Here is a 57,671-nt window from a genome sequence, read left to right as displayed (position 1 = left end):
ATGTGCCTTAATAGGAACAGAACTAATCGCTGTTGATGAACGTTGAAGAGCTCTTCTTTGATAGAACTGTTGTTCGTATTGTCTAATTTGAGGTAATAAGTCCTGGAAGTATTGTTCAGATTCAGGCGTTGCTACAGTACCACATTGTGGCTCATTTTGAGCAGAAGCTAGTGATATTGAACATATAGTTATTAAAAGAAAAACAATCTTTTTAAGGATGGCTAGAGATTTCATAAGTATAGGTAGGTTACTATTTAGATCGTAAATTTATTGAAAAATCGACAAAACACCTAATTTATAGATGAAATACCATTTTTTGTTATTTGATGGCGATCTTTTTAGTCGATTGTGAACCATCTTCAAATACTAATCTAATAAGATAAATCCCTTGATTAAGTTGCGTTAAATCAAATTTTGTTTGATTGTCAGCATTTTTGTTTTTAAATCTAGCCACTTGCTTACCCAGAACATCATAAGCCAAGGCTTCCTTTAACGTATTTGCGCTGGAAGTTGTAACCGTGAATTGACCATTTGACGGGTTAGGATATAAACTAACCTCAGTCATGTCTTGATTATCAACACTAAGTACTTGATTTAAAGTAATCGTCATTGTGCCTATTGGTTTGTCATTAAAAGGCCCTTCATTGATAAGAACGCCAACGGGTTCAAAAGGCACTGTAACTTGATTTGTGGCACCATAAGTCGTACCACTATCTGTACCAGCATCATAAGGGAATAATTCTAAAATAATTTCATTTCTCCATGTATTTCCGTCTCTAAGGTTGACACTGTTGATAGCGATCATCCAGTCCGGACTTGGAGCAATCATCGATACTAAACTCAATAATGGATAGTCTGAGCTTACCACAACATTACTCAACGTTGCTGAACTTATGGCCGCAAAAGGTGAAAATCCTTGTTCTAGCCATTGGTCTGCATTACCTATAATGTTAATTTCATCGTTTACTTCGCTGAAGAGAATACCATTGCTACCAGCTTCCGCAACATTCTTTACGCCAGTAGACGCTAAAGTTCCCATTTCAAGAAGCGTGTAATTACTGTTATGTGTGGCTCCAACTAGATCAGACCAATGTGCATTTCCAGGTATAGCTGAAGTACTGTTACCTGTATCAGGTGCAACGGTTTCATTTTCCCAATTACTGCTAAATGTAATGTTGTAACTTGCGGTAGTTTGTGCGAAAATAATAGCTACGCTAAGTAACAAAGCAAGGGAGACTATCGATTTTAAAGCTAAAGTAATTTTCCCCATAGTACTAGTCGTTGATGTCAAGTTAGTTATGTCGAAAAAAAACCACAATTCCTTACACTAATCTTTAATTATTTTTATAAAAAATTAATCATACTGAATTACGATCTCCTCATATCATTTGTACTGGCAACTTCTATACTTGCTATTTCTCCAGGACCAGACAATATATATGTTTTAATGCAGAGTATCGTCAATGGCAAAAAATTTGGATTAGCAACCGTTGCCGGTTTAATTTCTGGATGTTTGGTGCACACTACATTGGTTGCTTTTGGAGTGTCTTCCATTATTAAGGAAAACGACTCATTATTTTTTATCATAAAATTACTTGGCGCTTTATATTTAGTGTTTTTGGCGTTTAAGGTTTATAAGTCTAGTGGAGAGCTGAGTTTAAATTCTGGGAACATTCCCAAGAAAAGCATGGTGCAGTTATTTAAACAAGGGTTTGTAATGAACGTACTAAACCCCAAAGTATCTATTTTCTTTTTGGCATTTTTCCCTGGATTTCTATTTAGTCAAACGATGAGTACAGTTATTCAATTTTATGTATTGGGATTACTGTTTATGCTAGTTTCTGCTATTATTTTCTCAGTAATTGCTATTCTGGCTGGTTCCATTTCAGAATATATCAAACAGCATAAACGTGTTGGACTTTACCTTAAATGGCTACAAATTATTGTGTTTGTGGGAATTGCGATTATCATTTTTACTTCGGAAAAATAAACGCATATGAATAGACTTAATTGCTATCTTTGGAGGAGATGAAGAAGCCACTCAAAATAATTGAATGTCCTCGTGATGCCATGCAAGGCATTAAGGATTTTATACCTACCGATAAAAAAGTGCAGTATATACAATCGCTGTTGAGAGTGGGTTTTGATACGATTGACTTTGGGAGTTTTGTCTCACCAAAAGCCATACCTCAAATGGTTGACACAGCTGAAGTATTGTCAAAGTTAGATTTGAGTAAAACAACAAGTAAACTATTAGCGATTATTGCTAACACTCGAGGTGCCAATGATGCTTGTAAACATCCTGAAATTGATTATTTAGGCTATCCCTTTTCTATATCTGAAAATTTTCAGATGAGAAATACACATAAAACTATTGCTCAATCTGTTGTGACACTTTCTGAAATTTTAGAATTAGCAAATACCCATAATAAAGAAGTGGTTGTTTATATTTCAATGGGATTTGGCAACCCTTATGGAGATCCATGGAATGTAGATATAGTAGGTGAGTGGACCGAACGATTAAGCAATATGGGGGTGAAGATTCTCTCACTTAGTGATACGATTGGAAGTTCTAATCCTGAGAGTATCAATTATTTATTTTCAAATTTGATTCCAAAATATACAGACATCGAATTTGGAGCACACCTACATACCACACCAACTTTATGGTTTGAAAAAGTTGATGCAGCCTTTAAAGCTGGATGCATGCGTTTTGATGGTGCAATTCAAGGATTTGGTGGTTGTCCAATGGCTAAAGATGAACTCACGGGAAATATGCCTACCGAAAAGGTTTTGTCGTATTTTACGTCTAATATGCATAATAATCTCAATGCTATGAGTTTTGAAAGCGCCTATAATGAAGCTACAAAAATCTTTACTGCTTACCATTAAACTCTTTATTTTTTAAATTTTGACATTCTTTAAAACGCACATTTTCAATGTATTGTTTCAAGGTTTAAAAGTTTATTTAAAATTAATCTAAATAAACTTTGCACAAGTAAATATCTGTTTTAAATTTGCAATCGAATTCGTGACAATTATTTATATCAAGTCTAAATAAGAATAGTGGATTAACTAAAATGAAATCAAAAATTCACGAAAACTTAAAAATCACAAGCCGCATCATGAGTAAAAAAATACTAGCCTTTATTATTACTTTATCAGCATCATTTGTTTATGCTCAAACAGTACCAGATTCTTTATCTATTAATCCTCAAAATCAACAAAATGCTGCTCAGCGTATTTTATCTGGAAACATCAACACAGGTGTAACAGTAGGAGGTTATGGAGAAATTACATACAATCAGCCAGAAGCTGATAACGGAGAGTTAGATGTTCAACGTTTGGTATTACTTTTTGGATATAAGTTTAATGATAAAGTACAGTTTGTTACAGAAATTGAGTTAGAGCATGTTGAAGAAGTATTTGTAGAGCAAGCATTTCTTCAGTATAGCTTAAATGATAATGTTAATCTTCGAGGTGGTTTAATGTTAGTGCCTATGGGAATTGTTAACGAATACCATGAACCAACAACATTTAATGGTGTTGAAAGACCAAGTATTGATGGAAGTATTGTACCAACAACTTGGAGGGAAATTGGTTTTGGTGTTTCTGGACGTTTTGATGAGGTATCTTTGCGCTACCAAGCGTATATCTTTAATGGTTTTTCTTCTGTGAATGGCACTAAAGTTTTAGGTGGAAAAAATGGATTAAGAAATGGAAGACAAAAAGGAATTCGTTCTACTGTAGATTCTCCAAATTTTTCGGCTAAACTAGATTTCTATGGCCTTCCAGGATTACGTTTAGGCTTATCTGGATATTTTGGTCGTACTCAGGCTGAAGATGATGTAGAGGATATCGATGGGACATCGGTAGGAATATCTATGGTAGGTTTTGATGCACGATATGCTTACCAACGTTTTACTGCTCGTGGACAATTTATTCATGCAAGTATTAGTGATACTGAAGATTATAATAATTTAAATGTTGCAGATTTGGGAAGCGCCTTGCAGGGATACTATGTAGAAGCTGCTTATAACTTATTGCCATTAACTAAGCAACAACAATTATTTGCTTTTGCTAGATATGAAGATTTTGATACACATGCTTCTGTTGATGGTGGATTAATGAGAAACGATAGTTACGATCGTAATGAATGGACATTTGGTTTGAGTTATAAAGTTGCTCCAGGAGCAGTTGTTAAAGCCGATTACCAAATAAAAGATAATGCAGCAGGTTCAGATGTTCCTAATCAATTAAACATAGGCTTGGGTGTCTGGTTCTAAGTTGTTTTAACTATAATTAAGTGTATGAGTCAATTAAGATTTTAAAGTCTTCTTTGACTAATAGGCTTTTAAAAGTATACCTTTGTAATATGAAGTTTACCCACATTTTATTAGCATGTTTAACTCTCTTATTTGTGGGCGCTCAATTGCCCAAAAATATTCAGAAGAAAGTTGATAAAGAGATAAAAAGGACTTATGAAGTTGAAGAATTTGTTTTCGAATCTAAAACTTTTGATGCCGAAATTGTAAAAACACTTCCTTCCGAATTTGGATCGGATAATTTTTTTAATATTAGTAAAGGTGATACGCTATTAGGATATGCTTATGTTTCAAAAGCGCCTAGCAAAACAGATGAGTTTGATTATTTGATTCTATTAAGTAAAGATTTAGTAGTGAAAAAAGCTAAAGTATTGGTGTACAGAGAAGATTACGGTGGTGAGATTGGAAGCAAACGATGGCTCAAACAATTTGTAGGTAAAACTCCAAAAAATGAGTTGAAGTATCAACAAAACATTGTGGCTATTGCTGGAGCGACAATTTCAGTGCGATCAATGACGACAGCTGTTAATGATATGCTAAGATCATTAGAAATTCTTCAATCTAAAAAGGCGCTATAATGCAACTAAATGGCATGCTTCATACCTTTCCAAAAGAACTAAAAATACTTTTAGCGGTATTCATTATTGTTTTAAGTGTTGGTTTTTATACAGGTTTGTTGTTTGTTGGAGAAACGTCTTCAGCAAATCCAAATGGTATTGAAGAACAGTATTTGGGTAATGAAGATAATGGGGAAGCCACTGTTATGAAGTTTAAAAAAAATGAACGACAAATGCTAACATTGGTACATGGTCATATTTTATCTATGTCTATCATTTTCTTTTTGGTTGGCTTAATTTTGAGCACAACTAAACTGTCAAGGCGTATTAAAATGATATTAATTATCGAGCCATTTATTTCTGTATTGTTAACATTTGGCGGAATTTATTTTTTATGGAAAGGCATGCTCTGGATGAAATATATAGTTGTTATTTCAGGAAGTTTAATGGCTTTAGCCTATACCGTTTCTGTCTTGATTATATTATATCAATTATTAGTTTCTAGAAAAGTCAATTTATCATAATTGATTATCTTAGTAAAAAAGAAAAACAAATGAATTCAACAATTGAAGAATTATTAAATAGTCAAATTAAATACGAAGCGCAAGCATCACTGCAATATTTGGCAATGGCGTCTTGGGCAGATGCCGAAGGTTATAATGGTGTTGCCCAATTTTTCTACAGTCAATCTGAAGAAGAACGTGTGCACATGACCAAATTGGTCAAGTTCGTTAATGAGAGAAGCGGAAATGTGATTATCCCAGCATTAGATCAGCCGAAAGCATCTTATAAAAGTCTTAATGAACTTTTTGAGAAATTTCTTGAAAGTGAAGTGTCTGTTACAGAGCAAATTAATCACGTGATTTATGAATGTTTACAGAATAAAGATTATAACGTTCATAATTTTATGCAATGGTATGTCACAGAACAGCTTGAAGAAGAGGCAATGGCAAGAACCTTATTGGATAAATTAAACATTATAGGCAATGATAAATCTGGTCATTACTTATTTGATCGCGATATTAATACCATTGCAGCAGCTCAAGAAAAAGAATAACTTCACTTTAGGCAACGCTATAAATTAAAATAATGCGAGACGAATTAATTTTGGAAAATTCTCCAGTGATTATTACGTCATTTGTTCTGTATTGTGATGTCAATAAGAAGTCTAAATGCTGTAAAAAGTACAAGAAAAAAGGAAAGACTAATTGTAAGCGTTGCCCAAGGTTTTAAGGATCCATTTATTTTTTAATTTAAAAAAACAGTTTAGCTAAGATTTAATATAGTCTTAATACTATTCTTTTATTTATGTCGTATATTCGCATGCAATTATAACTGTAATTGCATCATGACAGCACACGAAAATAAAATTGTTGGAGAAGGTCTTACTTACGATGACGTACTCTTAGTTCCAGCATTTTCTGAAGTATTACCACGAGAAGTCAATATTCAAACTAAATTCACGCGTAACATTACGATTAATATCCCTGTGGTTTCCGCAGCTATGGATACGGTTACCGAAAGCAAAATGGCTATTGCTATGGCGCAAGAAGGAGGTATTGGCGTACTTCATAAGAACATGACTATTGACCAGCAAGCTGAAAAGGTTCGTAAAGTGAAACGCGCTGAAAGCGGAATGATAATCGATCCAGTGACCTTGCCTCTAACAGCAACTGTGGCTCATGCCAAGCAGAATATGGCAGAACATAAGATTGGAGGCATTCCTATTGTTGATGAGACAGGAACGCTAAAAGGTATTGTTACCAATCGTGATCTTCGTTTTGAACATGATAATGAAAGACCAATTGTTGAGGTGATGACTTCCGAAAATCTAATCACATCTGCTCAAGGCACGTCTTTAAAAGATGCAGAGAAAATCCTTCAATTAAATAAGATTGAAAAATTATTGATTGTTGATGATAATTACAAATTAGTTGGATTAATCACGTTTAGAGATATCACTAAAGTCACTCAAAAACCAAATGCTAATAAAGATTCCTACGGAAGATTGCGTGTTGCAGCGGCTATAGGGGTTACTGGAGATGCTGTAGATCGTGCTTCTGCATTAGTAAAAGCAGGGGTAGATGCCGTTATTATAGATACAGCTCATGGTCATACCAAAGGTGTGGTGATGGTATTGAAAGAGGTTAAGAAAAAATTCCCAAAACTTGAAGTTATCGTTGGAAATATTGCCACCGCTGAAGCTGCAAAGTATTTGGTTGAAGCTGGTGCAGATGCCGTAAAAGTTGGTATTGGTCCAGGTTCAATTTGTACGACAAGAGTGGTCGCAGGTGTTGGGTTTCCGCAGTTTTCCGCAGTATTAGAAGTCGCTGCCGCAATCAAAGGTTCTGGAGTTCCAGTAATTGCAGATGGCGGAATTCGTTACACAGGAGATATCCCAAAAGCCATTGCAGCAGGAGCAGACACTGTAATGTTAGGTTCTCTATTGGCTGGAACAAAAGAAAGTCCAGGACAAACCATTATTTACGAAGGACGAAAATTTAAGTCTTATCGTGGAATGGGTTCTGTAGAAGCCATGAAGCAAGGAAGTAAGGATCGTTATTTTCAGGATGTTGAAGACGATATTAAAAAATTAGTTCCAGAGGGTATTGTTGGTCGTGTACCATATAAAGGCGATTTGGTGGAAAGTATCCATCAGTTTATTGGCGGACTTCGAGCAGGAATGGGGTATTGCGGTGCAAAGGATATTAGTACTTTAAAAGAGACTGGTCGTTTCGTTAAAATAACGGCTTCAGGTATTAATGAAAGTCATCCACATGATGTCACCATTACTAATGAATCACCAAATTATTCGAGGTAGAATTAAAACAGATATAAAATGAAAGCACAACTCTAAGTTGTGCTTTTTTTATCTAGCCAATTTGATATGCGCTTATGATTTGCTTTTAATTATGTTTTGGAGATAACAGTTTAATAATCGAATCATTAATTGGCGTCACCATATGATATTTTGGTTTGGAACTAATTTAGTAAAAGAAAACGAATACACACAAAGTGGACAAAATGTTATACAAGTTGCTGCCAAGATTATTTGAATATTCTCAATCATTCACAGTAATAGGCAGAAAGGATTAGCTACCTTATCAAAAAAGGAAAACAACATATGATTACAGATATAGAAATAAACAAGCCAGAACCGATTTCGATTAGTGAAAAACCAAAACCGTTTAAACACGGGACTGATGTTGGACCTACGATTGAATCCTTAAAGCAAGGTAAATATATACTAATCAGTGAGTTTTATAGTGACGGCATTTCCCTTCTTAAGGATTTACACAAATATCTGAAACTAAAATTACCCAATAAGTCTTTCATAGAACAGCATGAGTATCGCTCAGAATACTATCGACTTTCAAATCTAATTTTATTAGAAATTGTCGATCAAAAACTATGTGCAAAGAAATCTCCTAGCATTGGCTGGTTAGAAAAGTTTTATTCAGATAATGATCATTTCTTTTTGACCTTTCCTCAAATACAAGGATTGAATAGTGCTTGGCAATGGTATGAAAATGGAATTTCTATACCTGTACTACGAAACAAAATACATCCTTATTACGGAACATACTTTCCTACGCGTTTTGACCATTTAGTGCTTTTTGATAATTGGTTAAAGCGTTACGAAGGACCAAAAAAGACAGCTATAGATGTTGGTGTTGGCTGTGGTGTGTTATCCTTGCAAATGGTACAACATCAGTTTCAAAAGGTGTTTGCAACCGATACAAACCCTAATGCGATTGTAGGATTGACAGAATTTATGGGTACAACAAAGCTCTCACGAAAAATTGAACTGGATTTTGGAGATCTCTTTGGTAAGTGGGAAAAGCAAACCGAATTGATTGTATTTAATCCACCTTGGCTTCCAGAAGCTCATGTCTTGGGTAGCATTGATGAAGCTATTTATTATAGTAAGACCTTATTCCTAGATTTTTTCACTGAAGCAAAAAAAAGACTATTACCCGAAGGAAAACTAGTGCTCCTCTTTTCAAATTTGGCGCAAATAACGAATGTAACAACAGACCATCCTATAGAAACAGAATTGGCCGAAGGCAACAGGTTTCAATTGGAAAAATGTTTTAAGAAATCGGTAAAAGCTGCTTCTAGTAAAACAAAACGGGATCAGCATTGGCGCTCTTCAGAAGAAGTAGAACTTTGGGTGCTAACACATATTTGAATCCTGATATTGCTGAAATAATTGTTGAATGTTGGCTTCAGTATTTTATACACTAAAAAATACTGGAGGCATATCAAACATTGCATGAAGTAGCACTGCATTAAGAATAGAACAATCCTTTTCTCTAATGAACCCTAAAGTTAACCAATGGCCAATGTAAATAATGCCCATATCTGAATATGAAGAATTAGATTTTTTCCAATGGGTCTTTTTGTGATATTCATTACTTCCTGTTTTGATTAATTCAAATATGACAGAAAACTATAAATCTTGGTTAACTCTTATATCCCAACATATCATCAATCGTATTGGCTGTCACAGAATGATAATTGGCTCTCGCTTTTTTATAGATTGCTAAAGCTTCATCAACCTTGTTATTTCGTTTAAAGGCTTTGTACAATGTTGAGACATACCAACGTCTACCAACACGAATCAGAAAGTCTTCAATCTTTTGGTCTACATTTTTGCCATGATAATCATGGTTAATCGTTTGTTCATACCAAACCATTGCAATATGCGAATTGTTGGAATTGGTCAAGTCGAAAGCGATATCTAAGCGTTTTAAATCTTCTGTAGTAATGGTCTCAGGGAAATTCCTGATAAAATGAACCCATTCTTGGGTGGTCCAACCCTTAGTTTTTGATACATCAACTGCCTTGTTATCTATAAAAGAGTGTAATGTGTTTTGTGCATTTTCAAATTTATCAGAAACAATAATGGCTTGATTTTCTGGAATGCCTGGTTGGTAAATCCATTCGTCTACATTAAACGCAATACTGTTTGGTTCTAACAGATTGGCGTTGAGGTAATCTACAAAACTTTCAGTTGTCACTGTAGAAAAGGCATTGGTTTTGAAATAACTTTTTAGAAAAACATCAAATTTATCACGACCAACAGTTTCTTCAAGAGTTCGCAAAAAGAGATATCCTTTATCATAGGCAATGCTGTTCATGCCATCGTCAGGATTTTTATTCGTTAAATCCAGTTTTAATTTGGTCATGTCTGGCTCGTCTTTGAAACCTTCAACTTCTTCTTCTAAATCTTGTCTTCCAATCAAAGCAATCATGTTGGCGCGATCTTTACCGTAGAGTGCTTCCATGATTCTAATTTCAAAATACACCGTAAACCCTTCATTAAGCCAGAAGTCATTCCACGTAGCATTAGTCACCAAATTACCAGACCATGAGTGTGCCAATTCGTGTGCAATTAAAGACGTCAAACTTTTATCTCCAGCAATTACTGTTGGTGTAGCAAAGGTTAATCTTGGGTTTTCCATACCACCAAACGGAAAACTAGGCGGCAAGACAATCACATCAAATTGCTCCCAATCGTAAGCACCATATAGATTTTCGGCAGCAACGACCATTTTCTCCATATCACTAAATTCAGCTTGTGCTTTATCTACCATAGATTTTTCGGCATAAACACCTGTTCTGTTACTTACGGCTTTGTATTCTAAATCTCCAACAGCCAATGCCATTAAATATGGCGAGATAGGTTGTTTCATTTTAAAGGTATACAATCCGTCCGCTGTTTTTTGTTTCGGATTTTCGGCACTCATCACTGCCATAAGTTCTTTTGGTACTTTTACTGTAGCATTGTAAGTAATTCTAATTTGCGGACTGTCTTGAATAGGAATCCAACTACGCGTTAAAATTGCCTGACCTTGAGTGAATAAAAATGGATGCGTTTTGTCTGCGGTTTGTTGTGGACTTAGCCATTGCAAGGCTTCAGTTTTATCGGTTGTTTTATAATGAATGGTGATTTGTTTTGTGTCTTCGGTAATTTTAATTTTCAAGGGTTGTCCCAATTGTTTATCAAATGTTCCAAGCGTGAATTCGGTTGGTTTCCCATCAGCTTCTGCACGTTCAATTTCTAAAAATTTTGAATCTAAAACGATTTCCGAAGCATCATTGCTTTCAATAGTATAGGTTGCAGTACCACCGATTATTTTTGAATCGAAATCAACATTTATATTTAAGTTTAAATGCTTGATAACAGATTCATTAGGTTTTGCATAGGAGTGTATTTCTTTGACGTATTTAGATATCGTAGTTTCTGCTTTCTTGTCGTCGTTACAGCTAAATACTAAGACGATTAAAGCAGATAAAAGTGTTTGTTTTTTCATAGTGTTTATTCTGAGTAAATTTGTCCACGATGCGGTTTAAGAGCATCTCGAATAGGTTTCATTTCATCATCGGTTACAACCATAAATGCAATACTATGCAACTCATTGAGCTGTTCAAATCCGGTAATGTTAAGATTGGTGTTTTTAATAACGATAAACTCTTTGAGATGTTTTACGTGATGCTCTGCAATTTTTATAGCATCAGGACCTCGAAAGTCCCAAATGAGTTTTAGTCTACGCATTGGCAACAGAGGTTCCGTTTTCAGCGAAATTTTTAAAATCTTGCATATATTTTAATGTTTGTTTTTTAAAAGCGCGAGGCATCATAAAGAGCATAATTCTCATGACCAAATTTAGGGGTAAAAAATCACTTTTGGAAATCCATTTTGTAAATCCGTTACTAGTTTTTTCAAAATAATTTTGTTGTACGTTGTGTACGGTTTTGGAGGTGTAGTTGGCGTGAAATTCATAGGGGAACTTACGTTTAGTAATGGTTTCTATAATTTCCATTTTACGCTTTCCAAATTGATAGGTGAGTTTCATTTTTGAACCTAAATCTCCTGGGTCACCAGAAACATGTTCTGCATATATCAATCCGTGTTGCCAATGTTTCATGTTTTCGACATTATCCATTTTTTTAATAAACTCATCTAAAGGCACATTGACCGTTATTTCGGTAGTGTATTTCATTTTGAATATAAGAGGGATTATTCAATTTTAAAGATACTTAGTTTTTTAAAATATAATGACGATTGAAAGTTCAATCGCCATTATATTAGTTCATTGGTATTTTAAATCTATTTTTTTGATAAAACTTTTAATGTTTTAGTGAAATTATATCCTTCAACTGTAATGAAATATAATTGACTACCACTTAAATTTAAATCGGTACTAAAGCTGTTTGAAAGGCTTGTTGTACTTATAGCTTTAATGATTTTACCTGTGATATCTATGACATTTATATTCAATTTTCCTTGATAGTCATTGACTAAAAGTTTGTCGTTTATAACTTTGATGTTTTTAGTCGAATCAAATTCCATGACATCAAGCGTAATTCCATATTCAAAGGATGAGGTAAATGTAAAATCTGACCCTCCAATATTCCCTCCCGGAACAGGAGATCCATAAGCTTCATCAGATGTGAAACCATTGCTAGCATTAAGATAGATACCTATAAATCTAAAACTATCAGCGCTAGTTAAGCCTAATTCACTCCAATCGACTTCTAAAGTAAATGTGGCATCATTAGATAGCATCAATGTCGAATTTAATGAGGCAACGAAAGGTAAACCATTATCGCCAACAACCCCAGAAGCAGGAATTGACCATACGCCTCCAAAGCCAGTTTCGATCCCTAAAGCAAAATCAGGTTCAAATCCAGCGGGAAAACCAAGTACAGAATCATCATATCCTGCGCTCGATATCGCTCTTCTTAATTGATCTCCTTGATCATTGACATCACCATCAATAGAGGTTCTGCCTCCTGTAGCAGTGTCTAAATAAATGACAAGTGTGTCAAAAAATTCTCCGGGACCTCTTGTTATTTCAAAAGTTATAGTCGAACCATCATCATCTATTGTCATGGAACTTGGACCAATTACGCCTCCAAATCCACTATTCCCATTACCATTGTAAGTAGTTTGAGCAAAACTCAAACCAAATGAAAGGGTAAAAGCAATTATAAAGTAATTTTTCATCATATATGTTATTTAAATTTCAATCAAACCTAAACTATAATTAACATATTTAAAAAAATGCGCGCAACTATTACGTTTTCGTGTTGATAACTTTAGTTTTCAAGGGATGTCATCTCCATATGAATTGATATTAATTTCAATGTTAGTTTTTTATTAGGTCATACGAAAGATTAAGACTAGACGTTTGTTAAAAGCGTCTTGTTTTATATGGTAATTATATTATTTTTGCTGAAATAGTATGGCATGCTATTTATAAAAGGATATGACCTTAGAAATAAAAATAAAAATACACACATGAAATTATTAGTTACGACACTTTTTCTTGGTTTTACTTTACTTCTTCAAGCACAAGTGAATGATAAGGATGTATTGTTTACTGTAGATGGAGCGGATATTATGGCTTCAGAATTTGTAAGAGTTTACAATAAAAATCTAGATTTAGTAAAAGATGAAAGTCAAAAAGATATTGACGGCTATTTGAAACTATTTGTCAATTATCAGCTTAAGGTTAAAGAGGCGCGTCGTTTAGAGTTAGATAAAGACCCTAAGTATATAAGGGAGTTTAATACCTATAAAAAGCAACTGACTAAAAACTACATGTCTGATAGCAAAGTTACAGATGCTTTGGTTAAAGAGGCTTACGAGCGTACAACTAATGATATTAAAGCATCTCATATTTTGGTTCGTATTGAAGAAACTGAAACTGATACACTTGACGTTTATAAGCAAATAATGCAATTACGTGAACGCCTCATTAAAGAAGACTTTGAGACATTGACGAAAGATGTTCACAACGGAAAAACAATCTTTGCGGAAGACTTAGGTTACTTTGGAGGTTTTAAAATGGTGTATTCATTTGAATCTGCTGCCTTTAATACTGCTGTAGGTGAGGTGTCTATGCCGTTTAGAACCCGATTTGGGTACCACGTTGTTAAGGTGTTTGACAAGCGTAAATCTTTAGGTCAGGTTACTGTGGCTCATATCATGGTATCAAACAAACAAAAGGATAGTACAGTAAACCCTGAAACTAGAATTAATCAAATCTATCAAAAAATTCAACAAGGCGAAAAATTTGAATCCTTAGCAAAACAGTTTTCAGATGATAAGAGCTCATCAAAAAAAGGAGGCGTGTTGTCACCATTTACAGGAGGGCAATTAAGCTCAAAAGAATTTGAAGATATCGCTTTTTCTTTGGAGAATAAAGGCGATGTATCGAAACCGTTTAAAACAGATTACGGTTGGCATATTGCAACATTAATCGGAAAAAAGGGTGTTCAGCCTTTTGAAGAGGTACAACTAGAATTGGAAAATAGAGTTAAACGAGATTCTCGATCTAACCTTATCAATTCTGCATTAGTAAAAAAGTTAGCTTCCAAATATAATGTCGAAGAACATAAAGAGGATTTAGCATATTTTGAAAGTATCATAACAGATGACTATTTCAATCAAGCTTGGAAAGCTCCTGAGAATTTTGATGGCGACAAAACGTTTATTAAAATTGGTGATAGTTCTATTTTGAGTAAGGAATTTATTAATCATTTGTTGAAAAGTCAGCGTCAGTATTACAAACGAAAAGTAGCACCTAAAGTCCTAGTGACAGGTGAATATAAAAAGTTTTATGAAGAGAACGTTTTAAAACATCATGAGGATAATTTAGAGTTTGAAAATGAAGACTTCGCCTTTGTTTTAAAAGAATACAGAGATGGATTGTTATTGTTTGATCTTATGGAAAAAGAAGTATGGAATGCAGCTTCTAAAGATTCAGTAGGATTGCAAAATTTTCATGAGACTAACAAAGCTAACTATGTTTGGAAAGATAGAGTAGATGCCGTGATTTTGTCTTCGGCTTCACAAAAAACTATTACAAAAGTTAAAAGCGGATTGGAAAAGGGAGTTTCCGTAGAAGAGATTATTCCTGAAATGAATACCAAGAATGAATTGAATGTGATTTCAACAGCTGATGTTTTTGAAAAAGGGCATGAGTCGCTTCCTTCAGATTTTGAATTTAAAGAAGGTGTTTCTAATATTTATCAGCATAACGATTCGTATCATGTGGTCATGGTAAATGTAGTTTTGCCAGCAGGAAATAAGACTTTGGATGAAGCCAGAGGAAAAGTTATAAGCGATTATCAGAATTATATTGAAGATAATTGGGTCAAAATACTTAACGAACGTTTTGATGTCAAATTAAATGAGTCGGTGTTAAAACGCGTTAAAAAACAAATCAAAAAGAACTAGCTTGAAAAAAATAGCATTATTTGTTATTTGTATAACCACATTAGCGTCATGTGATTTCTTTAAAAAATCAGATGACAGAATACCTGTGGCTAGAGTTGGTGAACGTTATCTCTACCAAGAAGATATTATCGATATAGTCGTTGAAGGCACTCCTAAAGATGACAGTACTCAAATTGTAAATACTTTCATTAATCGTTGGGCTACACAGCAGTTACTTTTGGATGGAGCCGAACGTAACTTATCTGAACAAAAACAAGAAGACTTTAATAAGATGGTAGATCAATACAAAAATGATTTATATACCAAAGCTTATCTAGAGGCACTTGTTAAAAAAAGTATCGACACTGTAGTTGATGAAGCTCAGGCTAAGCAAGTTTTTGAGGCTAATAAGGAAAGCTTCAAGCTTAATGAAGAGTTGGTGAAATTTAGATACATTACCATTCCGCAGAATGCTATAAACGAAGATGAAATCAAATTGCGTTTTAAACGATTTGATGCTGAAGACAAGCGATATCTAGATTCTATTTCGGTTCAGTTTAAGACATATTCGCTTAATGATTCGGTTTGGGTGAAAGCTTCTCAAATAACAGAAAAAATCAGTGTTCTGAATTCTAAAAACAAAAAAGAACTGTTAAAAAAATCTAATTTTGTACAACTCAAAGATTCATTAGACCTATATTTGATGCAAATAAAAGACGTCTTATCTCAAAACGATTTGGCGCCTTTGGAGTACGTTAGACCTACGATAGAACAAATCGTAATTAACAAAAGAAAATTAGAGTTGATAAAACTACTTGAAAAAGATATTACCAAAGATGCAATTAAAAACAAACAATTTGAAATCTATAACTAAATCAGTAATTACAACAATTATATTGGGTGTGTTAACTGTCAGTGTGTCATTTGCCCAAGAAATAATTCAAGATGTAGAAGATACTTCAAAAAAGAAAATGGATTCTACTCAAACTTCAAGTCGAAAAAAAGTAGATGGTGTTGCTGCAGTAGTTGGGGACTATGTCGTTTTAGATTCTGACATTGATAAGGAATACATACAATTACAAGCAAGAGGCGTGTCTATTAAGGACATTACAAGATGCCAGTTGTTTGGAAAATTACTTGAAGACAAACTATACTCACATCATGCTATACAAGATAGTATTACGGTTAATGAACTTGAAATTCGTTCTAATATCGAACAGCAAATGAGTGCGTTTTTGGAAGAAAAAGGATCTATGCAGGAGCTTTTGGATTACTATAATAAGGATAGTGAGCAAAGTTTGCGTGAAGAAATGTTTGAAATTAACAAAAATGGTAAGTTAGCTTCAGAGATGCAACGTAAAATTGTAGAAGATGTAGAAGTTACTCCTGAAGAAGTAAGAAATTATTTTAATAGTATCCCGAAAGAAGAACGTCCTGATTTTGGTACAGAACTTAAAGTAGCTCAAATTGTTGTAATACCAGAAATTTCTCAAGAAGCGAGACAGGCAGTTATTGACAAGCTTAAGGAGTATAAGGCAGACGTTATTGAAAACGGAGCTAGTTTTACAACGAAAGCTGTGTTTTATTCTGATGATACTGCCGCTAAAAAGAAAGGTGGTATGTATACCCTTAATAGAAAGCGACCTCAAATGGTAAAGGAGTTTCGAGATGTTGCTTTTTCTTTAATAGAAGGTGAAATCTCTGAGCCTTTTGAATCAGATTTTGGATATCACATTATTCTTCTAGAGAAGATAAGAGGTCAGGAATATGATGTAAGACATATACTCTTACGTCCAGAAATTAGCGAAGCTTCAATATTAGCTGCTAAAGCTGAAATAACTAAAGTAAGAGAACAAGTTCTTGCTGGAGATATGACATTTGCTGATGCTGCACGTGAGTTTAGTGATGAAAAGGAAACTAAATTTGAAGGTGGTCAATTAATCAATCCATACACACAGGATTCAAGTATGGAACTCACAAAAATGGATCCAGAACTTTATGGTCAGATTCAAGATTTAAAAGATAATGAAATAAGCTTGGTACTACAAGATCAAGATAGAATTAACCCGATTAAATTCAAAATACTAACAGTTACTGATAGAATAAATGAGCATGAGGCCAATTTTTCTCGTGATTATCTTAAAATCAAAGCTTTGGCTTTACAAGAAAAGCAATACAATGAAATCCAGAAATGGCAAGAAGAAAAGATTTTCGATACTTATGTGAAAATCAGTGCTGATTACAAGAATTGCGAGTTTGAAAGTAACTGGTTAAAAACAGAAAAAGAATAATATGTCCGACGTCGCTGCAATTGAACAGTTTGTAAAAAGATATAATGCCCTAAGAACCGAAGTTGCCAAAGTTATTGTTGGTCAAGATGCGGTTGTAAATCAGATTTTAATCTCGATTTTTTCAGGAGGTCACTCCTTATTAATTGGTGTTCCTGGTTTAGCAAAAACATTAATGGTAAATACCATTGCGCAAGCTTTAGGATTAGATTTTAAACGAATTCAGTTTACGCCAGATTTAATGCCAAGTGATATTCTAGGTAGTGAAATATTGGACGAAAACAGACAATTTAAATTTTTAAAAGGGCCAATATTTGCCAACATTATTTTGGCAGATGAGATTAATCGTACACCACCAAAAACGCAGGCAGCTTTACTTGAAGCTATGCAAGAACGTGCTGTCACAGTTGCAGGACACCACTATAAATTAAGTTTACCGTATTTCGTTTTGGCAACACAAAACCCAATTGAGCAAGAAGGAACATATCCCTTACCAGAAGCTCAGTTAGACCGTTTTATGTTTGCTATTAACTTAGATTATCCTTCGTTTGAAGAAGAAGTAGAGGTTGTAAGATCTACGACAACAGATGTACAAGCCACAGTAAATGCTTTGTTTACTGCTCAAGAAATTATAGATTTTCAAAATGTAATTCGTCGTATTCCAGTTGCAGATAATGTTATTGAATACGCTGTGAGCATGGTAAGTAAAACAAGACCAAATACATCTGCAGCTTCAGATTTGGTAACAGAGTTCGTAGATTGGGGAGCAGGACCAAGAGCATCTCAAAATTTAGTGTTAGCTGCAAAAACACACGCTGCAATTCATGGAAAGTTTTCTCCAGATATTGAAAACATACAAGCTGTTGCTTCAGGGATTTTACGCCACAGGATCATTAAAAATTACAAGGCAGAAGCAGAAGGTGTTACAGATGAACAAATTATTAAAAGTTTATTTTAATTAGTCCAACAAGTTTCTAATATCTTGTTTTAAAAGTGTAACATCGCCATCTAAAAGAATGTTGTAAAATCCACGAATGTAGTGATCTTTATCTATCAAGGCCACATAGCTCGAGTGGTAAAAATCAGTGCCATCTTCATTAGGTCTAAAGTTGGTCTTTAGCTTATTAGCGATGACTTTTAATTGGTCTTCGGAAGGCGCTCGCAATAATTCCCATTGTTTAGAAGTAATACCATGTATTTTGGAGTAATACTTTAATTGTTCTATTGTGTCTTTTTGAAAATCAATTGATACCGAATATTGCTTGAAGTCACTTTCATTTGAGAATTCATTAGCTATATCTTGCTGCTTAATACGCATTGGCGGACAAATAGAAGGGCAGGTTGTAAAGAAGAAATTCATGGTGTGCACAATTCCTTCAGTAGAAGATGACGTGATCGTTTTTCCATCCTGATTTATGAATTCAAAATCATCTATTTTATAAAGTTCCTTTTTTCCGTCTATATAATTAAAACTCAAAACAGGAAGTTCCGAAGTCTTGTCTTTACAAGAGAAGACTAGAAATATTAAACAGGATATGATTTTAAATTTCAAGAGTCTAAAGTTTGAGTTCATTGACCTTTTCTTGCATTTCTCCATCGTAATAGAAAATTGCCATACTGGCCATCATTTCTTGGTCTTTATCTGTAGTGTTGTCTACTTCTAATTCCATTTCATAAATATGATCTTCATACATCCAGATTCCTTTTTGACTAGAAAATGAAGGTGTGTTTTTTAAGCCTATCTTATCTGTGAAATTCTCACTTTTACAATCGTAGATAACCGTTCCCGTAGTTTTGTCACTCAGCTTGAATCGATTTGCAAAAGGGTGAAGATGTGATGTTATTTGATGTAAACGGATACTATCCTTAATGTTTAATTGCGCAGAAGTATCATAAGTATAGTTATGTTTTCCAGATTTTATAATCCAATGTCCTGATAGCGGATTTCCATCAGTATCGATATAGGTGTGATTCTTAGTTTCTACTGGAATACAAGCATTTGGTAGTTGTTCTGTTGGACCTCCATATGGGTTTTCAGGATCAAAAGGAAACATCATAAATACTGTTTTCGGTTGCAAAGGAATCAATGCTTTTTTGCTATTTTTCACAAAACCAATTTCAATTTTATGTTTGATATTAAAAGTGGAGTCTGTGATGTTATGATTAAGCGCTTGCGCATTGATGAATAATCTTTCGTTTGAAAATACAGGGAAACCAAAACCATCAGGCAATTGAAAATCCTCAACGCCATTGCTAATAGAGGTTATTCTTGGATATTGAGAATTGATACGTTCGGTCATATTCCAACGATTATAATGTTCGGCATCACGATATTCAAAATTGGTGTGACATACAAAATCGTTAGATAGTTTTCGTTTCTCATCAGAGGAAACCGCATTGGTTTTAAAGGATCTTAACCAAAGTAACTCTTCTTTTGAATCGTCTATAACAACATATTGGTCAGATTTTGGACCTTCCATGGATTTGTAGATGTTACTAATCACGAAAGTAGGAGAGGTGAACACCACCTTATCTTTGCTGAGGTCTTTTTTCCATTCCGAATCTACTAGATTCAGTGTATAGTACATCTTAGATTTAATGAGTTCTTGATGTCTTGTCTTTAAAGATTTGAAATAAATAAATCCACCAACAAGAATCAAAACCAGAAAAATTAGTATAAATTTAAACCTCTTACGCATCATAAATTGTATCTAATCAAATGTAATGAAAGCGTTAGTATAAAAAAAATGATGATATTGTTCTCAGTACAATTTTATAAATGAAAATAAATTACGAGAAACGAATTTTCGGATTGGATATCATGAGAGCAGTTGCTATTTTATTGGTAGTTTGTTCTCATGCGGTTTGGATTTTTCCACAGACTAAAAATCTAGCTACTGATTTAATGAGTATTGCTGGTGTGATTGGTGTGGAAATTTTCTTTGTGCTAAGTGGGTTTTTAATTGGCAGGCTCATTTATAAACTATTTACAGCTTCAGAATATGGTTTTAAAGCTGTGACTTATTTCTGGGTGAGACGTTGGTTTAGAACACTTCCCAATTATTATTTAATTCTCGTTTTTAATGTGCTTTTGGCCTTGTATTTAGGAGCGACCTTACGAGATAACTTTTGGCAATACTTTTTATTTGTTCAGAATTTTTCATGGGAAATGCCTTTATTTTTCGGTGAATCTTGGAGCTTACCCATAGAGGAGTTTGCCTATATCATTGGGCCATTATTATTGTATTTGGTATTGTTTTTAAGACTGAAAATAAACAAATCAAGATTATTTTTTATAATCACAAGTCTAATTGTACTCTTCTTTTTTGTCACAAAGATTTACTATAATTTGAACCATCCAGAAACCGATATGATGTTTTGGAATGTCAATCTTAAAGCTGTTACCATTTACAGAATAGATGCGATTTATTATGGTGTTTTGGCGGCATATCTATCACTAGTCAAACCAAGCTTTTGGAGACGATATCGATTTTTGTTTTTAGGAATTGGTGCTTTACTATTTTTAGGTCTAAACTTTATAATCCCAACTCAACAAGTTTTTATAGAAAGTTATCCGTTTTTTTGGAATGTGTTGTATTTGCCTATAAATTCTATTGCCATTGCTTTGGTGCTTCCAGTATTGTCGCTAATTAAATCGGCTCCTAAATTTCTATTAAAGCCAATAACTGTCATCAGTTTAATTTCTTATTCGATGTATTTAATTCACTATTCGGTAGTGATGCAATTGTTGAAATACTTTTTTCCTACGGAAGGATTGTCAATGTCAACACTCTTAGTTTATCTGTTCGTTTATTTCTTGGTCACTATTATACTTTCATATCTGCTTTATGTGTTTTTTGAAAGACCAATGACCAATCTTAGGGAACATAAGAAAATTAAGAATCATTTTAAATAAGGTCTAATTGTTAATTTAATAATTTTCATATATTTTTTTTATTAATAATTCAATAAGTGCATAAATATTATGTCGTTCACTGATTTATATTCAATGCTTTTAGCATTTCATTACATATTTTAAAATCAGCTATAAAATTCGTAATTTTGCAGTCCCGAAGCATCGGGATTAATAACGATAATTAACCTTTAAATAATATATATGGCTTTTGATATAGACATGATAAAAAAGGTTTATGCAAATATGTCTGAGCGTGTTGATGCAGCTCGTGATATAGTTGGTAAACCACTAACACTTTCTGAAAAAATATTATACTCTCATCTTTGGGAAGGAAATCCTACAAAAGTATTTACAAGAGGTAAAGATTATGTGGATTTTGCACCAGATAGAGTAGCATGTCAAGATGCAACAGCTCAAATGGCATTATTGCAATTTATGCAAGCTGGTAAACAAAAAGTAGCTGTTCCTACAACAGTGCATTGTGATCACTTGATCCAAGCAAAAAATGGAGCGAGTACGGATTTACAACATGCCATTAATACGAGTAACGAGGTATTTAATTTCTTAGAGTCTGTATCTAATAAATATGGCATAGGTTTCTGGAAGCCAGGTGCAGGTATTATTCACCAAGTGGTTTTAGAAAACTACGCGTTTCCTGGAGGAATGATGATAGGTACCGATTCACATACAGTAAATGCTGGTGGATTAGGTATGGTTGCCATTGGAGTTGGTGGAGCAGATGCTGTTGATGTTATGGCTGGTATGGCTTGGGAATTAAAATTCCCGAAGTTAATTGGTATAAGATTAACTGGTAAATTATCTGGATGGACAGCTCCTAAAGACGTGATTTTAAAAGTAGCAGATATCTTAACCGTAAAAGGTGGAACTGGTGCAATTGTAGAATATTTTGGTCCTGGAGCAACAGGAATGTCTTGTACAGGAAAAGGAACTATTTGTAATATGGGTGCCGAAATAGGCGCAACAACTTCTACATTTGGGTATGATGAATCTATGGAACGTTATTTACGTGCTACAGATAGAGCAGATGTAGCTGATGCTGCAAACCAAGTAAAAGACTATTTAACAGGTGATGCCGAAGTATATGCAAATCCTGAACAATATTTTGACCAAGTTATTGATATTAACTTATCAGACTTAGGCCCATTATTAAATGGACCATTTACGCCGGATTTATCAACTGCAGTTGGTTCTACAATGACCGAAAAAGCTAAAGCTAACGATTGGCCATTAAAAGTAGAATGGGGATTGATTGGGTCTTGTACCAACTCGTCTTACGAAGATTTATCTCGTGCGTCTTCTATTGCACAACAGGCTCTAGATAAAGGTGTGAAAATGAAATCTGAATTGGGTATTAATCCTGGTTCTGAGCAAGTACGCTTTACTGCTGCTCGTGATGGAATACTTCAAGTTTTTGAACAATTAGATGCTAAGATATTCACCAACGCTTGTGGACCATGTATAGGTCAATGGGCTCGGTATGAAGATCCTAAAAACGCACCTAAAAATAGTATCGTTCATTCGTTTAACCGAAACTTTGCAAAGCGTGCCGATGGAAATCCGAATACACATGCCTTTGTAGCATCTCCTGAATTAACTGCTGCGATTGCTATTGCAGGTCGTTTGGATTTTAATCCTATAACCGATAAGTTAATAAATGAGAATGGAGAAGAAGTGATGCTAGATGAACCAACAGGATGGGAATTACCTCCAAAAGGGTTTGATGTTGATGACAACGGATATTTAGAACCTATGGCTGATGGTAGTGGAATTCAAGTTACTGTGGCCTCAGATTCTGAAAGACTACAACTATTAACGCCATTTGAACCTCTTGGTGGTTCAATTACTGGAGCTAAACTATTGATTAAAGCCTTTGGTAAATGTACAACAGATCATATTTCTATGGCTGGGCCTTGGTTACGTTACCGTGGACATTTAGATAATATTTCAAACAACACATTGATTGGAGCTGTAAATGCTTTTGGAAAGAAAACAAACTTTGTGAAAAATCAATTAACAGGTGAGTTTGGTGGTGTGCCTGATACAGCTAGAGCTTATAAGGCAGAAGGCATTAAATCTTTAGTTATTGGAGACCATAATTATGGTGAAGGATCTTCTCGAGAACATGCTGCAATGCAACCTCGCCATTTAGGTGTTGCTGCTGTAATTGTAAAATCATTTGCACGTATTCATGAAACAAACCTTAAAAAACAAGGGATGTTGGGATTAACATTTGCTAATGAAGCTGATTACGATTTAATTCAAGAAGATGATACATTCAACTTCTTAGATTTAAACGAATTTGCACCAGACAAGCAATTAACAATTGAAATTGTTCATGCAGATGGAAGCAAAGACAGTATTAAAGTAAATCATACGTATAACCAATCTCAAATTGACTGGTATAATGAAGGTTCTGCTTTAAACTTGATTAAAAAAGAAAATGCAGCTTAATTTCTGTATTTAGATAAAAAAAGCTCTTGAGAAATCAAGGGCTTTTTTTTTGCTATTTTATAAGTGTTATTGTGTTAGATTTAATGTGCATTACCGACTACAGTAATTCGTTTCTATTTATAATCCATTATGGCAAAATCTAAAAAATCTAAAATTTATAATATTCTTTTTATAGTAGTCATTGCTTTGCTTATCATCCCGCAAACAAGACAACCCATTCAAGTGTTTATTAATAAGGGCATTGCTTCAATTATTAAACCATCGGTTATTGATGTTTTAGAACGTAAATCAATGTCGAATTACAACTGGAAGTTAAGAGATACTTCTGGTAATGATTTTGATTTTCATACTGCGGAAGGGAAAGTGATCGTAATTAATTTCTGGGCGACTTGGTGTCCACCTTGTATTGCTGAAATGCCTAGCCTTGAAGAACTTTATCAGAAATATAAAACTAATGACGAGGTTGTCTTTTTATTCGTATCTAATGAAGATACCGAAGTTTTATATGAATTTATGGCACACAAGAATTATAGTTTTGAGGTCTATCAATCTTTAACCGATTATCCTACAGAATTTAATGTGTCTTCGATTCCAAGAACATTCATCATTAGTAAAAAAGGAGAGATCGTTATTGATAAATCTGGCGCTGCCAATTGGAGTAGCGAGCGAGTTACCAATACGATTGATGAGTTGCTTAAAGCGTTTTAAAAAAGGCTTTAATAAACGACCAAGAAAATAGTGACATCATAATTTTTAACTCTTCAGAAAACGAAGACTCTTCATCTAAAAAGCGAAACATGGTTTGTGCCGAGTTTTTATCATAAAACTGCTGGAATATCCATTCACCTTTATGATTATCATCTTTTAAAACTTTCAGAAACACCTTATCGTAGAACTTATATTTAGATTTAAATAAGCCACTTGAAGGGGCTTTATTGGTCTTAAGGTTTTCAATGATTTTAGCAACCTTATTTTCGGTGTGTTTAAATGAATATCCAGTAGATCCTTTTACCCAGCCGCCTCCTGTACCAATTTTTGTAATCTTGTTGGTATTGAATTTTTCAAAACTATAATTCGTCATCGGAATTTGACCCATTTCAGTTTCTAAAATAGAATACGTGTCGATCTTTAGGTAATCTTTAATATAGGTTTTGATAAACGTATCGTAAACCGTTTCGTCGACGGCATGTTCTGTAAAATAAGTGAATTCAACTAAGGCTTCAGTTTTAGAAAAAGGAAGTACATATGTGAATGTGGTTTGATTTCCATCTTTGAGGCGATAGTCCATCATCGTTACAGTGTCTTCATCAAACGTTTCAGTATCGGTTTTAATAACCCAGCCTTTAAAATGTTGAATGATAGAAATAGCATGTTTCGATTCTGAATAAAATTCTTCAGGAACTCGACTATCAAAAACATGAGAGGCCGTGTATGAATTTTGATTAGTAGTTACATTGACTTTATCTCCTTCTATAACTGAAGTGACGTTCTCGACAATAAAATGGATGTTATCCTGTTGATGGAGTTGTGCTTTAGCTTCCGTGTAAAAATCTATAGCACGTATCGTTTTGTAGGTATACGGATTTAGATTTAAGCCAATTGTTTTCTTTGAAGTTATAACCGAAGCTTTACTCCAAGAGTTATGAATGATAGCATTCCACTGCGAAGGTTCAGTCTCCCAAAAACTCCAAGTTTTGTCATTAGTATCCTTTTCAGAAGGGTCAATTAGAGCAATTTGTTTGTCCTTAAAATGAGAGTCAGAAGTGAGTTCTAGAGCTAGCTGTAGTCCAGCTAAACCATTTCCTATAATGATATAATCGAAATGGAAATGCTCTGTCATAAAAGTGATGAAATACTATTTTTTAAAGTATTTGAAAGGTACAAAAAGCATCCCAAAACATTCGCCTTTATCCTTACCCAAATGCTTGTGATGAATTTTGTGTGCCCGTCTCAGGCCTTTGGCATACCAGTTGTTGGCATTTCTTAAGATCTTAAAGCGTTGGTGGATAAAAATATCGTGAACTAAAAAGTAAGCAGCTCCATAGGCCATAATACCTAATCCAATTGGTAGGCAAAACCATACACCTTCATAACTCCATAAATAGAAACAGGTCATACTTACAACGGCGTAGAATATAAAAAAGGCATCGTTACGTTCAAACCAGCTGTCATGATCCTTGTGATGATGATCTTTATGTAAACTCCATAAAAAACCATGCATAACATACTTATGTGTAAACCATGCCATAAATTCCATGGTACCGAACACACCTAAAAAAACAAGAATCCAATATAGAGTTTGCATACAATTATATTAAATTAAGTTGATATTTGACATAGCTTCTCGTGAGTAACTCAAACTTTTTGTAGTTGGGCACTCTAATTCTGGTTGATTTAATTTCTAAAGCTGGTGTTTTTTTTAATTTTTTTAGCAACTGACTGTAATATCGATAAGCCATAAAAACGCCAAATTTGGCTTCAATAGGTAATTTTTTTATGCCTTGTAAGCCTTTTGCGAAATCACTTTCAATATCAGTGATAATGGCTAATTTAGATACTTCGTCTAAATGATTAAGATCTGTGTTTGGAAAGTATGTTCTGTTTAAACTGTCAAAGTCTGCCTTTAAATCTCTAAGAAAATTCACTTTTTGAAACGCTGAACCCAGGCTCATTGCAGAGTCTTTCAATGCTTCGTATTTCTCTTGATCACCTTTTACAAATACTTTTAAACACATCAAGCCCACAACATCTGCGGAGCCGTAAATATATGCTTTGTATTCTGCATCTGTTAGGTAATTATTTTTGTGTAAATCTAAGCGCATACTTTTCATGAATGCATCGACCAAACTTTTATCAATGCTGTATTTATGGTAGGTCTCTTGAAACGAGTTTAAAATTGGGTTTAAGCTAATTTTGTGTTGAAGCCCTAATTCTAAGTCTGTAGAGAAATTATTAAATAATAACTCTTTATCATAATCATGAAATGAATCAACGATTTCGTCTGCAAATCTCACAAAACCATAAATGTTATAGATATCCTGACGTATAGAGTCAGATAGCATCATTGTCGCCAATGAAAAAGATGTGCTATAAGACTTTGTAACCAACTTACTGCATTGGTTTGAAACGGTATCAAAAATAGCTTTCATATTTAGTTGCTGTGGTGTTTTTTAATGAGTTCTGCTACTAGTTTCCCGGAAATTAACGATGGTGGAACTCCTGGTCCTGGAACCGTTAGTTGTCCTGTGAAATATAGGTTGCTGACTTTTTTGCTTTTCAATTTAGGTCTCAAAAATGCGGTTTGAAAGAGCGTATTAGCCATTCCGTAGGCATTACCTTTATATGAGTTGTAATCGTTTACAAAATCATTGACACAAAAGGATTCTTTAAATATAATGTTTTTTTGAACGCTTTGCGAGGTGAGCATTTCAAATCGATTAATAATTTTATTAAAATAGTGCTCCCGTAATTCTGAATTATCCTCTAAACCTGGCGCTAACGGAATTAAGAAAATTCCAGTTTCTTTTCCTTCTGGTGCAGCGGAATCATCTGTTATTGAAGGGAAGCTTGCATAAAACAATGGGTTTTCAGGCCATTTTGGCGTATCATAAATGTCTTTTGCATGAACATCGAAATCGACATCAAAAAATAAGGTATGATGGTTTACGTTTACTAGTTTTTTATCAAAGCCGACATAAAACAATAGGGAAGAAGGAGCAAAGGTCTTTTCTTCCCAATACTTTTTAGAGTATTGAACGTATTTTGAATCTAAAAGTGTTTCAGTGTGGTGATAATCCGCTCCACTCAATATTATATCACTTTCATAAGTTGTCTTATTTGAAACAATTGCGATTGCTTTTCCATTATCTACGATGATTTTATCGATAGAGCTTTCCGTTTTTATGGTCACACCTAAACTTTTTGCTAATGCTTCCATGGCTAGAATTACCTGATACATCCCTTTTTTTGGGTGAAATGTGCCAATTCCGAAATCGGCATAATTCATAAAACTATAGAACGAAGGTGTATTATCTGGTTTTGCTCCAAGGAATAATACAGGAAACTCGAGAATCGTAGCGAGTCTATCATTTTTGAATTCTTTCCTAACGTCCTTTTTTATGGTGCTAAAAAACTGACCAATTTTCTTCATGGTTACAGGTGTTACCAATTCGAATGGTGAAACACCAGGTCTATAAACGAGGTCTTTTATGGCTACTTCATAGTTGTTTTGTGCAGTGTCAATGAATTTCATTAATTTTTTTGAGCTTCCTTTTTCTTCCTTTTCAAAGGCTGCGCAAATTTTTTCTATAGTATCTTCAATGGTGATATAATCATCTTTTCCGAAGTATACGCTATAAGCAGGATTCAATTTCTCTAAAGTGTAATAGTGCTCTGGAGTTTTATTGAAATCTGAAAAGAAACGTTCAAATACATCTGGCATCCAATACCAAGTCGGTCCAATGTCAAATGTGAAACCCTCTTTTTTGAGTTGTCTAGCACGACCACCAATAGTTTTGTTTTTTTCAAATATGGTCACATTGTATCCGTCTTTTGCTAAATAGCATGATGCTGCTAAAGCAGAAAAACCTGAACCAATAATTGAAATGTTATTACTCATTGTTTAACAAATTTAAACAAAAGTTAAACAACTTTGGCATTAAGGATGCTTTTTTATAGTTTTTTAACTAAATTTTTAATGCTATCGAAGGGTGTAATCTGTTTTGGAAGCTTGCTTATGTCAGTCTCACTAAGCATTCTGCCTAATACCCATAATCTAACATTTTTCTTGTAAAGTATTTTTTCTGAAAACTCTTTAATATAATTATCAATGTTGTCTTTTTCAGGTTTAACTGTAAAATAGGAAACAAAAGTGATTTCATCATAGAAGTCTAGAATATCTATTAGGCTATTTTTAGGGACACTTTGTCCTAGGTAAATGCTTTGATGACCATTGGCAATGATTTCATAATTTATCATCATTAAACCAAGTTCATGAACTTCATTTTCAGGGAGAAATAACACAAAAACCTTTTTGGATCTAATTTGATTTTTAGATTGAATTGCTTCAGTACTAATAAGAATTTTTTGTCTGATCAAAGTCGTAGCAAAATGCTCATGAGCAGGCGTAATAGTGTCTGTTTGCCAAAGCATTCCAATTTGTGTAAGTAAAGGAATAAAGTCTTCATAGAAAATTTCGGGGAACGATTTTTCTTTTTCCAAACGCGCATAGGTGTCATAAAATAGCTTTTGATCAAAATTGATCATGGACAGCTTAAATGTACTTAATAGATGATTGTTTGTATTGTCGTTTTGCGCTACATCTCTAACGAGTTGTGGTATATTTTTACTGTCGATGGCTGCAATCTTTGAAATTTTATAGCCATTAGTATTTAGATAGCCAATATTTAAAAGCTTTTGAAGATTAGCTAGACTATAATACCTAATATTGGTGTCCGTTCTTTCGGGTTCTAGTAGGTTGTATCTTTTCTCCCAAATCCTGATAGTGTGTGCCTTAATACCAGTGAGGTTTTCAAGATCCTTTATACTGAATGTACTCTTTATGTTGTTCATTTTTATTTTCGAAAGCTTAAACAAAAATAAACTTTTTTTAGTTCTGAACTACATTTTAAGTTTTTTTAATAGTAAAACCAGAAACAATGTAGATCGATTAATTGGTAAATAAAAAAGAATAAGAGGAGAAAAAGTGTGTTTGAGAATCCCAAAGCGTCGTGAACTCTTTCAAGACCTATTTGAGATTAAAGTTTTGAATTACATTGGGATTCATAAAGTGCGCACGAGAAGACTCGAACTTCCACGGACTAATGTCCACCAACCCCTCAAGCTGGCGCGTCTACCAATTCCGCCACGTGCGCATTATTTCAGTAAAGATAAAAAAAAAGTTAAGCGAGTGCTTAACGATTTTTATTGTGACCAGTCTGGGGCTCGAACCCAGGACCCTCTCCTTAAAAGGGAGATGCTCTGCCAACTGAGCTAACTGGTCAATAAGTTTCTCTAACGAGGGTGCAAATATAAAACGTTTAATTAATATTCCAAACCTATTATTGGATATTTTTTTGTTTTTTTGTTATTGCTTATATTATGTTTTTAATAATTAATTTATAAGGAGAAAATGACGCTATTTTTAATTGGATATATGGGTTCTGGTAAATCAGTAATTGGTAGGGAATTAGCAGAGATTCTGGGCTATAATTATATAGATTTTGATGAGTTTATTGAAACACAAGAAAATGCGACAATCAAAACTATTTTTGATACTAAAGGCGAAATTTATTTTAGAAAAGCCGAAAGTAAATATCTTAATGCTATAATCAATTTAGAAAAAACGATTGTTTCCCTTGGAGGAGGAACACCTTGTTATGGAAACAATATGAGGCAAATTTTAGATTCAGATGATTCTAAGGCTATTTATCTCAAAGCAACTATTCCAACATTGTCAAATCGATTGTTTGATGAGAAATCTAAAAGGCCACTAATTTCTCATGTATCATCAAAAGAACTACTCAATGAGTTTATTGGAAAGCATTTATTTGAAAGAGCGCCTTTCTATGAACAGTCTAATTTCAGTATAAAAACCGACAATAAATCGATTAATGAAGTGTTAGAAGCTATACTATTACAATTATTTTAAATAGGCTTCGTACGTTTTCCCCGATAGGACGATTTCTACATGTTCATTTAGAGAGGTAGATAGAGATATGCCTTTAAAATCGGCTTTAATAGGATATTTTTTATGATTTCTATTCACTAATACAGCTGTTCTAAATTGTTTTAATGGAACATTTAAAAAATGTCTTACCCCATAGATTAATGTGCTACCAGAATTTAGAACGTCGTCAATAAGCACAATAGATTTATTGATATACTCATCTTGGTTTAGAGAGGTCGTTATGGGTTCTAAGGGATTTTTTTTGTCAATCGTTACTTTGCAAAGTATAGGTTTCAAGTCTGAAATTTTCTCAAGATTTTGCTTGAGCTTCTTTGCAAGTATATAACCGTTCTTTTCAATTCCTGCCAAAATGATGTCTTCCTCATATACATTGCTTTCATAAATTTGATAAGCAATACGTCTTATTTTATGTTGAATTTCCTGATGGTTGAGTATTGTGTTTTTAGGAATGCTCATAGGTGTTTTCGATTTCTTCAAAGATAAAAAAGAGTTTTCTTAAACGCACTTTAAATTTTAGATATCTTCTTCTGGTGTTTCGTAAAAGCCGTCTATGTCTCTTCGGTCCTTTTTTGTTGGTCTACCAACACCTTTTTTGCGATAATAATCCTTTGAATATTTAAGTAATTCTTTGGACTCAAAAGCTTCTTTTGGAGTCACATCTTTTCTGTAAAGGTCTACAAGTTTGGCACCAACTCTACTTTCCGGTAGGTCATTGACAATTATATGATAGTTAATTTGGTCTTTTCTAAACTCAATTTTGTCGGTAGCATAAACATCTCTGCTTGGCTTTACAACTTGACCATTGACCTTTACATGACCTTTCTTGCATGCATTGGTTGCAATGCTTCTCGTTTTGCAATAGCGTATGCACCAAAGATATTTATCGACTCTCATGTTAAAACTGTGAAATTGACGTTAATAGTATTGCACAAAAATATTATATTATTGTATCTTGCGAGATAAAAATAAGCAATATTGAACGATTCAAATTCTATTTGAATTAAAGAAAAATTTAATCATGATGAAATTAAAAAATAGTCTAATAGTTTTGGTGCTATTAGTAGCTTCTCTTACTTCATGTAAGCCTGATGATCCAGAAATTAGTTTAGTACCAGAGAGAGATAGAACAGAGCAACAAGTTCTTGATAGAGATTCCTTGATTGGTTACATGGAAACGCATTATTACAGTTCTACGACTTTTGGCGATGGTGCAGATCATACAATGGATGAAATTGTAATCACAGAATTACCTCAAGATGATGACGGTAATTATTTAGCACTTCCAGATCCAGATAATAACACATTATTAATTGATGCTGTTGAAACACATACAACGACTCATGAAGAAATAGTATACGAATTTTACATCCTAAGACTTAATCAAGGTGATGGTGAATACAGTCCGAATTTTACTGATGATATAAGGTTGGTTTATTCTGGTAATTTATTGGATGAAGAGATATTTGATAGTGCTGTAAATCCAAATTTACCTTTCGATTTAACAGGATTGATTCAAGGATGGAGAAATGTTATTCCTCAATTTAATGTGTCTTCAGATTTTATAGTCAATGGAGATGGTACTGTAGATTATTCAGGTTATGGTTTGGGCGTTATGTTTATTCCTTCTGGTTTGGCGTATTTTTCAAGTCCGCCTTTCGGTGTTCCTGTATATTCAAACTTGATATTTAAATTCGAATTGTATCAAGCTGAAGCTAATGATCATGATTTTGATGGAGTCCTATCTCACTTAGAAGATTTAAACGGAAATGAGAATATTAATGATGATGATACAGATGATGATAGTATCCCTAACTTTTTTGACCCAGATGATGATGGTGATGGTGTGTTTACTATTTTCGAAGATATAGATGGAGATGGAGACCCTTCAAATGACGATACAGATGATGATGGTATTCCAAACTATTTAGATGAAGATTCTACTGAATCTACTGAAGATAGTTAATCATTTGTTACATATGATAAACAAAAAAAGACGCTAATATTAGCGTCTTTTTTTTGTTATAAATTTCCTTGTTATAAAGCGATAGACAAGCTTAAAATCAATTGGTCTGGTCGCGTATCAATTCTACTAACCACGCCTTCTCCTAAGTTGTTTCCAATAAAAACAGCTTCATTATCAGAGAACCCCCTTTCGTATCTGAGATCAATACCAATTTTGTTTAGATTTAATCCGATACCGAAATTTAATCCTATAGAAAAATCATCTTCTACATTATCAATATTGATACCTTCAAAATCTGTGTCCAAAATATACTGAAGCGATGGTCCTGCAAATACACTAATGGGTCCAATAACCTTAATGCCTACTAGAAGAGGAGCGTCAATTTTTTTCATTGTAAACTCAGCACTATCGTAATCACTTTTTGTGCTAGTGTACATAAGTTCTGGTCTAAAATAAAGGTCAGTTCCAATTTTTCCGAAGACACCAATATGAAATCCTATATTACGATCTGGGTTTTGGGAATTCTCGCTAATGGATTCAAAGTAATCGCCATTGGCATTGTAGTTCAATCCACCTTTAAATCCATAAGAACTTCCTTTTTGTGCATAGGCACTCAAACAAAACAACGTTAATAAAAACGTACTAATAACTAATTTTCGCATAATATTCGTTTTTTGTGATTTTGATTATAATATCAAAAACGTTGCCAAACGAAAATTATTTCTTTTACATTGAATTAGTTTTTACGCTTTAATACGGTTTCAGCAGCTTGAATAATGGCATTGGCATTCAATCCATATTTCTCCATGAGTTGCGCAGGCGTACCAGATTCTCCAAAGGTATCGTTGGTAGCAACAAATTCTTGAGGTGCTGGTTGATGTTGTGCTAATACTCTAGCAACGCTTTCTCCTAAGCCACCTTGATAGTTATGCTCTTCAGCAGTAACCACACATCCTGTTTTGGCTACAGAACCTAAAATAGCTTTGTCATCCAAAGGTTTAATGGTGTGGATATTGATAACTTCAGCTGAAATACCTTTATCATTTAAAGTCTTAGCAGCTTCTAGCGCTTCCCATACTAAATGTCCAGTAGCGACAATAGTGACATCGTTACCTTCGGTTAATTTCACAGCTTTTCCGATTTCAAATGTTTGATCTTCGGGAGTAAAGTTGGCTACTTTTGGTCTTCCGAAACGTAAATATACAGGACCTTGATACTCAGCAATTGCTATGGTAGCAGCTTTAGTTTGATTGTAATCACAGGTGTTAATTACCGTCATTCCGGGAAGCATTTTCATCAAACCGATATCTTCTAAAATTTGATGAGTTGCACCATCTTCACCTAAAGTTAATCCTGCATGTGAAGCACAGATTTTTACGTTTTTATCAGAATAAGCAATACTTTGTCTAATTTGATCATACACACGACCAGTAGAGAAATTAGCAAAAGTTCCTGTAAAAGGAATTTTACCACCAATAGTCATACCTGCTGCTAACCCAATCATGTTTGCCTCGGCAATTCCCACTTGAAAAAAGCGTTCTGGGTGATTAGCTTTAAATTCGTCCATTTTAAGTGAACCAATTAAATCTGCGCAAAGTGCTACAACATTTTCATTAGTCTTTCCTAGTTCTGTTAATCCAGCTCCAAAACCTGAGCGTGTGTCCTTATTTCCTGTGTTTGTGTATGTTTTCATTCTGTGATTTTGAAACTGTAATTAATATGTATTTTTTTTGTTGTTGAATCAATATTGCAAGCTTCTAAAAGCGTTCTTTCATTTTCGGTAACTCTCATAATTAAACCTTCAGGAATAACCAATCCTAGCATTCCAGAGCTTCCTTCAGAGGCTAATACTACTTCAAATATTTTTTTGAATACTTGATTGTTATTTATGCTTACACTTTCATCAAATGCAACCGATATTGCTTCTGATACTTTATTTGAAGGATAGATATCATAAACTGTCGCTGTTTTATCTAATAAGGTAATTTGTTCTCCAGTACTTTCTGAAACGAGCTCAAATTCCTCATCTTCATCTAAAGTCATAGTATCTGGTATAATAGTTGACAATTCTAAGTTGAAAAACAGTTTGTTTTTACCAGATTCGAAGCACATCATTAATATGCCTTCTTCCGTGTCAAAAATAATTCCAAGGTCTGCGGTTTCTAATAATTCTGGATTACGTCTAAAAATAGATTTCCCGAGATCTTTCGCTAAGCTTTTACTGTCTGTCCAAATATATCTTCCGCTTTTAGTGTAACCAACAGTTAAGGTATCTACGGTTTGTTTTCTTTTATTCGGAACAACATAGTCTACAGTATAGTCTATAGTAATTGTATTCTCTTGAGCATAACTCAAGACTAACATAAGTGATAGACATATTGTAAAGAAATACTTCATATTAATAATCTCCTAAAGTTTCGGCATTTTGGGCTAAACCAATGGCCAATTGTTCATCATTAGGAGCTTTGCCATGCCATGCATGCGTATGCATCATGAAGTCTACACCATTACCCATAACTGTATTAAGTAAAACACAAACAGGTTTGCCTTGGCCTGTTAAAGATTTAGCTTTTGCCATACCTTCTATAATGGACTCCATATCATTTCCATTTTCAATATCTACAACAGTCCAACCAAAAGCTTCAAATTTTGCTTTTATGCTTCCCATAGGTAAAACATCGTCTGTTGAACCATCGATTTGTTGTCCGTTTAAGTCAATTGTTGAGATGATATTGTCCACATTATTACCAGCTGCATACATAATGCCTTCCCAATTTTGTCCTTCTTGTAGTTCACCATCACCATGTAAACTATAGACTAAATGACTATCGTTATTTAGTTTTTTAGTTTCTGCTGCACCAAGGGCAACACTAAATCCTTGACCTAGAGAACCAGATGCAACTCTAATTCCAGGTAAGCCTTCATGTGTAGTTGGATGACCTTGAAGTCTTGAATTAATCAATCTAAATGTATTTAGTTCATCTACAGGGAAATAACCTGATCTTGCGAGAACGCTATAAAATACAGGAGAAATATGACCATTTGAAAGGAAGAAAAGGTCTTCACCAATTCCATCCATATCAAAGGTGTCTTTTCTGTCCATGATGTCTTGATATAAGGCAACAAAAAATTCAGCGCATCCTAATGATCCTCCTGGATGACCTGAGTTTACTTTGTGAACCATTCGCAAAATATCTCTGCGAACCTGTGTTGTTAAGTCTTGTAATTCTTTTGTGTTTGGCATAAAAATAGAGTGAGAAATTTAAGCTTCAAAAATAAAGTTTTCATAAGCCTAATCAAAAATAGAATGTCATCACTTATTAACGATTTTGGTCAGTTGCTAACAATTTAAATGCGATTGAAAAAGAAATAAGGATTTTAAGTTTTCCATTGCATATTTTATTAAATGTTTAAGACCTTAATACGTCTATATAATTATCTTTGCCCACTGATGAATGTTTTATATGAAATTTGAACTAAAAGCGAGTGATCCTCAAAGTAAAGCCAGAGCTGGACTTATTACTACAGATCATGGAAAGATTGAGACTCCTATATTTATGCCAGTTGGAACAGTCGCTTCTGTTAAGGGTGTGCATCAGCGTGAACTTAAAAATGATATCAATCCAGATGTTATATTAGGAAACACCTATCATTTATTCCTAAGGCCACAAACACCAATTTTAGAGAAAGCAGGTGGTTTACACAAGTTTATGAATTGGGATAGAAACATCTTAACCGATTCTGGTGGTTACCAAGTGTATTCACTTTCGGCTAACAGAAAGATAAAAGAAGAAGGTGTAAAGTTTAAATCTCATATCGATGGAAGTTACCATGTGTTTACTCCAGAAAAAGTGATGGAAATACAACGAACTATTGGAGCAGATATCATCATGGCTTTTGATGAATGTACACCATATCCTTGTGATTTTAATTATGCCAAACGATCAATGCATATGACTCATCGTTGGTTGGAGCGTTGTTTGACGCATTTAGATAAAACACCGTTTAAATATGATTTTGAGCAGACGTTTTTTCCTATAGTTCAAGGAAGTACCTATAAAGACTTACGCCAGCAATCGGCAGAGTATATTGCCAATGCTGGAGCCCAAGGAAATGCTATTGGAGGTTTGTCGGTAGGAGAACCAGCAGAAGAAATGTATGCGATGACAGATGTGGTCTGTGAAATTCTTCCGTGGGATAAACCAAGATATTTAATGGGTGTTGGCACACCAATAAACATATTAGAGAACATCGCTTTAGGTGTTGATATGTTTGATTGCGTGATGCCTACACGTAATGCTAGAAACGGGATGTTATTTACAGCTCATGGGACCATTAACATCAAAAACTTAAAATGGGCAGACGATTTTTCGCCTGTAGATGAGATGGGAATTACCTTTGTAGATACCGAATATAGTAAAGCTTACTTAAGACATTTATTTACAGTTCATGAACTACTTGGAAAGCAAATTGCTACCATTCATAACCTTGGGTTTTACATGTGGTTGGTTAGAGAAGCAAGAAAGCATATCTTAGCTGGAGATTTTAGAGCATGGAAAGATAAAATGGTTAAACAAATGGATAAGCGCTTGTAATTTTGAAGATACTCGATTGGTACATACTAAAACGCTATTTGTTTACATTTTTAATGATGTTGCTGCTTTTTATTCCTATCGGAATTACAGTGAACCTCGCTGAAAAAATTGGTAAAATTCTCGATCGAGAAGTGCCTTTTACTGCAGTGGCACAATACTATTTAGATTTCACTGTTTATTTTGCTAATCTATTATTACCCATATTCCTATTTATATCTGTGATTTGGTTTACTTCAAAATTGGCCAATAATACCGAAATTGTGGCTTTTTTAAGTTCAGGTGTTTCCTTTTGGAGGTTCTTAAGACCTTATATGATTGGTGCAACTATTGTTGCCTTACTTGCTTTGGTCATGGGGTTGTATTTGGCTCCTAACGCTAGTAAAGGATTTAATCAATTCAGGTATAAGTATTTAAAAAACAATTCTAATGTCGTTCAAACCAAAAACATTTATAGGCAGATTAACGACAACGATTATATCTATGTGAGTAATTTTAATCCTGTGACTAAAATTGGTAGAAACTTCAGTTTAGAACATTTTGAAGGAAATACCTTAATCTATAAAATTACGGCTAACTCTATTAAGGATAGCGATACGATATATCAATTAACAGGTTATGTAAAAAGAACCTTTGGAGAGCACAATGATCAAATAGAAAGTTCAAGACGAAAGAATATGGCTTTCGAATTTGATGCTGATGATTTAACACCAGAAGAGTATATTGCAGAGACACTTCAATATGGAGAATTAACCAGATTTATTGAGAAAGAAAGACGAAGAGGCTCCTCCAATATTGGACGATATCTTGTTGTTAAATATAAAAAGTGGAGCATCCCTGTATCTGTTTTTATTCTTACCATTATTGCAGTTGCTGTATCATCTATTAAGCGACGTGGTGGTATGGGAGTGAATCTGGCTTTTGGTATTACCATAGCAATGGTTTATGTGTTTTTCGATAAAGTTTTTGGAGTTATGGCTGAGCAATCTAGCTTTGATCCATTATTTGCAGTTTGGTTTCCTAATATCGTTTTTGGTATCTTAGCTGCTTATCTGCTGTTTAATGCCAAACGCTAAACTTAAAAATTACCTTCATTTACATTTCTTAGTATTTATAGCTGGATTTACAGCTATTCTTGGGGAGCTCATTTCTATTGGTTCTACAGCTTTAGTATGGTATAGAATGCTTATTGCGGGCATTTTAATGTTCCTGTATATAAAGATGATTAAGCTTAAAATTAAAGTGTCTTTTAAAACGAAACTTAAATTTTTTGGAGCGGGAATTATTATTGCTTTACATTGGATTACTTTTTTTGAAGCCATCAATCAATCTAATGTATCTATAACTTTGGCGATGTTTTCTACAGGTGCTTTTTTTGCCTCTTTTATAGAGCCTTTAATTTATAAACGGAAAATTATATGGTATGAAATTCTCTTCGGAATGATTGTCATATGTGGTGTTTTGTTAATTACTCAAAGTGAAATAAAATATCTTAATGGAATTATATTAGGCATCTCTTCTGCACTGTTCTCCACCTTATTTGCGGTGATTAACGGGAAATTTATTGCAGAGCATCGTGCGACAGTCATTTCATATTATGAGTTTATAAGTGGTGTTGTATTTCTGTCTTTATTTATACTCATATTTCAAGGCGGATTTTCTTTGGATTTTTTTATATTAAAAACGTCAGATTGGGTTTATATTTTAATTCTCGCTTCCATATGTACTGCCTATGCGTTTATTGGCTCTATAGATGTCATGAGGTATGTGAGTCCGTATACAGTGATTTTAACCTATAACTTAGAACCGTTATATGGTATAGCGCTTGCTTTATTGCTTTTTCCTGAAACTGAAACCATGAGCACACAATTTTATTATGGTGCATTTTTGGTGTTATCTACTGTTTTGGCTGATGGGATCCTTAAAAATTACAAGAGTCAAAAAAAAAGAAACACCTTAACTCGTAAACCCAATTCATAACTGGTATAAAGTTTTTATATTTGCACCAACTAACTAATGATTAACTAAAAACTAAATCAAAATTTTCATGGAATATTTAGATTTTGAACTACCCATAAAAGAACTCAAAGATCAACTTGAAAAATGTCAATTAATAGGTGAGGAGAGTGATGTTGATGTTACTCAAACTTGTAAAAAGATTGAAAAGAAGTTGTTAGAAACTAAAAAGGAGATCTATAAAAACTTGACGGCATGGCAACGTGTACAAATGTCAAGACATCCAGGTAGACCTTATACACTAGATCATATTAATGCTTTATGTGGTGATACATTTTTAGAACTACATGGTGATCGTAACGTTAAAGATGACAAAGCGATGATTGGAGGTCTTGGTAAAATTGGTGACCAAACCTATATGTTTATTGGTCAGCAGAAAGGTTTTAATACCAAAACACGTCAGTACAGAAACTTCGGAATGTCGAATCCTGAAGGCTATCGCAAAGCCTTGCGTTTAATGAAATCTGCCGAAAAATTCGGAATTCCTGTAGTCACATTAATTGATACTCCAGGTGCTTATCCAGGTTTAGAAGCTGAAGAACGCGGACAAGGAGAAGCGATTGCCAGAAATATTTTAGAGATGACGCGTCTTAAGGTGCCAATCATTACTGTTATTATTGGTGAAGGTGCTTCAGGAGGTGCTTTAGGAATTGGTGTTGGAGATAAAGTATTGATGCTTGAAAACACATGGTACTCGGTAATTTCACCAGAATCGTGTTCGTCTATTCTCTGGAGAAGTTGGGAATATAAAGAACGAGCTGCAGATGCTTTAAAATTAACGGCTCCTGATATGAAACGACTAAAACTAGTTGATACTATTATAAAGGAACCTTTAGGAGGTGCGCATGCAGATAGAGCAGCAACATTTTTAGCGGTTAAAAACGCTATCGAAAAAAATTACGAGGAACTTAAAAACTTATCACCAAAAGATTTGGTGAACCAACGCATGGAAAAATACTTGGCGATGGGAGTTTATAAAAGCTAATCCTTATATCATAACGTATTAAAAAAAACTGAAACGTTATGTTTCAGTTTTTTTTGTCGCTATTAACAATATAATCAAGTTATTAACAGTTGAATTGTTGATGACTTGTTAAGATTGAAAAATTTAAAACTTCAATTTTAGTTTGCAATTTATTTACATTTGTAGTTATGAAGCAACCCAACCCAATAAAAGGCTATCAAGTCGATAAAAGTACAATCATCAGCTTGGAAAAAGGTAAGATTCCTCCGCAAGCAATTGATTTAGAGGAAGTTGTGCTTGGAGCGATGATGATTGATAAAAAAGGTGTCGATGAGGTCATTGATATCTTAAGTGCTGAAGCTTTTTATAAGGAAGCTCATAAACAAATCTTTGAAGCTATTTTCAAATTATTTGAAAATAGTGAACCTGTCGATTTATTAACCGTTTCTAGTCAGCTTAAAAAAGATGCCAAGTTAGATTTAGTTGGAGGTGATTTTTACCTGATTTCATTAACCCAACGTGTGTCTTCTTCAGCACATATTGAGTTTCATGCACGTATTATTCTTCAAAAATATATTCAACGAAGTTTGATTAAAATTTCTAACGAAATTATTGAAGAAGCTTATGACGAAACCAAAGATGTTTTTGATTTATTAGACACTGCCGAAGCAAAGCTTTATGAAGTTACTCAAGGTAACGTCAAGAAATCTACCGAAACGGCTCAAAGTTTGGTGATTCAAGCAAAAAAGAAAATTGAAGAAATATCCAATAAAGAGGGTATGAGTGGTATTCCTACAGGGTTTACCAAATTAGATAGACTAACCTCTGGATGGCAGCCTAGTGATTTAATTATTATTGCGGCACGTCCTGGTATGGGTAAAACAGCATTAACTTTAACGATGGCTCGAAATATTGCAGTTGACAGCAATATTCCAGTGGCATTTTTCTCGTTAGAAATGTCCTCTGTACAATTAATAACCCGTTTGATTTCTTCGGAAACGAACCTGTCTTCAGAAAAGTTAAGAACTGGAAAATTAGAAAAACACGAGTGGGAGCAATTAAACGTTAAGGTGAAAACTTTAGAGAAAGCACCTTTGTTTATTGATGATACTCCGTCGTTGTCTATTTTCGATTTACGTGCAAAAGCACGTCGTTTAGCCTCACAGTATGGTGTTAAAATGATCATGATTGATTACTTGCAGTTAATGACGGCTGGTGGAAGTCAAAAAGGAGGTAACCGTGAACAAGAAATATCTACTATTTCTCGAAACCTTAAAGCATTGGCAAAAGAATTAGCTATTCCTGTAATTGCTTTATCACAATTATCCCGTGCTGTGGAAACACGTGGAGGAAGTAAACGTCCTTTGTTATCCGATTTACGTGAATCTGGTGCCATCGAGCAAGATGCAGATATTGTAAGTTTTATCTATAGACCAGAATACTACAAAATTGACGAGTGGGATGATGATGAACGTTCACCTACTGAAGGTCAAGGTGAATTTATTGTCGCTAAGCACAGAAATGGTGGCTTAGAAAATATCAGATTGAAGTTTATTGGTCATTTAGGTAAGTTTGATAATCTGGATGATTTTGACACCCCTTTTGGCGAATTCCATTCTAAAATGAATTCGGCTGCAAATGATGATACCTTTAAACCGGATAACTTCCCGTCGGCTTCTGATGCTTTTGGTGCTCCAGAACAGAACGATGATAATGATGTGCCTTTTTAAGATTTATTGGGATATTATAACAACATTTTATCCTAAATTTGTTTTTGCTATTAAAAAAGAAAATTTGTCTCATGTTAGAAGAAAGACGTACTACTAATATCCTACTGCTATTTATTGTTGTTCCATTTGTATTTTATTTACTTAAAATCTTATCGTTCATATTCATTCCGTTGATTTCTTCAATGTTCATCGCTTTATTATTTTTACCTCTAATGCGTTGGTTGGGTAGACGAAAGGTGCCAAGATTAATTAGTATCATTATTGTGATTGCTTTAATCGTTATTGGTGTTTTTGTTGGTTTTGAATTAGTTCAACTTTCAAGCAAACAAATCTTATCAAACGACACAGGTTTTTTTGGCAAAGCTGAAGTGAAAATCAATGACCTCATGCTTTATATGCAAGATAAAGTAGGAATGGAATATAATCCTGACGGAAACTTTTTAGCACAGTTTTTTCAGAAAGAAACGATAGGTTCCACTTTTGATTTTGTAAGAAAGTTTTTGACGAACATCTTGATGATTACCTTTTTTACCATCCTGTGGTTATCAGAATCTATCAATATGCATAAGGTTTTAAACAATACCATTTTAAAACGAAAGCATACCTCTATAAAAGCTTTTATAAAGATTGAAAAGGATTTAATCACGTTTATTAAAGTGAAATTCTTAGTTAGTTTACTAACCGGAATATTTACAGGTTTAGCTTGTGTATTCTTTGATGTTAGTTTTCCGATTTTTTGGGGTTTATTTGCGTTTATAATTAATTTTGTGCAAATGGTTGGTTCGTTCATTTCGGTGATTTTATTATCCATATTTGCCTTTGTAGAATTAGATCCAACAAGTACTTTATTCTTTTTTATTCTATCTATTACAGGAGTGCAAGTAATATTTGGAGCGATTTTAGAACCTGTTTTTATGGGAAAATCATTTTCAATCAATGTTATTGCCGTACTTATTATGTTGATGCTTTGGGGATTTATTTGGGGGATTCCGGGACTTATTATGGCGATTCCAATTACCGTATTTCTCAAGATTATTTTAGAGCAATTCCCAAATACTAAGGTTATCGCATCTTTACTTTCGGGTTCAGAACGTATGTTGCCACCACTTAAAAAATAAGAACTGTTTTTCTGGTTTTAGTGTATTTCATCTAAAAAATACCTAAAACTATATTAAAGAGATTCACTTAGGACTAATTTTTAACTATATTTCTACTGAAAAATGTAAGATTACAGATGAAAAAGACAATCATTTTAATAGTTTTAATCCTTGTTTCTTTACAATCATATGCGTCATATATATTGATTCCTATGGATGCAGATGGTCAAGATAATCACCTAAAAGCTTATGGCATTACCTATTGGACGCTTGAAAAGCAACTAAAGGTGAAATGGTTATTAAACTATAAAGGGGGGGCATTCTTGTTACCAGATTCAGAAGAAATTCAGCGCGAATGCCAAATTAGAGGCGTGAGTTTTGAAGTGATTTCTAATGCAAAGGCTGAAGAAATTTTACAGATGATTGCTAGTCCGTCACAAAACATGGAAGCAGTCGTTCTAGAAAAAGCGCCTAAAATCGCAGTGTATACACCAAAAGGTTTACAGCCTTGGGATGATGCAGTGACCATGGTGCTAACGTATGCTGAAATACCATATGAAACTATATACGATGAAGATGTTCTCAATGACGCTTTATTGTTGTACGATTGGTTGCATTTACACCATGAGGATTTTACAGGACAGTTTGGTAAATTCTATCGTGCTTATCGTTCTGCATCGTGGTATATCCGAGAAAAGAAAGAAGCTGAAGATTTAGCAACTAGCTTAGGATATGCTAAAGTTTCCGAAGAGAAATTGGCGGTTTCTAAAAAAATAAGAGACTATGTCATTGGTGGCGGATTTATGTTTGCCATGTGCAGTGCTACTGATAGTTTTGATATTGCCCTTTCGGCTGAAGGTGTAGATATTTGCGAACCTATGTTTGATGGTGATGGCAGTGATCCTAGTTATCAAAATAAGATTGACTTTAGTCGAACATTTGCTTTTAAGGATTATGTGTTGGAGCGAAGTCCTAATGTTTACGAATTTTCATCTATCGATATGACCAGAAAACGTCGTATTCCAAAGACGACAGATTACTTTTCGTTAATGGAGTTTTCAGCAAAATGGGATCCAATTCCGTCAATGTTGTGTCAAAATCATACCGCATTGGTAAAAGGTTTTATGGGACAGACCACATCTTTTACTCGAGAAGAAATAAAGTCTAATGTATTAGTCATGGGTGAAAACAAAAGCAATGGAGAAGCCAAATACATCCATGGTATAAAGGGAAAAGGATTTTTTACGTTTTATGGTGGTCATGATCCTGAAGATTATACACATAAAGTTGGTGATCCTAAAACAGAACTCGATTTGCATCCGACTTCACCGGGTTACCGATTGATACTCAACAATGTTTTGTTTCCTGCAGCCAAAAAGAAAAAGCAGAAAACTTGATAGATTCTCTTTGTCAAAAGTAAAGTAGTTTTAATTATTATTAATTTGAACACTATGGCCTCAAGAAAGATAATCTTCAGAAAAATGTAAATCGTTATCACCAATCATTTTAGTTCGCCAGAAGATGCTATTGATGAAATTTCTAAATGTAATTAGTAAAATATGATATTGATTTGAAGTATAATATTATTAAGTTTTTTAAACTTCTTGCGTTTACAGTTTTCTTTTGGAGCTTGGCGTGGTCTTTGTTTATTATGATTCGTTTTTTTGCCTATGGTGAAGAGCAGGGCTTAGGATATGTCAACCCTAAAAATGTAATCCCTATTACCGAGTGGTTAGATTTTGGATTGATTTTAGGTGTTATGATGGGAGCCTTTTATGCGATTGTAGAATTTTCATTTGAAAAATACATTTCTCGGAAACTCAATTTAGCACTATCTATTTTTTTAAAGTCAATCCTTTATTTGGCATTTCTTATCATTTCATTAAGTCTTATGAAATTCATTGCTGAAGAACGCATGGATATAGATCTATATAATGATAGAGGATGGTGGCGAACAGACTCATTATTTTGGCTCTGTACGGTTTATTTTTTATTGACCTCTTTGGTTTTTTCTTTTATAAGAATAGCTAATGATAAATTGGGGTCAGGGGTTTTTATAAAAATGCTCTATGGAAAGTATAGAAAACCACAAGAAGAAAAGCGTATTCTAATGTTTCTAGACTTAAAAGATTCAACAGCAATTGCCGAAAAACTCGGACATAAACAATACAGTCAGTTCATTCAAGATTGCTTTTTTGACCTTAATACAATATTACGTAGGCATGATGCAGAAGTCTATCAATACGTAGGAGATGAAGCAGTAATAACATGGAATTACACAAAAGGAATTAAAAATAGCAGATGCATTGAGCTGTTCTTCTCATTTCAAAAAACATTAGTAAACCGTTCAAAATATTACAAGAAAACCTATGGTTTAAACCCTTTATTTAAAGCAGGTTTACATGGAGGAAAACTTATGGTAGCTGAGGTTGGCACTATAAAAAAAGAAATTGCTTATCATGGTGATGTTATCAATACGACGTCTAGAATTCAAAATGAATGCAATACGTACAATGAAAACTTATTAATATCTAACGAATTACTTGAAGATATTAATTTGCAGTCAATGTACACATCGATACGTCTGGGTGATATTCAATTAAAAGGAAAACAGGAAAATATTGTTATTTGTTCTATTGATAAAGTACACTAATCTAATAGTACTTTATTTTTATAAAATAATCAGTTGATCCAGGATCTTTATAACTTTCAATAACTATGGCCTTTGTTCCAGGACGCCATCCTTTTCCAGTTCGAAATCTACTTTTATGAGATGCTCTGGTATACGTATTCATTTCTCTTTTATAAGTTAATTTTATAATGTCATTTTTTTTAGGTTCTCTAGCACCTTGATCTTTTGGCAAAACAATAATAGTCCTGTTTTTTGAGTCTTTAAATTCTCCTCTAATATTAAGTGAACCAATATATAACCAACCGACCTGTTCAACGTTAAGATTATCAGAATGTAAAGTCTCGTAGGCTTTAACCATATTGTTTTGTGGTTTGTCAATTCCCCAGTCATTCGTAATATATTCAATATAGGATTCAACAGAACTATCGTCCTTTATATGATTCCAATATTCTTTAGGTCGCAAACTTTGCTTTAGTTCTGTAATAGTCCCTTCTAACTCTATATTGAGTTCTTTTTGAGTTTCTAATTGTTGTGCAATAGTATCTCCTTGAGATACTATGGTTTCACCTTGGTTTCTAATTTTTTTACCAGTCCTTAATGCAAAAATCATAAAAACACCAATGACGACTATGAACCCAATATATAGTAATCGGTTGTTTTTGTCTTTTTTCTCAATTTCTTTTATTTTTTCATCAACACGTTTCATACAATTTGGATTTAGGCTTTAATATAATTCAGGAATTCGTTGCTAAAAGCGTCAATTTCAGTTTCAGTTAATTTATTTAAAACCCGTGTTAGACGATCTCTTTTTAATTTCAGTAAACTCATTAGGTCAATATTTCTTATTCGTTTTCTAACGCTACCATATGGCCTTATCGATAATAAATTTATGGATATGCAACCTATTAAAATGGTCCATTTTGGCAAGGCAAGATCTTTGAGAAATAGAAGTGAAGCCATAAGCAATAAACTAATAATCCCAACGAAGGCTATTAATTGCCAATTCTTTTTTATTCCTTTTTGATGCATTACAATTGCACGATCAATTTCGGCTTCTGAAACCAATAAGGCATCAATATCAATATCTTCTTTTACAGTTTTTCCTTTTGAATCTTCTGTAACAGACTTAACTGTTGTTGGTTGAGCCTCTGACACACCAATAAGAGAGATTACATTTTTTAAATTTGTACCATCCTTTTTTTCAATACCCAAGAATTCCAAAATATCTCCAATGGCTTTATCAGGATTGTTAATTAAGTCAGCATATTGCCGACGCTGCCAGCGCATTGGAAGATCACATTCTTTGATCATAATTGGAACAAATTTCTTATTTTCATTAATCGCTATGGAAACTTCATCCTGTACATTTTGAGACGAAACCGCTGTTGGTGAAATTATTAAAATCACGGTATCCGCAGATTCTAATGCATCATCAATTGCGTTATCCCAGTTCTGACCAAGTTTAATTCCTAACTGATCGATCCAGACATTAGCACCTAGACTTTGTAATTCTTTTGTTAGCCCTAAGGCGAATGGTCGATCTTTACTTGAATAGCTAACAAATATAGATTCAATATTCATGTTTTCTAGAGGGTTGGATTAATTAATATCTAAATATATAAAAAATAACTTAATCACTTATTTTGGGTATAAGCCATAATGTAAATGGTTATGATAAAAAACTTGATTTTAAGAATTTTATAAACTTATCGTTAGCATCGTCCATTTGCATTACACTTATATAACCATTATATGCATTGGTGTGTATTGAAATTTTTTGACGTACTCCAGCCAATTTTGCGGCTTTTGAATAGAATTTTTTTGCTTTTTTCATGTTGCCTATATACATATTAGCTTCTGCAATGGTTGCATATTTCCATAGATTATCTCTACATTCCTTAGCCGAAGTAAGCGCTTGTTTTGCATACATTAGCATCTTACTTTCGTTGTTTTGAAATGCAATGCTTAAAAAGGCCAAATTAATGGCGTGATAATAAATTTGATTATGATTTTCCTCTTTAGTCGCTAGTGCAAGAGCTTTGCTATAATAGCTAAAAGATGTGTCGCCATCATTCTTTGAGAATGAATTTAGATATTGCCTTTTATATCTGCCTCCAATGATTCCCATTAAATCCGTATCGCTCTTTGCTGAAGGATGATTATTAAGGATTTCTAGAGCTTCATCTTTTCTATCTAAGCCTTCCAAACTAAAGATGAGTTGTTTTAGCCCATTTTGACTTATACTTTTAACTTTTGGCAGCAACTCTTTTACAACAGCATCATATTTTCCTAAAGCCAAGTTTATTTCTTCTCTGTTAGTGTATTTGTTGTAAAATTTATTTCCTGTAAGCGTATCTAAAATAAGATTGTAGCAATCTGTGTTTTCATCATTTGGTTTTATCATTGTTAAGTGACTGCCACTAATTGTGACATGATGTTCTTCTTTAAAAGAACTATAACATGATTTATTAGAAACAAATTCATCATTAGTTGCTCCAACGACTTTTAATTTAAATGGGTAAGGATCCTTAAATGTAGTGTTCCAGTCTTCTCGTAATTTTTTTATAAATGGTCCATCACTACTCATTTCAGCATATTTATTGTTCCATAACCTAGTCAACAATTCTGAATCAATACCAGCACTTGGAGTGCCGAAAAGTAAAACATGGCTTAATTTTGAGCGTAATTTTTCTGGGATTTCTATAAGGGCTCTTTGCGCAACTAATCCTCCAAGACTATGACCAACAATTGCAATACGATTATATTTTTCAAATTTATATTTAAAAGAGGTGACCAAATAATCGGCGATTTTATTAACGTCCTCAACAGCAGCCCAAATATCTTTTCCAAGTTCTGGTTTTACATATTGTGAATATCCAAGTGGAAGCATATCCCAACCATCCATTTTAGAATTTTCACAAAGCATCTCAGGAATTTTACCATAAGTGTCTGATGCTTCTCCAGAAAAACCATGGATAAATAACAGCAAATTTGTTGCTCCTTCAGTTTTTCTGAATGATGTAACTATTTCTTTGCGTTCACTTTTTTGAGTGATTTCATTTTTGTTTTCCGTTTTATTGCTTTCTTGCGCTTTTGGATTCACTAATTTCCTTGCCTCTTTTGGAATGTAACTTAATACAAAATCATCATAAATCTGTAAATTGACATAAGGTCGTTGACGAGGCTCTAGTTCAGGAACTTTTCTGAAAATAAATTGTATAACTTCAGATATTCTTATATAGTCTTCTTCAAAATGTTGCTTGTGTTCTGCTTTTAAAACTTGTAATAGACATTTAGTGAAGAGACTGTTTTTGTCACCATCCAAAATATAGGAAAGTTGATCTTCTCTACAGGATGATACAATAGAAATCCCTTTATCATTGTCAATTTTTTGGGCTAGGCCTTCAGGGTTTTCAGTTGCTTTATTATTTTTCTTATCCTCTGAGTTGGACGAGCCTTTATTTGAAAAGAAACCACCTTTAGTCATTCCTTCCGCATGACAGCAATCTAAAAAGAATACTAATCGCTTAGAGGCAATATTATTAATTTTTTCTTTTAATTCTTCAGCACTTACCCAAGTTTCTTCATATTGATCGGCAATCATACCGTAAGGTTGTAAGAAGTATTTGGATTCATCCTCGAGTTCGTATTGCCCTCCATGTCCAGAATAGAATAATAGTACAGAAGAATCTTCATTAGTGTTTTTAACTAGAAAATCAAAAGCCTCTAAAATTCCTTTACGATCTGCTTTTTCATTAGTAATAAGTAAAACATTCTCTTCTTTATATCCTGCAAGTTTATCATCAACAAGAATATTATAAATAGCAGTAGCATCTCTTATAGTGTCAGGTAAATCATCACCAACACCTATTAATAGGGCATATGCATTATCGAGGTTATTCATAATTGTTTTTTTAAAGAATTAAAGCTCAAAACCATCAAATAGCTGTTTTACTTGATTTGCTTGATTTTGATTTACAAACGCATCTGCAGCGTTGGTAAGATCTATTAACGTTTGAAAAGCTTTTGCTTTTTGAAAAGTGATGCCACCAATTTCTTTTAATATTTTGCTTAATTCAATGCTTGATATGTTTTTGGTATCAATATCATGTTCTTGAGCTTTAAGAATTATTTTGTGGCTTAAAGATTCTCGAATCCCTTGTAGTATTTGATATGGTGTTTGGCCCTTTACTTGTTTGTTTTTTTCGACATGAATCTTAACACTAGATTTTGATTTGGTGCTCGTGGTTACAAAGTCTTGTTGACCGCTATTACCAGTTATCACCTCTTTGGCTTCTTCAATCTTTTCTTGAAAAGTCATCGAAATCCCTGTTGCTGTGGCCTCAAAAGAGCCTACGCGTTTTATGAGATCAGGTAAGAATTTTTTTAATACAAAAAGTAAAGTAAGTAAAGTGAAAGGCCAAATAACTATTTCTAAAAGTTTTATAAATTGGTCTGAGTTCATGATTAATTATTTATGTTTATTACAGCCAAACACACATGGCTTATTGAAATTTTAGAGTGTTTAAATAGGTTTTTTTGTGACACTCTTTGAGGAATGATTTTAATTTGTAGAATATTGTTTTACTCATTAATGCGGTTGGTTGTAAGGTAAGTTATATGTAATAGTTGTTTAATTTACATATTTTTTATTTATATTAGTATAAATTAATTCAAAAACACCTTAATTATGTCTAAAGATGGAATATCAAAACCGGGTTTAAGTATTAAGCCAGCAAAATCAAAACCGGGTTTAAGTATTAAGCCAGCAAAATCAAAACCGGGTTTAGGTATTAAGCCAGCAAAATCAAAACCGGGTTTAGGTATTAAGCCAGCAAAATCAAAACCAGGTTTAAGTATTAAGCCCAAAGCAAAATAATATCTTACATATATTAAAAAAGCCTATTCAATTTGAATAGGCTTTTTTTTTAATGTGAACCTACATGGCAACCACATGCACCTCTGGTGAAGCTCTGCGTTTCTTCATGCCAAGGAAATGCTTGATTGTATTTTGAGTTTTCCCAATAAAACTTCGTTCGGTCTTTAGATTCGTTTCCTATTTCATTCATGGTTTCAGTATCATATAAACGACCATTAATCATCGTATAGATAATGCTTTCAGAATTTCGAATATCCTCCAACGGATTTTTATCCATCACAATTAAATCGGCTAATTTTCCCTTTTTAAGTGAGCCAATATCATTAGCAGCTCCAATATAATCAGCACCATTTATAGTAGCAGCTTTTAATGCTTCATGATTACTCATTCCACCTTGTTGAAGCATCCATAATTCCCAATGTGCACCAAGACCTTGGAGTTGTCCATGAGCACCAAGATTCACTTTAACACCAGCATCACTCAATGCTTTACAGGTTTTAGAAACCAATATGTGCCCATTTTCATATTCTTCATCAGGAATCATAAGACGATGTCTTGAACGTGAATCGATAATACTTCTAGGTGTATATTTTAATAGCTTTTCATTTTCCCAAACATTGGTATTTTGATACCAGAACATTTCACCATTCATTCCTCCATAATTAACAATAAGTGTAGGTGTGTAGCCAACATTACTATTTCCCCAAAGCTCTAGTACATCTTTATACACTGGAGCTACTGGAATATTATGTTCAACGCCTGTATGTCCATCCATGACCATAGTGATATTGTGATAGAAGGTCGATCCTCCTTCTGGAACAACAAATATACCTTCTTCACGAGCAGCTTGTAAGACCTGTTGCCTTTGCTCGCGTCTTGGTTGGTTGTAACTCTTAACCGATAATGCGCCAAAAGCTTTTGTTCTTCTTATTGATGAACGTGCATCTTCAAGATTGTTTATCACAGCTTTAAAATCACCATCAGCTCCATAAAGAATAAACCCTGTAGAGTAGAGGCGTGGTCCAACAAGTGTTCCGTTTTTTTGTAATTCGGAAAGCGCGAAAACCGTTTCAGAGTGTGCCGAAGGGTCATGAGCTGTCGTTACTCCGTAAGCCAAATTTGCATAAAATTGCCAGTGCTTTTGTGTGGTTAATCCATATCTAAAACCACCAATATGTGCATGCGCATCAACCATTCCAGGCATGATTGTTTTTCCTGAAACGTCATACACTTTTGCATCTGAAGGAATAGACACATCTGAAGCATTTCCAATAGCTTCAATTTTGTTGTTATTGATGACAATCGTTCCATTTTCGATAACTTCATCACCTACCATAGTAATAATTCGAGCACCTTTTAAAGCAATCTTGCCTGTAGGTTTATCCGTTTTAACTTCTAAGTTGATTTTTGTACCTTTTTCTACAAGTTTTGTGTCCGCGGAAACATTAGCTGTGTAGTACTGATTACCTAAAGTCCAATACAACATCTTGCTATCTTTTGACCAATGTAAATTGATGCCTGCGTCTTTTGAAAGTTGGGTAATAGGAACAAACTTTGATTTGTCTGTAAGGTCTAAGGTTTTTCCAGCCTTAGGCATAGGAGCCATATAGACCTTATGTAAATGAACAAATGCAATCCAATTCCCGTCAGGACTTGGTACTAAAATATTTCCATATTTTGATTTTACATGAATGCGTTCATTAAAACCATTAAGATCAATACTTTTTAATTCTTTAGTCAGTGCTCCAAAAAACTGTCCACCTTTTTGGTAAATAATTCTTGTGTTATCTTCATTAAACATTGGGTAATCGCCTTCTTTTGTGACAAGTTTTACATTGGATCCGTCAGAATTCATAACATATAAACCTCTCTTTTTAGAGAATGTTCGGCCTTGTTCATTGTTACCACCTTCTTTACGATAGACAATATGTTTTCCGTTGTGTGAATAAGAAGGATTTCTATAAATACCTTTTTCCGAAGATAATTTTGTTGATATTCCGCCAACCGCAGGAACTGAATATAAAGCACCTAAATTCTCATCATTCCATGTGACATAGGTAATTGTATTTCCGTCAGGAGAGAAGGTAGGCTCAAATTCAAAATCGCTTTCAGAGGTTAAGCGCTTCGCTTTTCCATTAGGTAATTTTTGAGTATATAAATAACCTAAGGCGTTGAAAGCAATTGACTTTCCGTCGGGAGAAGTTGTTGCATGCCGAATCACTTTGGCATCAAACGTATCAGGAGATACAGGCGTATCGAACTCAATTGCTTTAGCAATTTTAATAGTAGCATCAGCTTGAAATGGAATATTAGAAACCTGAAGTGTGTTGATGTTTATTCTATTTATTTTTCCGCCAGACCAAATAACGATATCTTCATCATTAGGCATCCAATTGAAGTTGGTGTAAACACCAAAAATAGCCCAAGCCTCTTGCTGATCTTTATTAAGTTGATCGTAGATTGGCCATTCTTCACCAGTGTCTAAGTCATGAATATATAAAACTGATTTAGTACGAACACGTTTTACAAAGGCTAGCTTTTTTCCGTCTCTGGAAATTTGAGGGCGTGCAGCTCCTCCAGGACCACCAGTGACTCTAATTGTCTTTCCCGTTTTCATATCATAACGGTTAATCACATAGATTTGACTGTTTGGGTCTTTATTGTATTGAAAGGAACCACCCGGGTAGACATCTTCGCTATAGTATAGGTATTTTCCATCTGGGGATAATGTAGGTTCATTAACATCTTGTTGGTCGTTTTTCTTTTTCGTAAGCTGAATTCCGCTACCTCCAGTTTTGTGATACATCCATAGTTCACCAGCACCTAGTGAGCGACCTGAAGTAAAATGTTTTCTGGCGATTAGATAATTTCCATCTGGTGTCCAAATAGCATTATTCAATAATCTAAATTTTTCTTTTGTGACTTGCTTGGCGTCAGAACCATCGCTATTCATAATCCAGATATTATCTCCACCACCAGCATCGCTAGTAAATGAAATATGTTTTCCATCAGGACTAAATCGAGGTTGAATTTCAAAAGGTAAACCCTCTCTTAAAATGGTGGCTTTTCCTCCATTGGCATTCAATTTGTAGATGTCTCCTAATAAATCAAAAACGATAGATGTACCATCTGGACTTACATCCAAATTCATCCAAGTTCCTTCATCGGTGGATAACTTTAATTCTTTAAAATCCCAATTACCTTCTGGGTTTGATACATCCCAAGGTTCGGGCTTTTCTTTATCTTGACTATAAGTATTGAAAGTAATGAGTAGAATGAGGGTTGCGATGAGTTGAATACGCTTCATGTGATTGGTTTTAATTGACTTGTAAGTTAGTTATAAAAAATGAAATTTCATGATAGTGTACTTTGTTGAAATCTACTTATTAGGAAAAGATAAGGCATAAAAAAACCGATTCATTTCTGAATCGGTTTTATAAGCGAATTGTTGTTATTATTTAGGCGAACGCCTTACTTTACTTTGTTTACTATTGCTTCAAAAGCTTCTGGGTTATTCATTGCTAAATCTGCAAGAACCTTACGGTTCAATTCGATATTGTTAGCTTTAAGTTTTCCCATAAACCTTGAATAGCTCATTCCATGTAATCTAGCTCCTGCGTTAATACGCATAATCCATAATGAACGGAATGTTCTCTTTTTTACTCGACGGTCTCTATACGAATATTGCATCGCTTTGTCAACCGCATTTTTTGCTACTGTCCAAACGTTTTTACGTCTTCCAAAGTAACCTTTTGCTTGCTTAAGAACCTTTTTTCTTCTGGCTCTTTTCGCTACTGAATTTACTGATCTTGGCATTTTTTAAATTGTTTTTTTTGTAGTAGGCGATCGATAATCGATACTTGCTAAATTGCTTTGCCTAACTCCAGGGTTTATAATTTGTTTTAACCGATTAAAACGCTATTACTTTAAACGTAACATTGTTTTAATGTTATTCTCATCTGCTTTATGTACTAAACCATCATGAGTTAACCTAAGCTTACGCTTTTTAGATTTTTTTGTCAATATGTGACTCTTAAAAGCATGCTTTCTTTTAATCTTACCAGTGCCAGTTAGTTTAAAACGTTTCTTAGCACTCGATTTTGTTTTCATTTTAGGCATTTTCCTATTTTTATTTACGATTCGCTTATTATCTTTATGCTGAATTTATTTCAGCATTTTTTCTTATCTATTCTAAATAAAGGTATTGGCTTTATTTAGGTTTTTTTGGCGCAATGAACATCGTCATACGCTTACCTTCTAATCGTGGCATTTGTTCTACCTTGCCAAGTTCTTCAAGATCTTGAGCTAATCTTAATAATAAGATTTGACCTTGTTCTTTAAATATGATAGAACGTCCCTTAAAAAACACAAAGGCTTTAAGTTTGGCACCATCTTTTAAAAATTTCTCTGCGTGTTTCTTTTTAAACTCATAATCATGATCATCAGTTTGTGGACCAAATCTAATTTCTTTGACCACTACTTTTGATGCTTTAGACTTTAAAGCTTTTTCACGCTTTTTTTGTTCGTAAAGGAACTTTTTATAGTCCATAACTTTACATACAGGAGGATCAGCTTTTGGTGATATTTCAACAAGATCAAAGCCTTGCTCATCTGCAATAGCTAGTGCGTCTTTTGTTGAATAAATACCAACCTCAATATTATCGCCAACAAGTCTTACCTTTTCAGCTCTAATTTTGGAGTTGATTTTGTGTTGATCTTCTTTTATTACTCTTTTGGAGTTTTGTCTTCTACGTATTGCTATGACTTATATATTTTATAATTAAACTTATTTATTTAAATGTTTTTAATGTCTTATTAATCTCATTATCAACAATTTCCGATAACTCTTGTACACTAATCATGCCTAAGTCTTCACCACCATGTTGACGAACAGAAATCTTATTTTCCTTTTCTTCATTCTCACCAATAATAATCATGTAAGGTATTTTATTCATTTCCGCTTCACGGATTTTCTTACCTATCGTTTCATTTCTATTATCTGCAAGGGCGCGAATTTCGTGATTTTCTAGCAGATTTAAAACTTTTTCGGAGTATTTTTCATATTTCTCACTTAATGACAAGACAATAACTTGTTCTGGCATCAACCATAGCGGGAAATTACCGCCTGTATGTTCTAATAAAATTGCAATAAATCGTTCCATACTACCAAAAGGTGCACGATGTATCATTACTGGCCTGTGTAGCTCATTGTCACTGCCTTTATAGGTAAGGTCAAAGCGTTCGGGAAGGTTGTAATCTACTTGGATTGTTCCAAGTTGCCAGTTTCTTCCAAGAGCATCTTTTACCATAAAGTCTAATTTTGGGCCGTAAAAAGCAGCTTCTCCTGTTTCAACAACATAATCTAAACCTTTATCAATTGCAGCATTTAGGATAGCGTCTTCAGCTTTTTTCCAATTTTCGTCGCTACCTATATATTTTTCTGGAGTTTCAGGATCTCTTAAGGAAACTTGAGCTTTGAAATTTTCAAAACCTAACGAGCCAAATACATATAATACAAGATCTATAACGTCTTTGAATTCTTTATCTAATTGATCTGGAGTACAAAAAATATGAGCATCATCTTGCGTAAAGCCTCTTACTCTCGTTAATCCATGTAATTCGCCACTTTGTTCATATCTATAAACTGTACCAAATTCTGCATATCGTTTTGGTAATTCTTTATAGGAAAAAGGTCTTGCGTTATATATTTCACAATGGTGTGGGCAATTCATTGGTTTTAATAAAAATTCTTCGCCTTCTGCTGGAGTTTTAATGGGTTGAAAACTGTCTGCTCCATATTTTTCATAGTGTCCAGAGGTTACATAAAGTTCTTTTTGCCCAATATGAGGTGTTATTACCATTTCATATCCAGCTTTTTTCTGAGCACTTTTAAGGAAGTTTTCAAGACGTTCTCTTAAAGCAGCTCCTTTAGGTAACCATAACGGAAGACCTTGACCTACCTTTTTCGAAAAGGTAAACAATTCTAATTCTTTGCCTAACTTCCTATGGTCACGTTTTTTTGCTTCTTCTAATAAGTGTAAATATTCTGTCAGCTCTTTTTGCTTCGGAAATGTGATACCATAAACTCTAGTGAGTTGTTTGTTGTTTTCATCACCTCTCCAATAAGCACCAGCGACTGACATGATTTTTATAGCTTTAATTATTCCTGTATTTGGAATATGTCCACCACGACATAAATCTGTAAAAGTCGAATGGTCACAAAACGTAATGGTACCGTCTTCAAGATTCTCAATTAATTCGACCTTGTATTCGTTATCTTGAGACTTATATAATGATAGAGCTTCATCTTTAGTAACAGAGCGCATTGTAAACTCATGCTTACCTCGAGCGATTTCTAGCATTTTGTTTTCAATCGTTTTGAAATCTTTTTCTGAAATTGAATGCTCTCCAAAATCGACATCATAATAAAACCCGTTCTCAATAGCCGGTCCAATTGATAATTTGATTCCGGGATAGAGCTCTTCTAATGCTTGTGCTAAGACATGAGAACTTGAATGCCAGAATGCTTTTTTACCTTCAGTATTTGACCAGGTATATAATATTAATGAACCATCCTTATATAATGGAGTAGAAGACTCAATAGTTTCTTCATTGAAATTTGCTGAAATCACATTTCTAGCAAATCCTTCACTTATACTTTTGGCAACCTCCATTGGAGTTGTTCCCTCCTCGTAAGTTTTAACGGTTCCGTCTGGTAATGTAATGTTTATCATATTTATGACTCTAATTAGGAAGGCAAAGATAGTGTCTTATATAATTACATACAATATATGTTATATATAATATTGTGGGTTGCGAAGTTATTCTTTACATGAAGAATAATAAAAAATACTTTCCTAAGGTATTCATTTATAGTAGAGTTATAACATGGTAAAAAAATAAAATAAAAAAAGGTTAAAAAAGGTTTGGTTAGAATAGAATAGGTGTTGTATATTTGCACCCGCTAAGCGATATAAGTTTAGTTAAGTTCCTATAAAATTTGGTGATTAAAGTAGAGTTAAAAAAATAATTCAAAAATAAAATCAAATAGTATTGTGGGATTAAAAAAAGGGTTTTATATTTGCACCCGCTTAGGTAATAAAGTGCTTAGGTAAAGAGAAAAAAGTTCATTAACATATTGAATTGACAGCGTAAGAAAGTTATTGGAAACGATAATTTTCAAACAAAAGAATAGACCATTTTGAGTACTGAAATTAAACAATTTCGATAGTTGTTAAAAAATAGTCGCAAGACTTAAAATTTAACGATGAAGAGTTTGATCCTGGCTCAGGATGAACGCTAGCGGCAGGCTTAACAC

Annotated in this window: 54 protein-coding genes and 2 tRNA genes (1 of these 56 running past the window's edge); 26 read left to right on the top strand and 30 right to left on the bottom strand. The window is 33.9% G+C overall.

Annotated elements, in window-relative coordinates:
- On the bottom strand, positions 1-234 hold the 5' portion of the coding sequence (locus V7719_RS03935; protein ID WP_335728569.1) for a T9SS type A sorting domain-containing protein. Its footprint begins 1,518 nt before the window's first position; the window shows 234 of its 1,752 coding nt (coding positions 1-234); its start codon is at positions 232-234; its stop codon lies beyond the left edge, outside the window.
- Between the two features lie 85 nt (positions 235-319).
- Positions 320-1,270 carry a T9SS type A sorting domain-containing protein gene (locus tag V7719_RS03930; RefSeq protein WP_335728568.1) on the bottom strand — a complete coding sequence of 317 codons (951 nt, stop codon included), beginning with the start codon at positions 1,268-1,270 and terminating at the stop codon, positions 320-322.
- A gap of 93 nt (positions 1,271-1,363) precedes the next feature.
- Here V7719_RS03930 and V7719_RS03925 point away from each other — a divergent pair, with 93 nt between their 5' ends.
- The 8 genes from V7719_RS03925 to V7719_RS03890 all read left to right on the top strand — a co-directional run bounded on the left by V7719_RS03925 (position 1,364) and on the right by V7719_RS03890 (position 9,074).
- A complete protein-coding gene (locus tag V7719_RS03925; RefSeq protein ID WP_335728933.1) occupies positions 1,364-1,990 on the top strand; it encodes a LysE family translocator in 627 nt (208 codons plus the stop codon).
- Positions 1,991-2,028: 38 nt separating this feature from the next.
- Positions 2,029-2,892, top strand: coding sequence for a hydroxymethylglutaryl-CoA lyase (locus V7719_RS03920; RefSeq protein WP_335728567.1), 864 nt, complete (start codon positions 2,029-2,031; stop codon positions 2,890-2,892).
- A gap of 233 nt (positions 2,893-3,125) precedes the next feature.
- On the top strand, positions 3,126-4,286 hold the full coding sequence (locus V7719_RS03915) for a porin (RefSeq protein ID WP_335728566.1): 1,161 nt from the start codon (positions 3,126-3,128) through the stop codon (positions 4,284-4,286).
- A gap of 89 nt (positions 4,287-4,375) precedes the next feature.
- Complete coding sequence (locus tag V7719_RS03910) at positions 4,376-4,903, top strand: FMN-binding protein (RefSeq protein ID WP_335728565.1); 528 nt, start codon at positions 4,376-4,378, stop codon at positions 4,901-4,903.
- Positions 4,904-4,917: 14 nt separating this feature from the next.
- Entirely contained in the window at positions 4,918-5,406 is a 489-nt protein-coding gene (locus tag V7719_RS03905; protein WP_335728564.1) for a hypothetical protein, read from the top strand.
- A 29-nt stretch (positions 5,407-5,435) separates the two neighbouring features.
- Positions 5,436-5,939, top strand: a complete 504-nt coding sequence (locus V7719_RS03900; protein WP_335728563.1) for a ferritin — start codon at positions 5,436-5,438, stop codon at positions 5,937-5,939.
- Between the two features lie 291 nt (positions 5,940-6,230).
- The gene (guaB, locus tag V7719_RS03895; RefSeq protein WP_335728562.1) at positions 6,231-7,703 is read left to right on the top strand and encodes an IMP dehydrogenase; all 1,473 of its coding nucleotides are present in this window, start codon (positions 6,231-6,233) and stop codon (positions 7,701-7,703) included.
- A 303-nt stretch (positions 7,704-8,006) separates the two neighbouring features.
- Positions 8,007-9,074, top strand: coding sequence for a methyltransferase (locus tag V7719_RS03890; protein ID WP_335728561.1), 1,068 nt, complete (start codon positions 8,007-8,009; stop codon positions 9,072-9,074).
- Positions 9,075-9,348: 274 nt separating this feature from the next.
- Here the strand turns inward: V7719_RS03890 and V7719_RS03885 are convergent, their stop codons facing one another.
- The 4 genes from V7719_RS03885 to V7719_RS03870 form a co-directional block, all read right to left on the bottom strand.
- Positions 9,349-11,202, bottom strand: a complete 1,854-nt coding sequence (locus V7719_RS03885; RefSeq protein ID WP_335728560.1) for a M1 family metallopeptidase — start codon at positions 11,200-11,202, stop codon at positions 9,349-9,351.
- Between the two features lie 5 nt (positions 11,203-11,207).
- Positions 11,208-11,444 (bottom strand): hypothetical protein, encoded by a 237-nt coding sequence (locus tag V7719_RS03880; RefSeq protein WP_335728559.1) that lies wholly within the window; start codon positions 11,442-11,444, stop codon positions 11,208-11,210.
- On the bottom strand, positions 11,437-11,892 hold the full coding sequence (locus V7719_RS03875) for an SRPBCC family protein (protein ID WP_335728558.1): 456 nt from the start codon (positions 11,890-11,892) through the stop codon (positions 11,437-11,439). Before V7719_RS03875 ends, V7719_RS03880 begins: the two co-directional genes overlap by 8 nt.
- Positions 11,893-11,999: 107 nt before the next feature.
- On the bottom strand, positions 12,000-12,902 hold the full coding sequence (locus tag V7719_RS03870) for a T9SS type A sorting domain-containing protein (RefSeq protein WP_335728557.1): 903 nt from the start codon (positions 12,900-12,902) through the stop codon (positions 12,000-12,002).
- Positions 12,903-13,193: 291 nt separating this feature from the next.
- On the opposite strand from V7719_RS03870, the gene V7719_RS03865 reads away from it, so the two are divergent.
- Genes V7719_RS03865 through V7719_RS03850 form a run of 4 tightly spaced genes read left to right on the top strand, consistent with a single transcriptional unit; the run spans position 13,194 to position 18,362 of the window.
- Positions 13,194-15,137, top strand: coding sequence for a peptidylprolyl isomerase (locus V7719_RS03865; RefSeq protein WP_335728556.1), 1,944 nt, complete (start codon positions 13,194-13,196; stop codon positions 15,135-15,137).
- A 1-nt stretch (position 15,138) separates the two neighbouring features.
- A complete protein-coding gene (locus V7719_RS03860; RefSeq protein WP_335728555.1) occupies positions 15,139-15,990 on the top strand; it encodes a peptidyl-prolyl cis-trans isomerase in 852 nt (283 codons plus the stop codon).
- Positions 15,974-17,407, top strand: a complete 1,434-nt coding sequence (locus tag V7719_RS03855) for a peptidylprolyl isomerase (RefSeq protein ID WP_335728554.1) — start codon at positions 15,974-15,976, stop codon at positions 17,405-17,407. The genes V7719_RS03860 and V7719_RS03855 overlap by 17 nt, the downstream gene beginning before the upstream one ends.
- Position 17,408: 1 nt before the next feature.
- Positions 17,409-18,362 carry an AAA family ATPase gene (locus tag V7719_RS03850; protein ID WP_335728553.1) on the top strand — a complete coding sequence of 318 codons (954 nt, stop codon included), beginning with the start codon at positions 17,409-17,411 and terminating at the stop codon, positions 18,360-18,362.
- On the opposite strand, the gene V7719_RS03845 is transcribed toward V7719_RS03850, so the two are convergent.
- Positions 18,363-18,956, bottom strand: coding sequence for an SCO family protein (locus tag V7719_RS03845; protein WP_335728552.1), 594 nt, complete (start codon positions 18,954-18,956; stop codon positions 18,363-18,365). It abuts the gene before it with no gap.
- A 4-nt stretch (positions 18,957-18,960) separates the two neighbouring features.
- On the bottom strand, positions 18,961-19,992 hold the full coding sequence (locus V7719_RS03840) for a hypothetical protein (protein WP_335728551.1): 1,032 nt from the start codon (positions 19,990-19,992) through the stop codon (positions 18,961-18,963).
- Between the two features lie 191 nt (positions 19,993-20,183).
- Here V7719_RS03840 and V7719_RS03835 point away from each other — a divergent pair, with 191 nt between their 5' ends.
- The 3 genes from V7719_RS03835 to V7719_RS03825 all read left to right on the top strand — a co-directional run bounded on the left by V7719_RS03835 (position 20,184) and on the right by V7719_RS03825 (position 24,500).
- Entirely contained in the window at positions 20,184-21,320 is a 1,137-nt protein-coding gene (locus V7719_RS03835) for an acyltransferase family protein (protein WP_335728550.1), read from the top strand.
- Between the two features lie 201 nt (positions 21,321-21,521).
- Positions 21,522-23,792, top strand: a complete 2,271-nt coding sequence (locus V7719_RS03830; RefSeq protein ID WP_335728549.1) for an aconitate hydratase — start codon at positions 21,522-21,524, stop codon at positions 23,790-23,792.
- 129 nt (positions 23,793-23,921) lie between these two features.
- Positions 23,922-24,500, top strand: a complete 579-nt coding sequence (locus V7719_RS03825; protein ID WP_335728548.1) for a TlpA family protein disulfide reductase — start codon at positions 23,922-23,924, stop codon at positions 24,498-24,500.
- Here V7719_RS03825 and V7719_RS03820 read toward each other — a convergent pair.
- From V7719_RS03820 to V7719_RS03790, 7 genes are all read right to left on the bottom strand, one after another.
- Positions 24,487-25,632: a lycopene cyclase family protein gene (locus V7719_RS03820; RefSeq protein WP_335728547.1), complete on the bottom strand. Its 1,146-nt coding sequence runs from the start codon at positions 25,630-25,632 to the stop codon at positions 24,487-24,489. The two genes, V7719_RS03825 and V7719_RS03820, sit on opposite strands and share 14 nt — an antisense overlap.
- 15 nt (positions 25,633-25,647) lie before the next feature.
- Positions 25,648-26,097 (bottom strand): sterol desaturase family protein, encoded by a 450-nt coding sequence (locus V7719_RS03815; RefSeq protein WP_335728546.1) that lies wholly within the window; start codon positions 26,095-26,097, stop codon positions 25,648-25,650.
- Positions 26,098-26,101: 4 nt separating this feature from the next.
- Positions 26,102-26,941, bottom strand: a complete 840-nt coding sequence (locus V7719_RS03810; protein WP_335728545.1) for a phytoene/squalene synthase family protein — start codon at positions 26,939-26,941, stop codon at positions 26,102-26,104.
- A 2-nt stretch (positions 26,942-26,943) separates the two neighbouring features.
- Positions 26,944-28,410 carry a phytoene desaturase family protein gene (locus V7719_RS03805; protein ID WP_335728544.1) on the bottom strand — a complete coding sequence of 489 codons (1,467 nt, stop codon included), beginning with the start codon at positions 28,408-28,410 and terminating at the stop codon, positions 26,944-26,946.
- A gap of 53 nt (positions 28,411-28,463) precedes the next feature.
- The gene (locus V7719_RS03800) at positions 28,464-29,363 is read right to left on the bottom strand and encodes a MerR family transcriptional regulator (RefSeq protein ID WP_335728543.1); all 900 of its coding nucleotides are present in this window, start codon (positions 29,361-29,363) and stop codon (positions 28,464-28,466) included.
- A gap of 218 nt (positions 29,364-29,581) precedes the next feature.
- Positions 29,582-29,665, bottom strand: a tRNA-Leu gene (locus V7719_RS03795).
- A 55-nt stretch (positions 29,666-29,720) separates the two neighbouring features.
- Positions 29,721-29,793, bottom strand: a tRNA-Lys gene (locus tag V7719_RS03790).
- 129 nt (positions 29,794-29,922) lie between these two features.
- On the opposite strand from V7719_RS03790, the gene V7719_RS03785 reads away from it, so the two are divergent.
- Complete coding sequence (locus V7719_RS03785) at positions 29,923-30,441, top strand: shikimate kinase (protein ID WP_335728542.1); 519 nt, start codon at positions 29,923-29,925, stop codon at positions 30,439-30,441.
- Here V7719_RS03785 and V7719_RS03780 read toward each other — a convergent pair.
- Both V7719_RS03780 and V7719_RS03775 read right to left on the bottom strand, forming a co-directional pair.
- On the bottom strand, positions 30,433-30,936 hold the full coding sequence (locus V7719_RS03780; protein WP_335728541.1) for a phosphoribosyltransferase family protein: 504 nt from the start codon (positions 30,934-30,936) through the stop codon (positions 30,433-30,435). The genes V7719_RS03785 and V7719_RS03780 overlap by 9 nt on opposite strands.
- A gap of 57 nt (positions 30,937-30,993) precedes the next feature.
- Positions 30,994-31,374, bottom strand: a complete 381-nt coding sequence (locus tag V7719_RS03775; protein ID WP_335728540.1) for an RNA-binding S4 domain-containing protein — start codon at positions 31,372-31,374, stop codon at positions 30,994-30,996.
- A 124-nt stretch (positions 31,375-31,498) separates the two neighbouring features.
- Between V7719_RS03775 and V7719_RS03770 the strand changes: the two genes are divergently transcribed.
- On the top strand, positions 31,499-32,443 hold the full coding sequence (locus V7719_RS03770) for an FKBP-type peptidyl-prolyl cis-trans isomerase (RefSeq protein ID WP_335728539.1): 945 nt from the start codon (positions 31,499-31,501) through the stop codon (positions 32,441-32,443).
- Between the two features lie 71 nt (positions 32,444-32,514).
- On the opposite strand, the gene V7719_RS03765 is transcribed toward V7719_RS03770, so the two are convergent.
- The 4 genes from V7719_RS03765 to V7719_RS03750 form a co-directional block, all read right to left on the bottom strand.
- Entirely contained in the window at positions 32,515-33,105 is a 591-nt protein-coding gene (locus V7719_RS03765) for a porin family protein (protein WP_335728538.1), read from the bottom strand.
- 74 nt (positions 33,106-33,179) lie between these two features.
- Complete coding sequence (locus tag V7719_RS03760) at positions 33,180-34,136, bottom strand: transketolase family protein (RefSeq protein WP_335728537.1); 957 nt, start codon at positions 34,134-34,136, stop codon at positions 33,180-33,182.
- On the bottom strand, positions 34,133-34,840 hold the full coding sequence (locus V7719_RS03755; protein ID WP_335728536.1) for a hypothetical protein: 708 nt from the start codon (positions 34,838-34,840) through the stop codon (positions 34,133-34,135). The genes V7719_RS03760 and V7719_RS03755 overlap by 4 nt, the downstream gene beginning before the upstream one ends.
- 1 nt (position 34,841) lies before the next feature.
- On the bottom strand, positions 34,842-35,687 hold the full coding sequence (locus V7719_RS03750; RefSeq protein ID WP_335728535.1) for a transketolase: 846 nt from the start codon (positions 35,685-35,687) through the stop codon (positions 34,842-34,844).
- A gap of 220 nt (positions 35,688-35,907) precedes the next feature.
- Here V7719_RS03750 and tgt point away from each other — a divergent pair, with 220 nt between their 5' ends.
- From tgt to V7719_RS03710, 8 genes are all read left to right on the top strand, one after another.
- Positions 35,908-37,038: a tRNA guanosine(34) transglycosylase Tgt gene (tgt, locus tag V7719_RS03745; RefSeq protein ID WP_335728534.1), complete on the top strand. Its 1,131-nt coding sequence runs from the start codon at positions 35,908-35,910 to the stop codon at positions 37,036-37,038.
- A gap of 53 nt (positions 37,039-37,091) precedes the next feature.
- Positions 37,092-38,111, top strand: coding sequence for an LptF/LptG family permease (locus V7719_RS03740; protein ID WP_442969056.1), 1,020 nt, complete (start codon positions 37,092-37,094; stop codon positions 38,109-38,111).
- Positions 38,098-39,015: a DMT family transporter gene (locus V7719_RS03735; protein WP_335728532.1), complete on the top strand. Its 918-nt coding sequence runs from the start codon at positions 38,098-38,100 to the stop codon at positions 39,013-39,015. The genes V7719_RS03740 and V7719_RS03735 overlap by 14 nt, the downstream gene beginning before the upstream one ends.
- Positions 39,016-39,082: 67 nt before the next feature.
- Positions 39,083-40,036: an acetyl-CoA carboxylase carboxyltransferase subunit alpha gene (locus V7719_RS03730; protein WP_335728531.1), complete on the top strand. Its 954-nt coding sequence runs from the start codon at positions 39,083-39,085 to the stop codon at positions 40,034-40,036.
- A gap of 167 nt (positions 40,037-40,203) precedes the next feature.
- Positions 40,204-41,745, top strand: coding sequence for a replicative DNA helicase (dnaB, locus tag V7719_RS03725; protein ID WP_335728530.1), 1,542 nt, complete (start codon positions 40,204-40,206; stop codon positions 41,743-41,745).
- 71 nt (positions 41,746-41,816) lie between these two features.
- A complete protein-coding gene (locus V7719_RS03720; protein ID WP_335728529.1) occupies positions 41,817-42,863 on the top strand; it encodes an AI-2E family transporter in 1,047 nt (348 codons plus the stop codon).
- A 191-nt stretch (positions 42,864-43,054) separates the two neighbouring features.
- Positions 43,055-44,239 carry an asparagine synthetase B gene (locus V7719_RS03715; protein WP_442969055.1) on the top strand — a complete coding sequence of 395 codons (1,185 nt, stop codon included), beginning with the start codon at positions 43,055-43,057 and terminating at the stop codon, positions 44,237-44,239.
- Between the two features lie 254 nt (positions 44,240-44,493).
- On the top strand, positions 44,494-45,495 hold the full coding sequence (locus V7719_RS03710) for an adenylate/guanylate cyclase domain-containing protein (RefSeq protein WP_335728527.1): 1,002 nt from the start codon (positions 44,494-44,496) through the stop codon (positions 45,493-45,495).
- Between the two features lies 1 nt (position 45,496).
- Here the strand turns inward: V7719_RS03710 and V7719_RS03705 are convergent, their stop codons facing one another.
- The 4 genes from V7719_RS03705 to V7719_RS03690 form a co-directional block, all read right to left on the bottom strand.
- A complete protein-coding gene (locus V7719_RS03705) occupies positions 45,497-46,180 on the bottom strand; it encodes a hypothetical protein (protein ID WP_335728526.1) in 684 nt (227 codons plus the stop codon).
- An 11-nt stretch (positions 46,181-46,191) separates the two neighbouring features.
- Entirely contained in the window at positions 46,192-47,055 is an 864-nt protein-coding gene (locus tag V7719_RS03700) for a toll/interleukin-1 receptor domain-containing protein (RefSeq protein WP_335728525.1), read from the bottom strand.
- 88 nt (positions 47,056-47,143) lie between these two features.
- Positions 47,144-49,378 carry a caspase family protein gene (locus V7719_RS03695; RefSeq protein ID WP_335728524.1) on the bottom strand — a complete coding sequence of 745 codons (2,235 nt, stop codon included), beginning with the start codon at positions 49,376-49,378 and terminating at the stop codon, positions 47,144-47,146.
- 18 nt (positions 49,379-49,396) lie between these two features.
- Positions 49,397-49,939 (bottom strand): hypothetical protein, encoded by a 543-nt coding sequence (locus V7719_RS03690; RefSeq protein ID WP_335728523.1) that lies wholly within the window; start codon positions 49,937-49,939, stop codon positions 49,397-49,399.
- A gap of 225 nt (positions 49,940-50,164) precedes the next feature.
- Here V7719_RS03690 and V7719_RS03685 point away from each other — a divergent pair, with 225 nt between their 5' ends.
- Positions 50,165-50,353, top strand: coding sequence for a hypothetical protein (locus V7719_RS03685; RefSeq protein ID WP_335728522.1), 189 nt, complete (start codon positions 50,165-50,167; stop codon positions 50,351-50,353).
- 49 nt (positions 50,354-50,402) lie between these two features.
- Here V7719_RS03685 and V7719_RS03680 read toward each other — a convergent pair whose 3' ends face one another.
- The 5 genes from V7719_RS03680 to thrS form a co-directional block, all read right to left on the bottom strand.
- Positions 50,403-53,660, bottom strand: a complete 3,258-nt coding sequence (locus V7719_RS03680) for an amidohydrolase family protein (protein ID WP_335728521.1) — start codon at positions 53,658-53,660, stop codon at positions 50,403-50,405.
- Positions 53,661-53,824: 164 nt separating this feature from the next.
- Positions 53,825-54,169 carry a 50S ribosomal protein L20 gene (gene rplT / locus V7719_RS03675; protein ID WP_335728520.1) on the bottom strand — a complete coding sequence of 115 codons (345 nt, stop codon included), beginning with the start codon at positions 54,167-54,169 and terminating at the stop codon, positions 53,825-53,827.
- A 105-nt stretch (positions 54,170-54,274) separates the two neighbouring features.
- On the bottom strand, positions 54,275-54,472 hold the full coding sequence (gene rpmI, locus V7719_RS03670; RefSeq protein ID WP_028873111.1) for a 50S ribosomal protein L35: 198 nt from the start codon (positions 54,470-54,472) through the stop codon (positions 54,275-54,277).
- 91 nt (positions 54,473-54,563) lie between these two features.
- Positions 54,564-55,079, bottom strand: a complete 516-nt coding sequence (gene infC / locus V7719_RS03665) for a translation initiation factor IF-3 (RefSeq protein WP_335728931.1) — start codon at positions 55,077-55,079, stop codon at positions 54,564-54,566.
- A 64-nt stretch (positions 55,080-55,143) separates the two neighbouring features.
- Entirely contained in the window at positions 55,144-57,087 is a 1,944-nt protein-coding gene (gene thrS, locus V7719_RS03660) for a threonine--tRNA ligase (RefSeq protein WP_335728519.1), read from the bottom strand.
- Positions 57,088-57,671 lie beyond the last annotated feature (584 nt).

This window comes from Psychroserpens sp. (genome assembly GCF_036960315.1).
GTDB lineage: Bacteria > Bacteroidota > Bacteroidia > Flavobacteriales > Flavobacteriaceae > Psychroserpens.
The sequence above is the reverse complement of the archived record's forward strand: the minus strand, read 5'-3'. Positions and strand labels throughout refer to the sequence as shown.

What these genes read in the sequence shown, in the direction of transcription:
- V7719_RS03930 (WP_335728568.1), bottom strand. Translation starts at nt 1,270, where the DNA reads ATGGGGAAAATTACTTTAGCTTTAAAATCGATAGTCTCCCTTGCTTTG.
- V7719_RS03920 (WP_335728567.1), top strand. Translation starts at nt 2,029, where the DNA reads ATGAAGAAGCCACTCAAAATAATTGAATGTCCTCGTGATGCCATGCAA.
- V7719_RS03915 (WP_335728566.1), top strand. Translation starts at nt 3,126, where the DNA reads ATGAGTAAAAAAATACTAGCCTTTATTATTACTTTATCAGCATCATTT.
- V7719_RS03910 (WP_335728565.1), top strand. Translation starts at nt 4,376, where the DNA reads ATGAAGTTTACCCACATTTTATTAGCATGTTTAACTCTCTTATTTGTG.
- V7719_RS03905 (WP_335728564.1), top strand. Translation starts at nt 4,918, where the DNA reads ATGCTTCATACCTTTCCAAAAGAACTAAAAATACTTTTAGCGGTATTC.
- V7719_RS03900 (WP_335728563.1), top strand. Translation starts at nt 5,436, where the DNA reads ATGAATTCAACAATTGAAGAATTATTAAATAGTCAAATTAAATACGAA.
- guaB (WP_335728562.1), top strand. Translation starts at nt 6,231, where the DNA reads ATGACAGCACACGAAAATAAAATTGTTGGAGAAGGTCTTACTTACGAT.
- V7719_RS03890 (WP_335728561.1), top strand. Translation starts at nt 8,007, where the DNA reads ATGATTACAGATATAGAAATAAACAAGCCAGAACCGATTTCGATTAGT.
- V7719_RS03885 (WP_335728560.1), bottom strand. Translation starts at nt 11,202, where the DNA reads ATGAAAAAACAAACACTTTTATCTGCTTTAATCGTCTTAGTATTTAGC.
- V7719_RS03880 (WP_335728559.1), bottom strand. Translation starts at nt 11,444, where the DNA reads ATGCGTAGACTAAAACTCATTTGGGACTTTCGAGGTCCTGATGCTATA.
- V7719_RS03875 (WP_335728558.1), bottom strand. Translation starts at nt 11,892, where the DNA reads ATGAAATACACTACCGAAATAACGGTCAATGTGCCTTTAGATGAGTTT.
- V7719_RS03870 (WP_335728557.1), bottom strand. Translation starts at nt 12,902, where the DNA reads ATGATGAAAAATTACTTTATAATTGCTTTTACCCTTTCATTTGGTTTG.
- V7719_RS03865 (WP_335728556.1), top strand. Translation starts at nt 13,194, where the DNA reads ATGAAATTATTAGTTACGACACTTTTTCTTGGTTTTACTTTACTTCTT.
- V7719_RS03850 (WP_335728553.1), top strand. Translation starts at nt 17,409, where the DNA reads ATGTCCGACGTCGCTGCAATTGAACAGTTTGTAAAAAGATATAATGCC.
- V7719_RS03840 (WP_335728551.1), bottom strand. Translation starts at nt 19,992, where the DNA reads ATGTACTATACACTGAATCTAGTAGATTCGGAATGGAAAAAAGACCTC.
- V7719_RS03835 (WP_335728550.1), top strand. Translation starts at nt 20,184, where the DNA reads ATGAAAATAAATTACGAGAAACGAATTTTCGGATTGGATATCATGAGA.
- V7719_RS03830 (WP_335728549.1), top strand. Translation starts at nt 21,522, where the DNA reads ATGGCTTTTGATATAGACATGATAAAAAAGGTTTATGCAAATATGTCT.
- V7719_RS03825 (WP_335728548.1), top strand. Translation starts at nt 23,922, where the DNA reads ATGGCAAAATCTAAAAAATCTAAAATTTATAATATTCTTTTTATAGTA.
- V7719_RS03820 (WP_335728547.1), bottom strand. Translation starts at nt 25,632, where the DNA reads ATGACAGAGCATTTCCATTTCGATTATATCATTATAGGAAATGGTTTA.
- V7719_RS03815 (WP_335728546.1), bottom strand. Translation starts at nt 26,097, where the DNA reads ATGCAAACTCTATATTGGATTCTTGTTTTTTTAGGTGTGTTCGGTACC.
- V7719_RS03810 (WP_335728545.1), bottom strand. Translation starts at nt 26,941, where the DNA reads ATGAAAGCTATTTTTGATACCGTTTCAAACCAATGCAGTAAGTTGGTT.
- V7719_RS03805 (WP_335728544.1), bottom strand. Translation starts at nt 28,410, where the DNA reads ATGAGTAATAACATTTCAATTATTGGTTCAGGTTTTTCTGCTTTAGCA.
- V7719_RS03800 (WP_335728543.1), bottom strand. Translation starts at nt 29,363, where the DNA reads ATGAACAACATAAAGAGTACATTCAGTATAAAGGATCTTGAAAACCTC.
- V7719_RS03785 (WP_335728542.1), top strand. Translation starts at nt 29,923, where the DNA reads ATGACGCTATTTTTAATTGGATATATGGGTTCTGGTAAATCAGTAATT.
- V7719_RS03780 (WP_335728541.1), bottom strand. Translation starts at nt 30,936, where the DNA reads ATGAGCATTCCTAAAAACACAATACTCAACCATCAGGAAATTCAACAT.
- V7719_RS03775 (WP_335728540.1), bottom strand. Translation starts at nt 31,374, where the DNA reads ATGAGAGTCGATAAATATCTTTGGTGCATACGCTATTGCAAAACGAGA.
- V7719_RS03770 (WP_335728539.1), top strand. Translation starts at nt 31,499, where the DNA reads ATGATGAAATTAAAAAATAGTCTAATAGTTTTGGTGCTATTAGTAGCT.
- V7719_RS03765 (WP_335728538.1), bottom strand. Translation starts at nt 33,105, where the DNA reads ATGCGAAAATTAGTTATTAGTACGTTTTTATTAACGTTGTTTTGTTTG.
- V7719_RS03760 (WP_335728537.1), bottom strand. Translation starts at nt 34,136, where the DNA reads ATGAAAACATACACAAACACAGGAAATAAGGACACACGCTCAGGTTTT.
- V7719_RS03755 (WP_335728536.1), bottom strand. Translation starts at nt 34,840, where the DNA reads ATGAAGTATTTCTTTACAATATGTCTATCACTTATGTTAGTCTTGAGT.
- V7719_RS03750 (WP_335728535.1), bottom strand. Translation starts at nt 35,687, where the DNA reads ATGCCAAACACAAAAGAATTACAAGACTTAACAACACAGGTTCGCAGA.
- tgt (WP_335728534.1), top strand. Translation starts at nt 35,908, where the DNA reads ATGAAATTTGAACTAAAAGCGAGTGATCCTCAAAGTAAAGCCAGAGCT.
- V7719_RS03740 (WP_442969056.1), top strand. Translation starts at nt 37,092, where the DNA reads ATGATGTTGCTGCTTTTTATTCCTATCGGAATTACAGTGAACCTCGCT.
- V7719_RS03735 (WP_335728532.1), top strand. Translation starts at nt 38,098, where the DNA reads ATGCCAAACGCTAAACTTAAAAATTACCTTCATTTACATTTCTTAGTA.
- V7719_RS03730 (WP_335728531.1), top strand. Translation starts at nt 39,083, where the DNA reads ATGGAATATTTAGATTTTGAACTACCCATAAAAGAACTCAAAGATCAA.
- dnaB (WP_335728530.1), top strand. Translation starts at nt 40,204, where the DNA reads ATGAAGCAACCCAACCCAATAAAAGGCTATCAAGTCGATAAAAGTACA.
- V7719_RS03720 (WP_335728529.1), top strand. Translation starts at nt 41,817, where the DNA reads ATGTTAGAAGAAAGACGTACTACTAATATCCTACTGCTATTTATTGTT.
- V7719_RS03715 (WP_442969055.1), top strand. Translation starts at nt 43,055, where the DNA reads ATGGATGCAGATGGTCAAGATAATCACCTAAAAGCTTATGGCATTACC.
- V7719_RS03710 (WP_335728527.1), top strand. Translation starts at nt 44,494, where the DNA reads ATGATTCGTTTTTTTGCCTATGGTGAAGAGCAGGGCTTAGGATATGTC.
- V7719_RS03705 (WP_335728526.1), bottom strand. Translation starts at nt 46,180, where the DNA reads ATGAAACGTGTTGATGAAAAAATAAAAGAAATTGAGAAAAAAGACAAA.
- V7719_RS03700 (WP_335728525.1), bottom strand. Translation starts at nt 47,055, where the DNA reads ATGAATATTGAATCTATATTTGTTAGCTATTCAAGTAAAGATCGACCA.
- V7719_RS03695 (WP_335728524.1), bottom strand. Translation starts at nt 49,378, where the DNA reads ATGAATAACCTCGATAATGCATATGCCCTATTAATAGGTGTTGGTGAT.
- V7719_RS03690 (WP_335728523.1), bottom strand. Translation starts at nt 49,939, where the DNA reads ATGAACTCAGACCAATTTATAAAACTTTTAGAAATAGTTATTTGGCCT.
- V7719_RS03685 (WP_335728522.1), top strand. Translation starts at nt 50,165, where the DNA reads ATGTCTAAAGATGGAATATCAAAACCGGGTTTAAGTATTAAGCCAGCA.
- V7719_RS03680 (WP_335728521.1), bottom strand. Translation starts at nt 53,660, where the DNA reads ATGAAGCGTATTCAACTCATCGCAACCCTCATTCTACTCATTACTTTC.
- rplT (WP_335728520.1), bottom strand. Translation starts at nt 54,169, where the DNA reads ATGCCAAGATCAGTAAATTCAGTAGCGAAAAGAGCCAGAAGAAAAAAG.
- rpmI (WP_028873111.1), bottom strand. Translation starts at nt 54,472, where the DNA reads ATGCCTAAAATGAAAACAAAATCGAGTGCTAAGAAACGTTTTAAACTA.
- thrS (WP_335728519.1), bottom strand. Translation starts at nt 57,087, where the DNA reads ATGATAAACATTACATTACCAGACGGAACCGTTAAAACTTACGAGGAG.